The organism is Paenibacillus sp. OAS669 (genome assembly GCF_014873645.1).
Taxonomy (GTDB): Bacteria; Bacillota; Bacilli; order Paenibacillales; family NBRC-103111; genus Paenibacillus_S; species Paenibacillus_S vulneris.
Genome location: NZ_JADBDR010000021.1, coordinates 57,672 through 102,877, shown reverse-complemented (window position 1 = coordinate 102,877; position 45,206 = coordinate 57,672). Strand labels below are relative to the sequence as shown.

Annotated in this window: 39 protein-coding genes, 13 tRNA genes and 1 rRNA gene (1 of these 53 only partly in view); 43 read left to right on the top strand and 10 right to left on the bottom strand. The window is 51.8% G+C overall.

The window, feature by feature from the left end; translation table 11 throughout:
• The 15 genes from rrf to GGC63_RS31395 all read left to right on the top strand — a co-directional run.
• Positions 1–94 (top strand): 5S ribosomal RNA (gene rrf, locus GGC63_RS31465); the annotation flags it as partial.
• A gap of 36 nt (positions 95–130) precedes the next feature.
• Positions 131–207: transfer RNA gene (locus GGC63_RS31460), tRNA-Ile, on the top strand.
• 4 nt (positions 208–211) lie between these two features.
• A tRNA-Asn gene (locus GGC63_RS31455) sits at positions 212–287 on the top strand.
• Between the two features lie 9 nt (positions 288–296).
• Positions 297–368: transfer RNA gene (locus tag GGC63_RS31450), tRNA-Glu, on the top strand.
• Between the two features lie 58 nt (positions 369–426).
• Positions 427–502: transfer RNA gene (locus GGC63_RS31445), tRNA-Val, on the top strand.
• Between the two features lie 86 nt (positions 503–588).
• Positions 589–665 (top strand) — tRNA-Asp (locus tag GGC63_RS31440).
• Positions 666–691: 26 nt separating this feature from the next.
• Positions 692–764, top strand: a tRNA-Phe gene (locus GGC63_RS31435).
• 6 nt (positions 765–770) lie between these two features.
• Positions 771–843 (top strand) — tRNA-Lys (locus GGC63_RS31430).
• 7 nt (positions 844–850) lie between these two features.
• A tRNA-Leu gene (locus GGC63_RS31425) sits at positions 851–935 on the top strand.
• Between the two features lie 7 nt (positions 936–942).
• Positions 943–1,017, top strand: a tRNA-Gly gene (locus GGC63_RS31420).
• Between the two features lie 13 nt (positions 1,018–1,030).
• Positions 1,031–1,104: transfer RNA gene (locus GGC63_RS31415), tRNA-Arg, on the top strand.
• Positions 1,105–1,112: 8 nt separating this feature from the next.
• Positions 1,113–1,195 (top strand) — tRNA-Leu (locus tag GGC63_RS31410).
• Positions 1,196–1,202: 7 nt separating this feature from the next.
• Positions 1,203–1,279, top strand: a tRNA-Pro gene (locus tag GGC63_RS31405).
• A gap of 9 nt (positions 1,280–1,288) precedes the next feature.
• Positions 1,289–1,359: transfer RNA gene (locus GGC63_RS31400), tRNA-Gly, on the top strand.
• A 110-nt stretch (positions 1,360–1,469) separates the two neighbouring features.
• A complete protein-coding gene (locus GGC63_RS31395; protein ID WP_192705653.1) occupies positions 1,470–1,892 on the top strand; it encodes an SRPBCC domain-containing protein in 423 nt (140 codons plus the stop codon).
• 118 nt (positions 1,893–2,010) lie between these two features.
• Here GGC63_RS31395 and GGC63_RS31390 read toward each other — a convergent pair whose 3' ends face one another.
• Positions 2,011–3,369 (bottom strand): MFS transporter, encoded by a 1,359-nt coding sequence (locus tag GGC63_RS31390; protein WP_192705652.1) that lies wholly within the window; start codon positions 3,367–3,369, stop codon positions 2,011–2,013.
• Positions 3,370–3,533: 164 nt separating this feature from the next.
• On the opposite strand from GGC63_RS31390, the gene GGC63_RS31385 reads away from it, so the two are divergent.
• The 5 genes from GGC63_RS31385 to GGC63_RS31365 all read left to right on the top strand — a co-directional run bounded on the left by GGC63_RS31385 (position 3,534) and on the right by GGC63_RS31365 (position 7,445).
• Positions 3,534–4,448: a LysR family transcriptional regulator gene (locus GGC63_RS31385; RefSeq protein WP_192705651.1), complete on the top strand. Its 915-nt coding sequence runs from the start codon at positions 3,534–3,536 to the stop codon at positions 4,446–4,448.
• A 51-nt stretch (positions 4,449–4,499) separates the two neighbouring features.
• Positions 4,500–5,465, top strand: coding sequence for a helix-turn-helix transcriptional regulator (locus tag GGC63_RS31380; protein WP_192705650.1), 966 nt, complete (start codon positions 4,500–4,502; stop codon positions 5,463–5,465).
• Between the two features lie 117 nt (positions 5,466–5,582).
• The gene (locus GGC63_RS31375) at positions 5,583–5,978 is read left to right on the top strand and encodes a VOC family protein (RefSeq protein WP_192705649.1); all 396 of its coding nucleotides are present in this window, start codon (positions 5,583–5,585) and stop codon (positions 5,976–5,978) included.
• Positions 5,979–6,058: 80 nt separating this feature from the next.
• Positions 6,059–6,493 (top strand): DinB family protein, encoded by a 435-nt coding sequence (locus tag GGC63_RS31370; protein WP_225948634.1) that lies wholly within the window; start codon positions 6,059–6,061, stop codon positions 6,491–6,493.
• A gap of 124 nt (positions 6,494–6,617) precedes the next feature.
• Positions 6,618–7,445, top strand: a complete 828-nt coding sequence (locus GGC63_RS31365; protein WP_192705648.1) for an ABC transporter ATP-binding protein — start codon at positions 6,618–6,620, stop codon at positions 7,443–7,445.
• 1 nt (position 7,446) lies between these two features.
• Here the strand turns inward: GGC63_RS31365 and dapA are convergent, their stop codons facing one another.
• Complete coding sequence (gene dapA / locus GGC63_RS31360; protein ID WP_192705662.1) at positions 7,447–8,319, bottom strand: 4-hydroxy-tetrahydrodipicolinate synthase; 873 nt, start codon at positions 8,317–8,319, stop codon at positions 7,447–7,449.
• Between the two features lie 160 nt (positions 8,320–8,479).
• On the opposite strand from dapA, the gene GGC63_RS31355 reads away from it, so the two are divergent.
• Complete coding sequence (locus GGC63_RS31355) at positions 8,480–9,406, top strand: LysR family transcriptional regulator (protein ID WP_192705647.1); 927 nt, start codon at positions 8,480–8,482, stop codon at positions 9,404–9,406.
• A gap of 88 nt (positions 9,407–9,494) precedes the next feature.
• Here GGC63_RS31355 and GGC63_RS31350 read toward each other — a convergent pair whose 3' ends face one another.
• Positions 9,495–9,914 carry a universal stress protein gene (locus GGC63_RS31350; RefSeq protein WP_192705646.1) on the bottom strand — a complete coding sequence of 140 codons (420 nt, stop codon included), beginning with the start codon at positions 9,912–9,914 and terminating at the stop codon, positions 9,495–9,497.
• Positions 9,915–10,216: 302 nt separating this feature from the next.
• Here GGC63_RS31350 and GGC63_RS31345 point away from each other — a divergent pair, with 302 nt between their 5' ends.
• The 5 genes from GGC63_RS31345 to GGC63_RS31325 are packed head-to-tail and all read left to right on the top strand — an operon-like array spanning position 10,217 to position 15,219.
• Positions 10,217–11,815, top strand: coding sequence for an ABC transporter substrate-binding protein (locus GGC63_RS31345; protein ID WP_225948633.1), 1,599 nt, complete (start codon positions 10,217–10,219; stop codon positions 11,813–11,815).
• Positions 11,803–12,828, top strand: a complete 1,026-nt coding sequence (locus tag GGC63_RS31340) for an ABC transporter permease (protein WP_192705644.1) — start codon at positions 11,803–11,805, stop codon at positions 12,826–12,828. Before GGC63_RS31345 ends, GGC63_RS31340 begins: the two co-directional genes overlap by 13 nt.
• Positions 12,825–13,655 (top strand): ABC transporter permease, encoded by an 831-nt coding sequence (locus GGC63_RS31335; RefSeq protein ID WP_412973908.1) that lies wholly within the window; start codon positions 12,825–12,827, stop codon positions 13,653–13,655. Before GGC63_RS31340 ends, GGC63_RS31335 begins: the two co-directional genes overlap by 4 nt.
• A gap of 45 nt (positions 13,656–13,700) precedes the next feature.
• Entirely contained in the window at positions 13,701–14,624 is a 924-nt protein-coding gene (locus GGC63_RS31330) for an ABC transporter ATP-binding protein (protein WP_192705643.1), read from the top strand.
• Positions 14,614–15,219, top strand: coding sequence for an ABC transporter ATP-binding protein (locus GGC63_RS31325; RefSeq protein ID WP_192705642.1), 606 nt, complete (start codon positions 14,614–14,616; stop codon positions 15,217–15,219). The genes GGC63_RS31330 and GGC63_RS31325 overlap by 11 nt, the downstream gene beginning before the upstream one ends.
• Positions 15,220–15,273: 54 nt before the next feature.
• Here the strand turns inward: GGC63_RS31325 and GGC63_RS31320 are convergent, their stop codons facing one another.
• Both GGC63_RS31320 and GGC63_RS31315 read right to left on the bottom strand, forming a co-directional pair.
• A complete protein-coding gene (locus GGC63_RS31320) occupies positions 15,274–15,696 on the bottom strand; it encodes a universal stress protein (protein WP_192705641.1) in 423 nt (140 codons plus the stop codon).
• A gap of 167 nt (positions 15,697–15,863) precedes the next feature.
• Positions 15,864–16,784, bottom strand: coding sequence for an AraC family transcriptional regulator (locus tag GGC63_RS31315; RefSeq protein WP_318781153.1), 921 nt, complete (start codon positions 16,782–16,784; stop codon positions 15,864–15,866).
• Positions 16,785–16,919: 135 nt separating this feature from the next.
• Here GGC63_RS31315 and GGC63_RS31310 point away from each other — a divergent pair, with 135 nt between their 5' ends.
• The 8 genes from GGC63_RS31310 to GGC63_RS31275 all read left to right on the top strand — a co-directional run bounded on the left by GGC63_RS31310 (position 16,920) and on the right by GGC63_RS31275 (position 26,516).
• Complete coding sequence (locus GGC63_RS31310) at positions 16,920–18,878, top strand: glycoside hydrolase family 127 protein (RefSeq protein WP_192705640.1); 1,959 nt, start codon at positions 16,920–16,922, stop codon at positions 18,876–18,878.
• A gap of 179 nt (positions 18,879–19,057) precedes the next feature.
• A complete protein-coding gene (locus GGC63_RS31305; RefSeq protein WP_192705639.1) occupies positions 19,058–21,208 on the top strand; it encodes a stalk domain-containing protein in 2,151 nt (716 codons plus the stop codon).
• A gap of 344 nt (positions 21,209–21,552) precedes the next feature.
• Positions 21,553–22,146: a sigma-70 family RNA polymerase sigma factor gene (locus GGC63_RS31300; RefSeq protein WP_192705638.1), complete on the top strand. Its 594-nt coding sequence runs from the start codon at positions 21,553–21,555 to the stop codon at positions 22,144–22,146.
• A complete protein-coding gene (locus tag GGC63_RS31295) occupies positions 22,125–23,105 on the top strand; it encodes a hypothetical protein (protein WP_192705637.1) in 981 nt (326 codons plus the stop codon). Before GGC63_RS31300 ends, GGC63_RS31295 begins: the two co-directional genes overlap by 22 nt.
• Before the next feature lie 142 nt (positions 23,106–23,247).
• Entirely contained in the window at positions 23,248–23,727 is a 480-nt protein-coding gene (locus GGC63_RS31290; RefSeq protein ID WP_192705636.1) for a YhcH/YjgK/YiaL family protein, read from the top strand.
• A 98-nt stretch (positions 23,728–23,825) separates the two neighbouring features.
• Positions 23,826–24,821, top strand: a complete 996-nt coding sequence (locus GGC63_RS31285; RefSeq protein ID WP_192705659.1) for an acryloyl-CoA reductase — start codon at positions 23,826–23,828, stop codon at positions 24,819–24,821.
• A 203-nt stretch (positions 24,822–25,024) separates the two neighbouring features.
• A complete protein-coding gene (locus tag GGC63_RS31280) occupies positions 25,025–25,513 on the top strand; it encodes a hypothetical protein (RefSeq protein WP_192705635.1) in 489 nt (162 codons plus the stop codon).
• Between the two features lie 118 nt (positions 25,514–25,631).
• A complete protein-coding gene (locus tag GGC63_RS31275) occupies positions 25,632–26,516 on the top strand; it encodes an alpha/beta fold hydrolase (protein WP_192705634.1) in 885 nt (294 codons plus the stop codon).
• Between the two features lie 21 nt (positions 26,517–26,537).
• Here the strand turns inward: GGC63_RS31275 and hprK are convergent, their stop codons facing one another.
• On the bottom strand, positions 26,538–27,449 hold the full coding sequence (hprK, locus tag GGC63_RS31270; RefSeq protein WP_079914616.1) for an HPr(Ser) kinase/phosphatase: 912 nt from the start codon (positions 27,447–27,449) through the stop codon (positions 26,538–26,540).
• Between the two features lie 255 nt (positions 27,450–27,704).
• Here hprK and GGC63_RS31265 point away from each other — a divergent pair, with 255 nt between their 5' ends.
• The 6 genes from GGC63_RS31265 (at position 27,705) to GGC63_RS31240 (ending at position 35,303) form a co-directional block, all read left to right on the top strand.
• A complete protein-coding gene (locus GGC63_RS31265) occupies positions 27,705–28,154 on the top strand; it encodes a GreA/GreB family elongation factor (protein WP_192705633.1) in 450 nt (149 codons plus the stop codon).
• A 313-nt stretch (positions 28,155–28,467) separates the two neighbouring features.
• Positions 28,468–30,252, top strand: a complete 1,785-nt coding sequence (locus tag GGC63_RS31260) for a methyl-accepting chemotaxis protein (protein WP_192705632.1) — start codon at positions 28,468–28,470, stop codon at positions 30,250–30,252.
• 187 nt (positions 30,253–30,439) lie between these two features.
• Entirely contained in the window at positions 30,440–31,930 is a 1,491-nt protein-coding gene (locus tag GGC63_RS31255; RefSeq protein ID WP_225948632.1) for a spore germination protein, read from the top strand.
• Positions 31,931–31,947: 17 nt separating this feature from the next.
• Entirely contained in the window at positions 31,948–33,054 is a 1,107-nt protein-coding gene (locus tag GGC63_RS31250; RefSeq protein ID WP_192705631.1) for a GerAB/ArcD/ProY family transporter, read from the top strand.
• Positions 33,047–34,279: a Ger(x)C family spore germination protein gene (locus GGC63_RS31245; RefSeq protein WP_192705630.1), complete on the top strand. Its 1,233-nt coding sequence runs from the start codon at positions 33,047–33,049 to the stop codon at positions 34,277–34,279. The genes GGC63_RS31250 and GGC63_RS31245 overlap by 8 nt, the downstream gene beginning before the upstream one ends.
• Before the next feature lie 169 nt (positions 34,280–34,448).
• Complete coding sequence (locus tag GGC63_RS31240; RefSeq protein ID WP_225948631.1) at positions 34,449–35,303, top strand: MBL fold metallo-hydrolase; 855 nt, start codon at positions 34,449–34,451, stop codon at positions 35,301–35,303.
• 75 nt (positions 35,304–35,378) lie between these two features.
• Here the strand turns inward: GGC63_RS31240 and GGC63_RS31235 are convergent, their stop codons facing one another.
• The 4 genes from GGC63_RS31235 to GGC63_RS31220 form a co-directional block, all read right to left on the bottom strand.
• Complete coding sequence (locus GGC63_RS31235) at positions 35,379–35,564, bottom strand: hypothetical protein (protein ID WP_079914579.1); 186 nt, start codon at positions 35,562–35,564, stop codon at positions 35,379–35,381.
• Between the two features lie 77 nt (positions 35,565–35,641).
• Complete coding sequence (locus GGC63_RS31230) at positions 35,642–37,015, bottom strand: ABC transporter substrate-binding protein (protein ID WP_192705629.1); 1,374 nt, start codon at positions 37,013–37,015, stop codon at positions 35,642–35,644.
• Positions 37,016–37,201: 186 nt separating this feature from the next.
• Positions 37,202–38,023, bottom strand: coding sequence for a carbohydrate ABC transporter permease (locus GGC63_RS31225; RefSeq protein ID WP_079914577.1), 822 nt, complete (start codon positions 38,021–38,023; stop codon positions 37,202–37,204).
• Complete coding sequence (locus GGC63_RS31220) at positions 38,020–38,982, bottom strand: carbohydrate ABC transporter permease (RefSeq protein ID WP_192705628.1); 963 nt, start codon at positions 38,980–38,982, stop codon at positions 38,020–38,022. Before GGC63_RS31220 ends, GGC63_RS31225 begins: the two co-directional genes overlap by 4 nt.
• 325 nt (positions 38,983–39,307) lie before the next feature.
• Here GGC63_RS31220 and GGC63_RS31215 point away from each other — a divergent pair, with 325 nt between their 5' ends.
• The 3 genes from GGC63_RS31215 to GGC63_RS31205 form a co-directional block, all read left to right on the top strand.
• A complete protein-coding gene (locus GGC63_RS31215) occupies positions 39,308–42,481 on the top strand; it encodes a hypothetical protein (protein WP_192705627.1) in 3,174 nt (1,057 codons plus the stop codon).
• Between the two features lie 96 nt (positions 42,482–42,577).
• Entirely contained in the window at positions 42,578–44,035 is a 1,458-nt protein-coding gene (locus tag GGC63_RS31210; protein WP_192705626.1) for a glycosyltransferase, read from the top strand.
• A protein-coding gene (locus tag GGC63_RS31205; protein WP_192705625.1) for a glycosyltransferase crosses the window boundary here: on the top strand, positions 44,028–45,206 show its 5' portion. It continues 291 nt past the right edge of the window; the window shows 1,179 of its 1,470 coding nt (coding positions 1–1,179); it begins with the start codon at positions 44,028–44,030; its stop codon lies off the right edge, out of view. Before GGC63_RS31210 ends, GGC63_RS31205 begins: the two co-directional genes overlap by 8 nt.

Here is a 45,206-nt window from a genome sequence, read left to right as displayed (position 1 = left end):
ACCACGCGTACCCATACCGAACACGAACGTTAAGCCTTCCAGCGTCGATGGTACTTGGACCGAAGGGTCCTGGGAGAGTAGAACGTCGCCAAGCGAATTCCCACTCATGTGGGTTTTTTCTTCTGGGTAAGGGCCTTTAGCTCAGCTGGTTAGAGCGCACCCCTGATAAGGGTGAGGTCGGTGGTTCGAGTCCACTAAGGCCCACCAGCGTTCCCTGATAGCTCAGTTGGTAGAGCACTCGACTGTTAATCGAGTTGTCACAGGTTCGAGTCCTGTTCGGGGAGCCATTTCTTCAAGGCCCGTTGGTCAAGGGGTTAAGACACCTCCCTTTCACGGAGGTAACAGGGGTTCGAATCCCCTACGGGTCATTATTCTAAGCAAAGTACTTGATTACTTTGTGCAGATCCCATAATGTTCATACATAGCGGAGGCTTAGCTCAGCTGGGAGAGCATCTGCCTTACAAGCAGAGGGTCGGCGGTTCGATCCCGTCAGCCTCCACCATTTATGTTCGTGACATTGTGGGGTGGAAGACCGGGAGGTCGTTCTACTCGTCACTTGCAGGTAGCTGTGTGCTGCAAAATAAGTGTGGAGCCGTGGTGTAGAGGCCTAACATGCCTGCCTGTCACGCAGGAGACCGCGGGTTCGAATCCCGTCGGCTCCGCCATTTTACCCTAACTTCAAACATGTTAAGGCTCGGTAGCTCAGTCGGTAGAGCAGAGGACTGAAAATCCTCGTGTCGGCGGTTCGATTCCGTCCCGAGCCATTGCGTGAGCCATTAGCTCAGTTGGTAGAGCACCTGACTTTTAATCAGGGTGTCGTAGGTTCGAGTCCTACATGGCTCAGATTCATGCGTTCGTGGCGGAATTGGCAGACGCGCACGGTTCAGGTCCGTGTGGGCTAACCCCCCGTGGAGGTTCGAGTCCTCTCGAGCGCATCGTTTTGCGGAAGTGGCTCAGCGGTAGAGCATCGCCTTGCCAAGGCGAGGGTCGCGGGTTCGATTCCCGTCTTCCGCTCCATTAATCAACTTATGTGCCCTTAGCTCAGCTGGATAGAGCGTTTGACTACGAATCAAAAGGTCGGGAGTTCGAATCTCTCAGGGCACGTGTATCAAGCCGGTATGGCGGAATTGGCAGACGCGCGCGACTCAAAATCGTGAGGGAAACCGTGGGGGTTCAAGTCCCTCTACCGGCACCATAATTAACGGGATGTAGCTCAGCTTGGTAGAGCACCTGGTTTGGGACCAGGGGGTCGCATGTTCGAATCGTGTCATCCCGACCATATGTTTTTGCGGGTGTAGTTCAATGGTAGAACTCCAGCCTTCCAAGCTGGTAGCGTGGGTTCGATTCCCATCACCCGCTTAAAGGCACAAACCTTGAGAAATCAAGGTTTTTTTGTTTTTATCGGCAGATTACCTTTTTACTATTTTCGGTTATAATAGGAAGTACATGGATAGCGGGAGGGCTGAACAATGACGAAGCCGGTAGGAGTGACAGCGTCGGCAGGTGTTCAAATTGGCGTCAGAAGAACGTTAAAGATGACCCAGGAGCAAGCCTGGCAGTATTTGCTCTCATCATCCGGGTTGAAGCTTTGGCTGGGTGACTTGGAGAAGCTGAATCTGGAGCCCGGACAACGTTATGCAGCCAACGACGGAACGCTCGGAGAGATGAGAGTCGTCAAGCCTTATGAGCAGCTGCGAATGACCTGGCAGAGGAGAGGCTGGGAGAAGCCGTCTACGCTTCAGATTCGTCTATTGCCTGCAAGCGGCGGAAGGACGACGGTCAGCTTTCACCAGGAGAAATTAGCGGACCTGGCGGTGAGAGAAGAAATGAAGCTGCGGTGGGAGAACGTATTAACCCATTTCGAGGAATATGCCGAGCGGATGAGCGGCTAAATATCGACTGCTTTGAAAAAAGAAAACCGTACTATAGCAAGGAAAAGCGAGACGAAGGTCTTCACTCCATGCTGTAGTACGGTTTTTTGCTATTTCCGCTCAATGCGATTTGTTTCGATTAGCCTTGAATGGCTTGCTTGTCATTTGCGACAGCAGCCGCTTGCTTGGCCGCTTTGCCCGATTTCTTGTATAGTACCAGCATCCCCAGGGATATCAGGAGAATGATAAACAAGATAAAATATAAATGCTGATAAGCTTCAGCGGGAGCGGTATTGTTCTGCCATACGAGAAATATTCCGCAACCGGCAACGGCGAACGACCCGCCCAGGTATTGGGACAGCTGGGTTAGTCCCATCCCCGACCCTATCAGATGCTTCGGCAGGATCCGTGACACTTCATTCGATAGAGCGGAAGTAATGGAGGATAGGGACGGTGAGAAAATAAGATAGGCTGCCAAGGTCACAAACGCAGACGCATGTACCCATAACGAGATCATCATGATGGAAATTCCGAGCAGCACATGCCCTGCCACCATGAACCTATAGTTGCCGTACCGGTCTATCCACCGTCCGACCAGCTTCAATAGGCATGCGGACAGGAAGGCGCCGGGGAAAATCATCAGTCCGATCGATGCCGCCCCCATGCTGAATACCTTGGAATAAATTAGCGGCATCAGAAACAGCATCGACAAGTTCATAACAAAGACGAAGAATGCGATGCATAACAGCTTGCGGTAGGCCGCGTTTTGGAATAAAACCGGCGGAATGAAGGGCTTCTCCGCTCTTCGCAGATGCCAAACCGTTAAGCCTAGGGCAATGATGCTAAGGATAAGGACGATGCCGGACAGCTGAGTGACGGCAATTAAGAAAGCCGACGAAGTAATAACGATCAAGGCCGCCCCGGTGTAATCGAACCGAACCCTTTCCAGCGTTTCTTTGGGGATAAGTCTCCATAAGATAGGGACCAGCAGAATAACCAGGCAGGTGACGGCAAACAGCTCGTGCCAACCGAAATATTGCGTAATAGCACCTCCGATAACCGGCCCCAGACCGAACGCCAGTGCACTTCCCGAAGCGATCATCGAGATGGCCCTTCCCCGACGTTCGTAGGGCACATAGCGGCTGGCAAGCACCATGCCGAGCCCAGGCGTTGCTCCGGCTCCGCTGGCCTGAAACAGCCGGGCAAGCAAGACAAGCCCGAAGCTATCGGCGAACAGGCCGATGACAGAAGCTATGACGAGAAGCGAAATCCCGATCGTCCAAAGCTTACGAATGGGGATGAAATCCGATAACCGGCTGAAAATGATAGTCGACAGGGCAAAGACGATAGAATAGCCCGACACGATCCAGGAGCCCTGCCCCGCCGTAATATGGAGCTGCCCGATAATATCCGGAAGGGATACGTTGAACATTGTCGTGTTCATAACGACGAGAAAGTTGCCGAGCGCCCACACGGGGATTGTAACTTTATGGTTCATACGTTTTATGACCGCCTGACATGATTTTTTTGACACTATGGTTTATACTACTCTTGAATGTTCATATAAAAAAATATTAATTTTCATATTAATTCATAAGTTTGAACTTATTAATAGATTTCGGTCGGTTTATTACTACCTCAGGCGGTAGGAGGAGGGTTAGGATGGAGCTGCTTCAATTGAAATATTTTCAGGCGGTGGCGAAGCATGAGCATATGACCAGGGCAGCCAAAGAGCTTGCCATCGCTCAGCCCGCTTTAAGCCAAACGATCGCCCGTCTGGAAAGCGAGGTAGGGGTTCCGTTGTTCGACCGGCAAGGGCGCCAGATCAGGTTAAATCCATTCGGACGCGTCTTTCTCCGTCATATTGATCAGGCGCTGGCCAATATTCACGATGGACTGCGGGAGGTTAGGGATCTTGGCGGGATGGAGCATGGGTACATTTCCTTAGGGGTCATGTCAACACAAGTATTGGGCGACCTCCTCAAGGCATTCGGTGCCGAGCATCCGCATGTCAAATTCCGCGTTCACCAGCATTCGCTGCAGACCATGATCGAGCAGCTGCACAGCGGGGAGCTTGATCTGTGTATAGCTTCCATGCCTATTGAATATTCGGGCATCGAATGGTTGTCGCTGATGAACGACGAGATCATCCTAATGGTGCCGCATGAGCATCCGCTTGCGGAGAGAGCCTCGGTCAGACTGGACGATCTAGCCGATGAAACGTTCATCAACCTGAAGAGCGGCAACAACCTGCGCGATCTGACCGACGCGTATTTTGAGCAAGCTGGAATCCGTCCGGATATCGCCTACGAAATCGATGAGCCGGCGTCCGTTCGAAGTCTGGTGAAGGCGGGACTAGGCATTTCATTCAGCACTATGCTGAACTTAAGATTCTGGGATCATACCTCTGTAGTACCGCTTAGGATTGAAGAGCCTGACTGCCGCAGGCCGATAGGCTTAGCTTGGAAGAAGGACCGTTATCATTCGATGGCGGCCCGGAGCTTCCGGGAGTTCGTGCAAAGCTTCTTTGCGCGGCTGCAGCAGGAAGAGATTGAATCTGCTTCCAAGTGGAAATAAAATAAAACCAGCACTTATAAGCAATCGCGAGGAAAGGGGCAGTCGCACACGATGTCCAAAGCAGATAATATGCTGGCAATCTTATGGCTCTTGAAGGATCGTAAACGGGTAACGGCCAAGCAGCTGGCAGACGAGCTGGAAATTCATGTCCGCACAGTCTATCGGTATATTGACGCGCTGTGTGCCAGCGGCGTTCCGATTATTGCGGATTCGGGGCATAACGGAGGATACAGCTTGCTGAGCCAGTTTAATGAGGCTCCTCTGTTTTTTGACATGACGGAACAGAAGGCTCTCATTCATGCGGCCGTCTTCGCACAGGAAGCCGGATATCCCTATGGCGAAGCGCTGCAGAGAGCGGTCGGCAAGCTCAAAATGTATACGAATGAAGAGCAGCTAAACGAGATCAACCGGCATTTGGTCGGCTTCGATGTCATCCATGCTCCTGCGGACGATTCCCATGAAGCCTTGCTTCAAGAGCTGGAGGTTTCTGTAGCGCGAGGCTGCACTGTCGAGATGAGCTACTTGAAGGGAACGGCTCAGCTGCCGCTTCAGCGGCGAATCGACCCGTACGGACTTGTTTATTGGAAGGGAAAATGGTATATCGTCGGATTTTGCCATTTGCGCCGGGATGTTCGCAGCTTCCGCGTAGATCGCATCCAGGAGGTATCCCCGACGTCGGACCGTTTCGAGCGGCCTCAAGCATTTTCCGCCAAAGACTTTTTCTTAGGCACGCTTTTGCCTGATAAGGATAACGAGGAAAAGCGGATCTCTATTCGCATTGCGGGCAGAGAATCAGCGATTAACGATTTATGTGCACACTGGTATCTTGGTCATGTGCTGGAGGAGAGGTCGGCGACCGAAGCGCATTTTCGCTTGGAAGAGAGAGCGGTGGCCACCTATTTTCCCCATCTGCTGCTGTCCTATGGCAGGTCGATTCAGGTTAAGGAACCGGCGATTCTCAGGGACAAGCTGGTCGAGCTGGCTTCGCAGCTGGCCGATTATTATCGCTCCATGTAACATCACTGACCATAATTGTCAGTCAACCTCCTATAGAATAGGGTCAGCAAGGTGAATCCAACGTAATAAATGAATGGATATGAACGGGGACTGCTGCCCTAATTAGGAGGAATGGAAATGAAGCTGCTGCAAATCCGTCTGTTGGCGGACGATTTCAAGACTAGCGCCGCATTTTATAGGGATGTGCTTGAACTGCCGGTGGGCTGGTACATGGAGGAGATGGAGTACGCGCTGTTCAACAACGGCGAGACTCGAATTGAGGTTGTTTCCAAAGCTATGATGGCCGAGGTGCTCGGAGGCATGTCAGGGGAATCCCGCGGGGGAGAGGCAGGACCGTCACAATTTCTGCTGCAATTCGAGGTTGACGATGTCGATGCGGCCTCAGATAGGCTGAAGGCCAAGGGGGCCGTCTGTATGACCGAACCGCATGACCGGATGCAGTGGAACTCACGTATTGCCCATTTTCGCGATCCGGACGGAAATCTGATCGAGATATACCGTATGCTTAGCTGATTGTCTATTATCATTTACATCACGATGAAATCTGCCGGGATCTGCGTTAGGACTATCACGTATGGGCAAATGAGAAAATATTGAACCATCTAAAGGAGCTGCCGGAGGAGCTTTATTCTGCCGCAGTGCAAAGTGTTTTTCCTTCTATAGCGGATGCGCTCGCTCATATATACCGTGTAGATACGACGTGGTTTGGCGCCGTGTCCGGCAAAAGCTTCGATGCTATGATGGAAGACATTAAGCAGGCAACCGAGCAGGCAAAGGGAGTCAGCTTGGAAACGATGCAGGAGCTGTACCATCAATTGGCAGAGAAATATCGGGCTTTCCTTGTGGAGCAGGATCTGGACGCAGTGAGGGAGTATCCTCATCCCCAGTACGGCACACTTCGCGCCGGCCATTTGGACATTATTGAACATGTCGTCAACCACGGTACGTATCAACGCGATGCTCCGCCAGCTGGGCCATCCGTGCGTTCCGACGGACTATGTGTTTTATTTGTATGTAGTTCAGAGTAAAAGTAGGGAAGCGTTCTGCCTTTAGGGGTGGGGCGTTTTTGTTTTAAGGCTAGCCGAAAAAGGAGCTTTTATGGTATGCTATTAAACATCAGATGATCGGATATTATGAGGGGAGAGGAACCGAATGGATTATGTCATTGATTTGCAAAACATCACTTACCGCAGAGAAAAAAACGAGCTGCTCACCGATATTAACTGGCAGGTGCGCCCGGGAGAGCATTGGGCTATTCTTGGATTGAACGGTTCGGGCAAGACGACGATGCTTAACATCGTTAACGGTTATATATGGCCAACCTCAGGCAAGGTGTCCGTGCTGGGTCATCCTTACGGTACTGTTGATTTAAGAGAGCTTCGCATGTCTATCGGCTGGGTAAGCTTGTCTTTGCAGGAAAAGCTGTATGCAACCGATAAGGTAGAGCAAATTGTCGTCAGCGGCAAATATGCGACCATCGGCTTGTATGAAAAGCCGGGAGAAGAGGATTGGGAACGAGCGAACGCCTTGATGGAGCAAATGCAGTGTATCCATTTGAAAGGACGCCAGTATCAAACCTGCTCCCAAGGGGAGAAGCAAAAAATATTAATCGCCCGCGCATTGATGAGCTCGCCGAAGCTTTTGATTCTGGATGAGCCGTGCAATGGGCTGGATTTGTTTTCACGGGAGGCGCTTCTTGAGGTGATCGACCAGCTGGCGAAATCGCCTGATGCGCCGACATTATTGTATGTGACTCACCATACGGAGGAGATTTTGCCGATGTTCCGTCATGCTCTGCTGCTGCGCCGGGGCGAGGTCTTCGCCTCCGGACAGGTGAGCGAGGTGCTGACCGAGCAGCATTTGTCGAGCTTCTTCGAGTCGCCCGTGGAGGTGTTGAGACGGGAGGACCGGTACTGGGTCCTCCCGAAGCAGCAGCGCCGCGATCCGGCGGCGCAAGAGGCCCTCATGACGAGGGAGTAAGTCATGAGGAGAGATAAGGCTGAAGCTGCTCCTGCAGCTTCGCGCTGATGGTCGTCAGCGGCAGGCGCAGCGCGCCGCTGGCGATACGGCCCTGCTCCGCGAGAATCCATTTGAGCGGAGCGGGGTTCGGCTCGGCGAACAGCAGCCGGATGAGCGGCAGCAGTTCGTCGAACTCCAGCTTGGCTTCGCTCACGTGGCCGGAGAGAAAGCGGTTATAGATGTGAACGAACCGCTCGGTATGCAGATGTGCGGAAGCCAGCATGCCCCCTTTGGCTCCGCAGCATAAGGAGGCGTAGAAATTAGCGTCCTCTCCGCACAGCACCGGCTTCGATCCATGGCGTGACAGCTCGGAAACGAGACCGATGCCTCCTGAGCTATCCTTCATTCCAATAACGCCGTCTATATCCAGAATGGTACGGACGGTATCTACCTCTAGAGTAATTCCGGTTCGGCTTGGAATCTCATACAAAATCACCGGAACCCCTACCTCGGCTACCCTCCGAAAATGCTCAATAATTCCTTGCTGCGACGGCCTGTTATAATAAGGAACGACGACAAGTGCGGCGTCCGCTCCGAGAAGACCGGCCTGCTCCGTTCTCTGAACGGTGGATGCCGTATCGTTCGTGCCGGTTCCCAGCACTATCGGGATACGCGAGCCGATTGTTTCCTTCGCTATCCGTGTCAGTGCCTCCCATTCGGTTTGCTTCATTGTAGGAGATTCGCCGGTCGTTCCATTCACGACCAGTCCGTGAATGCCATCCCCGACGTAACGGGATACCAGATTGCGGAAGGACTCCTCGTCGACTTCTCCGTTCGGGTGAAAAGGGGTTATGATCGGGAGATAGATCCCTTTGAGCTGCTGTTCGGTTAACATCATGAATTCCTCCTCATGCTTTATAGGAAGTGTCGAACTGTTATCTCGGAAGACTTGCTGTGATTGGATTACAATCACTTTAGCATGGAACTTATTATCAGTGTTAGCTATAATAAATGATAAGGTGCATCAAAATTTTTGATGAAAGGGGCGGCAGCCGATGGATTTGACCTACTTTCGTACGTTTCGCGAGGTGGCTAGAAGAGCGAGCTTTACTCGGGCCGGGGAGGAGCTCGGCTATGCGCAGTCGAGCGTGACCATGCAGATTCAGAAGCTGGAGAGAGAATACGGGGTCTCTTTGTTTGAACGATACGGCAAGCAGCTGCGGCTGACTCCGCCGGGAGAAGCGCTGCTTAAGCTGGCGGTGCAGATGCTGGACCTGTACGATCAATCGAAGGAATCGATTGCGAATCAGGTTAACGCCGCGGTCACAATAGGCACCATCGATTCGTTGGCGGCCTATTATTTGCCGCCGTATTTGCAGCAGCTGAGGCAGCTGCATCCGGGGCTGGGGATTCAACTCCTGCCCGACAGCGAGGCGGAGCTGGTAGCTAAGGTCAAGGAGGGCGAATACGACGTCGCCCTGCTTCTTGACCGTCATCCTGCGGATGCTTCGCTCCGCTGCATTACGGTGCGCGAGGAGCCGCTCGTTCTCATCGCGCCTCCTGGACATGCACTCACAGCAGCGGCTGAAGCAGCCCTCCGTGATCTGGAGGGCTGCGAGCTGATCGTGTCCGAAGGAAGCTGCATCTACCGCAGCACCTTTGAGAAGGTGCTGCGGGATAACGGAGTGGCGTACCGGATCGGATTCGAGCTTGGAAGTCTGGAGGCGATCAAGCATTGCGTCATGAATGGGCTCGGCATCGCCCTGCTGCCCCGGATTGCGGTAGAGGATGAGCTCCAGAGGGGCAAGCTGGCCGTGATTCCGTTCCGTCATCCGGATCTTCGCTTCCAGCTGCAGGTGCTCCTCCATCCGAAGAAATGGATGTCTCAGACGCTCCTGTCATTAATAGGCTTACTGACTGGAGACGAGGCGGCAGCGGAACGTTATCTCACTGCGATAACGTCTGAGCAGCCGAATGATTAATAAAAGTCCTGCAGGGTACCCGATTGAGGATACCCGTTGCAGGACTTTTTGATTGTGAGCCGCTGAGCAGCGTATGGCGGCCAAACCGCTATTTCACAACAAGCACCGGGATACCGGCATGCTGGACGACATTATGGCTCGTGCTTCCGAGGAACAGCTCATCCAGAGCGGATAAGCCTCTGCTGCCGATGACGATCAGATCGTTCCCGTTGTCCCGGGCATGCTCCACGATCGTCCTGGCCGGCTGCCCCTGCTTGATAATGGATTTAGCCGACGGCAGGTCGGAGATCAGACGCTTGATTTCTTCATCTACCGCGAGCTCATGCTCATAGTAGTTTTTTTGCATTTGAGGGGTTGTCAATACGGCCTCTCCGATGATGAGCGCGGGCACATAATAGACGTGCAGTACTTCGATTTCGGCAGCGGCCGCAGCGAGTCGTTTGGCATGCTCCAGCGCTTTTCTGGACAGCTCGGAGCCGTCGTAGGCGACAAGAATTTTGGAGTACATCGTTAGCACCTCGTTTGCTGGGAATTAGGCTGATAGGCAGCGTCCCTGTTTTTCCGTCAAATAGTACCTGTTTTCGGTATAACCTCTCCTTTTTCCAGCAGCTTTATTCCGGGATTGCTTTTTATTACCCAATGAAGGGCGAGAAGCTGCATGCAGCTGGTGAAATCGATGCATATCATTTGTTTTTCGACAAAATTTGGGAGGAAAGGGGTGACGATATCGGTATTGTGTGCTACAATTTGAACAATTCGTGTTACCAAAAATACATATATACCATGGGAGAGAAAGAGGAGAGAGATGTGTTGAAGGGACAAACGATTCGATTAGCTATACTGATTGTACTTCTTCTTTCAGTATTTCTGGCGGGCTGCACTCAGACTCCGAAGGGGAATGCAGGGAAAGCAAAGGATGAATTGGTCGTGGCTATCGGTTCCGAGCCGGAGGCCGGATTTGACCCGACTACCGGTTGGGGACGCTATGGCTCGCCGCTGTTTCAGAGTACTTTATTCAAGTATGATGCCAATATGAGCATCGTAAATGATCTCGCAACGGGCTATGAGCTGAGCGGCGACGGAACGGTATGGACGGTCACCATTCGTAAGGATGCAAAATTTACGGACGGGCAGCCGCTGACCGCTGGAGATATTCAATATACATACGAAACTGCCGCCAAGAGCAGCTCGGCTATCGATTTGAGCAACTTGAAAAGTGTGGAGGCTCCCAACGATTCGACAGTCCAATTCACGTTGAAGGAACCGCAATCGACCTTTATTCAAATGATGCTGGCGACAGGGATCGTTCCGAAGCATGCTCATGGGAAGGACTATTCGCAAAAACCGATAGGCAGCGGCCCGTATAAGTTCATTCAGTGGGACAAAGGCCAGCAGCTGATTGTTGAGGCGAACCCGGATTATTACGGAGCGAAGCCGTATTTTAAAAAGCTGACCTTTCTGTTCTTGAGCGAGGATGCCGCCTTTGCCGCCGCCAAGGCTGGAAAGGTCGATGTGTCCTATATTCCGGCCGCATTCAGCAAGCAGCAGGTTCCCGGGATGCGTCTGGAGACCGTTCATACGGTGGATAACCGGGGGATCGTGTTCCCATACGTAAAAGCCGGCGGGCAAACGAAGGAAGGATATCCGATCGGGAATGACGTAACGGCCGATATCGCGATTCGAAAAGCCATCAATACGGCGATAGACCGTAGGGCCCTCGTCCAAGGAGTGCTGGAGGGACATGGTACCCCTGCCTTTACGGTCAATGACGGCCTGCCTTGGTACAATGCCGACTCCGTCGTGCCTGATGGCGATCTGGAAGCGGCAAAAAAGCTTTTGTCCGATGCAGGATGGAAGGATACGAATGGCGACGGCATCCTGGACAAGGGATCGCTGAAGGCGGAGTTTCCCTTGCTGTATCCGTCCGATGACGTGACTCGCCAATCGTTGGCGATTACGGTTGCGGATAAGATGAAATCCATTGGCATTAACATGAAGGTTGACGGCAAAAGCTGGGACGAAATTAAAAAGCTGATGCACTCCAGCGCACTGCTGCTCGGATGGGGCAGCAACGATCCGATGGAAATGTTCAATGTGTACAGCAGCAAATTCGGCGGTGTGGAATATTACAACCCGGGCTTTTACAGTAACCCGAAGGTGGATGATTATATGAACAAGGCGCTTCGGGCAACGAATACGAAGGATGCTATGGAATTTTGGAAAAAGGCGCAGTGGGACGGAGCTACAGGATTGAGCGCCAAAGGTGATGCTCCTTGGGCCTGGCTCGTCAACATCGACCATTTGTACTTGGTCAAAGAAAACCTAGATATCGGCAAGCAGCGGATTCACCCGCACGGTCACGGCTGGCCGGTTACGGATAATATTGAAGAGTGGAAATGGCTGAACTAAGGGAAGCGGGTGTTGGCAGCATGAGCGGAAGCTTGGTAAGGTTTCTTGGACTGAAGGCACTGAGGCTGTGTCTTCTGTTGATAGCGATCAGTGCCGTATCGTTCCTGCTAATCAGCCAATCGCCGATCGATCCGGTTCAGGCTTATGTCGGCTCGGATATGATGAAGGTCTCGCCGGAGCAGCGTGAACGGATTGCGGCCCACTGGGGGCTCGACCGCCCCCCTATGGAGCGCTATATGAAATGGTCGGCCTCCGTGCTGCAAGGGGATATGGGGACATCCATGATCTTTCGCCGTCCGGTTACCGAGGTCATCGGCGAACGATTCAAGAGCTCCATCGCGCTAATGAGCACGGCATGGCTGCTTTCAGGGGTTATCGGGTTTGCGGCCGGGATTATTGCGGCGATGAACAAGGACCGTTGGATCGATAAGGCGATCAAATGGTACTGCTATACGTTGGCTTCCACGCCAACCTTTTGGATGGGACTGGTGCTTCTGATTGTTTTCGCCGTATGGCTTCGATGGTTTCCTGTCGGGATGGGCGTCCCTGCCGGAGTGCTCTCGCAGGAGGTAACCTGGACCGATCGGCTGGTACATATGATTCTACCGGCTATGACACTGAGCGTTATCGGTATCGCGACGATCGCCCTGCATACCAGAGAGAAGCTGGTCAGCGTACTGTCGAGCGACTATATTTTGTTCGCAAAGGCACGGGGCGAGCGGGGCTTTCGGCTTTTTTGGAGACATGGTTTGCGTAATATTGCGCTTCCTGCGGTAACCTTGCAGTTTGCGTCCTTCAGCGAGCTGTTCGGAGGGGCTGTCCTGGCGGAGCAGGTATTTTCTTATCCGGGTCTCGGTCAGGCTACGGTAGAAGCCGGACTTCGGGGAGATGTGCCGCTGTTGATGGGGCTGGTGCTGTTCAGCGCTGTATTCGTATTCTCCGGCAACCTGTTGGCGGATCTGATCTATCGCCTTGTCGATCCCAGGCTTAGAGAGGGGCGGGCGATAAGATGAGCATAGGAAGAATGAACCGCAGGCAGCGAACGGTTACTATGACGGTGCTGTCTGCTCTATTGCTGGCTTTTGTAGTACTGGAAGGCCTTCTCTTAAGCAGCGACAGGATCCAGACGCATCTGGAAATTCGCAATATGGCGCCCTCCTGGAGCCATCTGTTCGGTACGGATTGGCTGGGAAGGGATATGTTCACCAGAACGATGAAAGGTCTTGTCCTCAGCATTGGAGTCGGTTTAACCGCGGCTGCGGCCAGTGTCATCATTGCTATGGCACTAGGGTTAGCTGCCGCCACCATGGGCAGAACGGCGGATCGTATCATCAGCTGGCTTATAGATTTGTTTCTTAGCGTCCCCCATTTGGTGACGCTCATTCTTCTGGCCTTCGTCACGGGAGGAGGGGCCAAAGGGATCATTATCGGTATTGCCTTTACTCATTGGCCGAGCTTGTCCCGCGTCATACGGGCGGAAGTCATGCAGCTCCGGTCGGCCGAATTCGTGCAAATCTCCGGGCATTTGGGCAAATCACGCTGGTGGATTGCAACAAGACATTTGCTGCCGCATCTGGCTCCTCAATTCGTGGTCGGCGTGGTGCTGCTGTTTCCGCATGCTATTCTGCACGAAGCGGCTATAACCTTTATCGGGATGGGGTTATCCCCTCATCAGCCTGCGATTGGTGTTATTTTGTCCGAATCCATGCGGTATTTATCAACCGGGATGTGGTGGCTGGCTTTTTTCCCGGGCTTATGTCTTCTGCTTATCGTAAGAGCGTTCGATGTGCTTGGGGACAATATGCGCCGGCTCTTCGACCCGCATCAGTCACATGAATAGCTGCTAGCCATGCAGCATTAGAGAGCAAAGGAGCTGACAGGAACCATGGCGATTTTGCAGGTCCAAAACCTTTCCCTATCGTTTACCCAATATACACGCGGCCTTAAGCAGCGTTCGATTCAAGTGATCCATGACCTGCATTTGACGATTCATCCCGGTGAAATTGTAGCGGTTGTCGGCTCCAGCGGATCGGGCAAAAGCTTGCTGGCTCATGCTGTTCTCGGTATTTTGCCGTCGAATGCGAGGATGAGCGGCACTCTTCTATATGAGGGGCTGGAGCTGAATGCCGACCGGGCTGCTTCCTTAAGAGGCAGGGAGATCGCGCTTGTCCCCCAATCGGTTACTTTTCTTGATCCGCTTATGCGGGTAGGTGAACAGGTGAAGGCCTCCGTACGTGAAGGGGATGCCGACGCCCGTATGAAGGAAGTATTCGAGCGATACCGGCTTGCACCCGGTACGGACCGGAAATATCCGTTTCAATTGTCCGGGGGTATGGCCCGGCGAGTACTCGTATCTACCGCGACGATCAGCGGTGCGAAGCTGATTATCGCTGATGAACCGACTCCCGGCCTGGATCCCTCGGCCGTTCAAGAAGCGCTTAGCCGATTCAGGGAGCTTGCGGATAGCGGTGCCGGCGTCATGCTGATTACGCATGATATAGAAGCTGCGTTGACGATTGCCGATCGGGTTGCCGTCTTCTATGCAGGCACTACGGTTGAAGTCGCCCGCAGGGAGGATTTCCATGGAACGGGCGAGGCTCTTCGCCATCCTTATACGAAGGCATTGTGGCGGGCGCTGCCGCAAAATGATTTTGCGCCTATCCCCGGCTTTCAGCCCCATCCGTCTGCGCTGCCGCCGGGCTGCCTCTTTGCGCCGAGGTGTGCAATGGCCACTGCGGAATGCAGCGATGCGCTGCCGGCAGAGAGGGAGCTGCGCGAAGGAAGGGTGAGATGCATTCATGCTTCTTGAGGCACGCAAGATCGGATTTCATTATGATAAAGAGCCATGGTTGTTCCGCGGTGTCGATCTGACTATAAGGTCCGGTGAGGTTGTAGGGCTGGTTGGCCCCAGCGGCTATGGCAAAACCTCCTTTGGCCGCATACTGGCGGGCTTCGAAAAGCCGCGGGAGGGAGCGGTTATGTTAGACGGAGGACCGCTGCCTGCAACAGGCTTTCATCCCGTGCAATTGGTGTTCCAGCATCCGGAGAAAGCGGTGAATCCGCGCTGGTCGATGGGGCGAATGCTGCGGGAAGGGGGAGAGCCAGACCCGGAACTGCTGGCCGCGCTGGGCATTGAAGCGGATTGGCTCGGCCGATGGCCGAATGAGCTGTCGGGCGGCGAGCTGCAGCGCTTCTGTGTTGCGCGTGCGCTTGGAGCGGGAACCCGCTTTCTCATAGCGGATGAAATGACGGCGATGCTCGATGCAATTACCCAAGCGCAAATCTGGCATGCTGTTCTGACCGAGGCCGGCAAGCGGGACATCGGCATTCTGGTTATCAGTCATGAGCGTAAGCTGATTGACCGCATTTGCGATAGAGTGGTAGATACCGCAGCATGGCGGTAAAAAGAGAACAGCACTACACCGGACATGGTGTAGTGCTGTTGCTCGTTTTTCATATTATTTCACTATAAGGACAGGCACTTTGGAGTTCTGTACCACGTTATGGCTGACACTTCCCAAGAAGAACTCGCGAATCGCTCCGAGTCCCCGGCTGCCCATAATGATGAGATCAATTCCGTTATCATGGGCATAATCCAGAATGGAATTGGCGGGAGAGCCGTTCTGGATAATGTAGCTGGCGTCTATCGAAGAAGGGACGAGATCTCTTGCTTCCTGAAGAACCCCTTCGCTGATTTTCGGATCTATGGTAATGGTAGTACCCATAGCATAGGATACGTCCTGCACGCCGTGAATGACGTGGAGCTCCGGCGCTTTAGCGTCCTGTGCGGCTTCCTGCTGCACAATTTCAATCGCTTTGGCGAGCGCTTTCTTGGACAAGTTCGAACCGTCGTATGCTACGAGAATTTTAGTGAATAGCATGATAACCACCTCCGTGATTATTTCGTTTGTTACTACACTTTCATTATACCATGACCGGGGCGGGAATTGTCGAAAAAATCTGACTAATTGTGTCAATTAAAGGAACGGCAAGCAGCGCTTGGGCGGCTTTTTAAGCGCTTCCTTTTTTACAGAAAATCGGGTTAACCCTAAGCTTCCTTGGGCCTCGAGGCCACCGTGTCCGGCAGGGAGGCAGGTTGAAACTGCTTGCGGTACTGCCGGGGAGTCAGCCCAATGCTCTGCGTAAAGCAGTGGGAGAAATAAGCGGGATAATGAAAGCCCACGTTATCGGCAATTTCCGAGACCGGCAGGTCGGTCTTAACCAGAAGCAGCTTCGCCTGCTCCAGACGATATCGCAGCAAATATTCGAGCGGTGTGCATTGATACACTTCCTTCATGCATCGGGTAATATAATTCGGGTGAAAGTGAAGGGCGTCCGCCAGCATCGCATTGGTCACATCGCTCCGGTAATGGCGCTTCAAGAAGGCCTCCGCCTGTTCGGCGACAACCCTGGACGGATGGGTATTGAAGATGTGCTGACCTTCAACGGCCGCGCGCAGAAGCTCCAGAAACAGCTGCTGCTGTTCCCAGAAGCCGCTGGATCGCAGCTCCGCAGACCAGCCTAGCAGCTTGGCGAACAGATCATAGCCCATCTGAGGCACAGGCATAGCCCAATGCTTGGGGATCGCCATGCTATGCTGCTGAACCGGATGAAGCTGCAGATGGCCTGGCGTGTTTTCTTTAGCCGCAGGCTCGGAGAAGGCCGCAGCTGATTCCCTCCATGTTCCCGGTATTTGAAAATGCAGCCAATAAAACGTCGTTTCTTCCTCGCAAGGGGCTGCCGCATAGTGATAACGGTCAGGAAGGAGAATCAGCATTTCTCCTGCGGTCAGGGCCCATTGTTTGTTTTCCTCTCCAATGTAGAGCGTTCCCCGGCTGACGAGCAATAGATCGAATACCCCCAGATTGGCCCGGTTCGGATGCTGCTGTCCTGTCTGATAGACGGTCCTGCCGCATTCCATGAAATAAGGCAGCGGGGCTGCCTGAAAATGCAGGTAGAGAGGCTCCACGCTTCTTCACTCCAAGGTTCAAATAGTATAAATATAGGGTGATTCTATTCGTATTTTTCAATCATTTTATAAGATATGATGGGAAAATGAAAGGTTCAAATTGTATCTATATAACATACTTAAGGATGTGAAGGGATGTCGCTGTTTACAAGCAGACAGGTGCCGCTCAGCAAGGTTCAGATTGAGGATCCGTTCTGGTCTCCTTACACCAGGCTGGTTCGTGAGGTTGTCATTCCGTACCAATGGGAGGCTCTAAATGATCGGATTCCTGGTGCCGAACCGAGTCATGCCATGAACAATCTGCTGATTGCCGCCGGCAAGAAGACAGGGGAGTTCGGAGGGTTCGTATTTCAGGATAGCGATATAGCCAAATGGCTGGAGGCTGTGGCTTACTCTCTGGCAAATCACCCGGATGCGGAGCTGGAAGCAACAGCGGATCAGGTCATAGGTCTGATTGAAGAAGCGCAGCATGAGGACGGCTATTTTAATACCTATTTTACGATAAAAGAACCTGGGAATCGTTGGACGAACTTAACGGATTGTCATGAGCTGTACGTTGCCGGCCATTTGATCGAGGCTGCCGTGGCCTATTACGAAGCGACGGGAAAGCGCCGATTTCTGGAGGCGATGTGCCGCTTTGCCGATTATATCGGTACGGTTTTCGGCAGGGAGCCGGGACAAATTCGCGGCTACGACGGCCATCAGGAAATCGAGCTTGCCCTCGTTAAACTGTATCGGGTGACAGGGGACGAGAGCTATTTGAAGCTCAGCCAATATTTCATTGATGAGCGGGGGCGGGAGCCTCATTTTTTCACGCAGGAGTGGGAAAAGCGAGGAGGGACGACCCATTGGAGACCTGGAAAAGCATCTCCTCCGAATTTAGCTTACCACCAAAGCCATATGCCGGTCAGAGAGCAAAAGGAAGCGGTAGGTCATTCGGTGCGTGCGGTCTATATGTACACGGGAATGGCGGATTTGGCGGGCCATACCGGGGATGCCTCGCTGCTCGAGGCCTGCCGTACGCTTTGGAGCAACATCGTATCCAAGCAAATGTATATTACCGGCGGTATCGGCTCGACGGCGCACGGAGAAGCGTTCACCTTTGACTATGATCTGCCCAATGATACGGTGTATGCGGAAACCTGCGCATCGATCGGATTGATCTTTTTTTCGGAGCGAATGCTCCGGCTGGAAGCCAAAGGGTCCTATGCCGATGTGTTGGAGCGGGCTCTCTATAATAACGTGGCAGGCAGCATGGCACTGGACGGAAAGCATTATTTTTACGTGAATCCATTGGAAGTATGGCCGGAGGCCAGCAAACACAATCCGTCCTGCAAGCATGTTAAGGCGGTCAGACAGCCTTGGTTCGGGTGCTCGTGCTGCCCGCCTAACGTGGCGAGGCTCCTGGCTTCTCTTGGCGGGTATATTTATTCAAGCACAGACGATACCGTTTACACGCACCTGTATATAGGAAGCAAGGCGCAAGTGGAGACGGCGGGCACACGACTGCAGCTAAAGCAGATTTCCCGTTACCCGTGGGAAGGCCGGATACAGCTGGAGATCACTCCGGACGAGGCGGCGCATTTTGCCTTGGCTCTCCGCATCCCCGGATGGTGCCGCGGTGCCCGGCTTCAAGTCAACGGAGAATCTATAGAGGTGGAACCGCTTATCGTTGACGGATATGCCTATATCAAACGGCTGTGGCAGGCGGGAGATGTCGTGGAGCTGGAGCTGCCAATGACAGCGCAGCGGGTCCGTTCGAATCCAAGGCTGCGGGCGAACGCGGGCAAAGCCGCTATTCAACGGGGGCCTCTGGTTTACTGCTTGGAGGAAGAGGATAATGGCAGGCTCTTGACCGCCATTGTACTGGATAGCAAGTCGGAGCTGACAGAGAGGTTCGACGATCATCTATTCGGAGGCATAGTCGTCGTAGAAGCGGCGGCTTCACGCGATGACGAGAGAGAATGGGGCGAGGAGGAATTATATCGTCCTGTGACCCGGCAGGCAGCACCCCACCAATTGCAAGCCATTCCGTACTTCTTATGGGGGAACCGGAAGCAGGGCGAAATGATAGTATGGATTAGGGAGCATTAAACAAGGACAGATAAGCTGACTTCGAGCCTTCATAAGGCGAGGAGTTGGCTTTTTTTTGACGAAATATTGTCGAAAAAAGGAAAATTGCGCTTCCTTGTGGAATAAGTCAAGCGAGCCGCTTCCAATTGAGCAAACATGGGGGACTCCGAAATAACAATGACGAAGGGGAAGTCGCAAATATGAAAAGATGGGCATGGCCGGCACTATTGGCAGGTCTAATGCTTCTCTTGGTAATTCCGCTAAGTGAAGCTCACGCCGAAGGCAAGCTGATCGAAGATCCGGTGCTGGAGCAGGCTATAAAGAAACAATTGAACCTAGATGAGAGCGAAGAGCTGACCGAAGAAGCTCTGCTTGAGCTGACTTCCTTATATCCGCAAGAGGAGGGAAAGGTGCAGAGCTTAAAGGGACTGGAGCACGCCCTAAATCTTAAATCGCTGTATGCGCCTAACCAGGAAATTAAAGATTTGTCTCCGCTTAAGCAATTAACGGAAATTAAGATGCTTGGCCTGGAACATAATCAGATTGAGAATGTTTGTCCGCTGGCCAGCTTGTATCAGCTGCAGCAATTGGTCATATCGGATAATCAAATATCTTCGATTGATTGTCTGGCACAAAATAGTCACCTTACGGACTTATTGATTGGCAATAACCAGATTCAAGATATAACGGCATTAGCCCATTTGCCTTTAAGATGGGTGAATCTAGAGAATAACCGGGTCGTGGATGTTCAACCTTTAGAGGACCATCCCGCCTTGGAAACCGTGTTTCTTAATAACAATCAAGTTCAGGATATTCGTCCGCTGACTTCGATGAATAAGCTTAAAACACTTTATATCGAAAATAATCCGTTGCGGGACGGAGGCAAGCCTATCCTAGATGAACTTAGGGGACGGGACGTTTCTATCAACCAAATGCCGTATGCGAGCTCCGATCCCAACGAAATCATTGTAAAATTGGACGGGAAACAAATCATCTTCAGTGAAGCGCCATTTGTTGAGAACGGCATCACCCTGGTACAGCTTCGTCCATTATTTGAGGCGCTGGGACTTCAGATCGAATGGGACGAGCGCAATCAGAGCGTCTCAGGCAAGAAGCAGGGACTTCAAATCACCCTTAAAGTGAACGACTCGACAGCAACCTTGAACGGCATACAGCAGCAGCTCCCGTCATCTCCTAAAGTAAAGAATGGGAACCTGTTCGTACCTGTTCGTTTTATAAGCGAAGTCATGCATTACGATATGGTGTGGAAAGAGACTGACAAGACGATCAATATCTATAAAGATTTGCGAGAGTTTAAGTCTTTAGATAATAGATGGAGCTTTAGGGCGGGCCATAAGTGGCAACCAGCGGATGCGGCGAATTTAGGAACCGCTGATGATGTAAGTGCCTATTCGTTACAAGGAGAGGGGTTCCTCTTCTGGGAAGATCAATCTGTATCTAAGCCTGTTCCTAGTTTAACGGATTATTTGGCCTCCGAAATATCCAGAACCCATTATGAGCCCGCCTCCAAGCCGGAGCCTCTCTCTGTCAACGGGCTTGATTCGGCCTATGGATCATTTGTTTTTAACAATGGTGCCAATCAATTCAAAGCACGGATGATGGTCATTCAAGGCAAGAATAGCTTATATAAATTTTTGTTGTTTGTTCGTGAAACCGACTTCGACGAGTCCTCTACAGAACTGCTGGACATAGCTCGAACCTTCCAGGAGATTCCTACTCCCGAAGAAAAGATAGCCGAGAAGTACAAGGGAAAGAGCGCAGCGGAAAGAATCCATGAGATTTTTGCTTATTATAAGGAAATGGGCTTCTTCCAGTCGATGGACGTAAACGAGGTTGAGAAGAACTTTATTGACAACTACCCGAACGATTTCGCGGCAGATAAAGATTTTGATCCGTATCAGGACCATACTCTTTACCAGCTGTATGCCGATCACTTTATTTTGCAGCTGGATAAAAGCAGAGTATGGATGAAGGATACCGAAGCCAATGTCGGGAAAGGAAATCAAGTTTATGTCAAAGCGCTGCAGGACTGGGCGCGAATTTCAAGAGGCGCTTTTAACCCAAGCGACATCGTAGAAACATGGAATACCGAAGAAGGCCCTATAAAAGTGCAATTGAACTTGAACGGGGAGAAAGTGACCTTGTACCCTCAGTACATGAATGACTTTATGGATGTAGGGATTTTGAAAAAAATCAATACCAAGATAGTGGGCAGCGGGTACCAGTTCGTCGTTGTTTATGTGGATCAGTCGGCCTTCGTCACCGTATTGAATGAGAAGGAGCTTGCCCAAATCTCCAAGGAACGTTTCTGGCCGATAGAACACTTTTAAAAACAGAAGATTGCACAAGCTAGTAAAAGTCGAGCCGATGAGGGAATTTCCCGATGCCGGTTCGGCTTTTTTTAAAAAAATAGGGGTTCCCGCACAGTACCTCAAATCGGCTTTGAAGCCAAGGCTCCATCTCGGAGGAGTTTACGTTCGCCTTTGAAATCCGTGAAAATACCGCTAAATCTAATCGAATTCACGGGTTTCAACAGCGGCCGGAGGGAATGCCCCATCGGAATATGTGGACAATAGTTCAAGCCTTACAGGTTTTTCAACAGACTCGAAGAATGAACCTTTTTCGGGCACAGGACCAATATAGAGTGAAGTAAAGATTAGGGGGCCGGCCGCCTATGACAGAGCCATTACTGCATGAATCCCTGCGCCAAATGGCAGCGGGAAGCAAGGAAGCCTTTCGAGTCGTGTATGAGCACAGCAAAGAGGAGGTGTACAGAACCGTAAGCCTGCTGGTGAATAACAAGCAGGACGTGAACGACGTCGTGAATGAAGTGTATGCGGAGATGCTCAAATCGCTTTCCAAGTACCAGTTCGACCGGCCGTTCCGTGCATGGTTAACAGGATTAACTATTCGCCAGGTTCATAATTGGAATCGTAAATTGTGGCGCAGGTTTCGAATTCACGAGCGCAATGCCCGTATGGAGGTTCATGTACCGGTTGCGGATACCGAGTCGCTGTATTTGCTTAGCGAGCATCGCGGTGAGCTGATCCGGCTGGTTCAAGGACTGAGCTATAAGCACCTAAGCGTTATTGTATTACGCTATTACCACGAGTACTCGTTCGAGGAAATAGCCGAGCTGCTGAATATTCCGATAGGTACGGTGAAATCACGGCACCATACGGCGCTTAACAGACTGCGTCAATTATCTGCCAATCCCATAACGGATGATGAAGGAGGCTACACCACATGTCCATCCAAAACCAACTGAAAGCTGAGCTCCGGCAATACGCCGGGCAGCTGACGGTCCCTCAAGAGCTGGATGCTCAAGCGGAACGATTGTTTGAAACCTATGCCGCAGGGAAGCGAAGGAGGTCAGGCGGAAGGCTCAGCGGCAAAGCGCGGATCGCTCTCGTGGCGGCGTGCATTTTCCTGTTCTCGGGTGTCGCCTATGCTTCGAATTTGCTCTATACGATGCAAGCGAATAAGGTTCAGCTGGAGGTGTCGAAGAGTTCGGCTGTACAGCTGCCTGATGCTTTAAGCGAACAAATTCGGGGAGCGTACGGTGATGTCAGAAGCCAGCTGGCACCAGGAGAAGCAGCTGTAGTCTATGTGCAGCCCCTGGAGCAGCTCAAGCTGCCGGCTGTGACCCTGCTGATTCATCCTGTCGCCTACACGAGCATGGAGCAGTGGAAGCGGAAGGTAGAGCAAGCAGGCTTACAGGCCAAGGCCCCTGCCGTAGTGCCGGAAGGGTTTTCCTTTGTCAGAGGAGAGCTGCAGCCTCGAATCGGATTGATGGATGCTCAGAGCTATACAGACTATGCGAAGAAATTAAAGCAGCAGGCCAAAGAAGCGAAGCAGTCGATCACGTGGCAAAAAGCGGCTGTTCCTTCGTTCGGAGCCGATGGATTGGTTAGTCCGGGGCTCATTTATGCTAATGCCCATAACGACGAGATCGAAATTCGCTATCAGGTTCTGTCCGCCAGCGATGAGCAGATCGACCTGAAGCTGGTTACCGGAGATCAGACTACGGGAGAGAAGGTTGCAGTAACCGGCCGGGAAGGGTACTATACCATAAATCCCCAGTCTCTGTGGACGGGTAGCGGCGAATCCCGGGAGGTGAGCTGGATGGAACCATCGGAGGGAAGAACGATGCTGTACCACGTTATGACGTCGTCTCCGAACGTGACGAAGGAGGAGCTGCTGGCTCTAGCCAACAGCTTGAGGTAGAGACACGAAAACAGCTGCAAGAAGTTCGTCATCCAGGTTGGATGGCGGGCTTTTTCTTTTTTTTCACGAAGGAGTATACTGGAAAGAAGAGAGTCCATATTTCATCCGTTCATTCTACTTATTTGGAAAGGTTGTGCAGCAGATGATTTTTAGCGATTTGACGAATTGGGAAAAAGAAAAGGCCTTATTCCCCGAAGCGGTGAATAAGGGGATAGAGTATATTCGCAGCACCGATTTCAGTTCTTTGCCAGCGGGCAAATATGAGATTGAAGGCGATCAGATGTTTGCTTTGCTGCAAGAACCTGCCACGAAGGATTGGCAGCAGCAGCGCCCTGAATCCCATCGAACTTATACCGATATACAATTCCTCCTGTCCGGAGAAGAAGTGATTCGCGTCGTTCCGTTATCGGAGGAAGCGGTAATTTCGGAACAGTCCTTCGAGACCAGGGACATTGCATTCTATGAAAAGGTCGGAGAGGAAAGCTCCCTGGTGCTTCGTCCAGGTTCCTTTGCCGTATTTTATCCGGGAGATATTCATCGTCCGTGCTGCAGTGTAACCAAGGATCAGCCTATCCGAAAGGTTGTTATCAAAATACATAAAAGCTTATTGGGGCTGGAATAATCATTCAATATGAGTGTCATGGGCTTGACGGGTTTCCAAAAAGCTAAGAAGCGGAAGCAAGGCAGATTAACGGAAGGAAGGGGCAAGCGAAGATGGCAATGGATACGGAAACGTTTCAGGCTTTGGTCATTGATAAGCAGGGGGAGCGCTTTGAGATCGGTGTGAAGGAGCTGACGGTAGAGGACTTGCCGGAAGGAGAGGTGCTGATTCGCGTAAGCTTTTCGGGTGTCAATTATAAGGATGGGCTAGCCTGCCTTCCTAACAGCAGCATCGTACGCACTTACCCTCATGTTCCGGGCATCGACCTGGCTGGAACGGTGGTTGCTTCCACCGATCCCCGCTTTCAAGCGGGACAAGCCGTGCTGGTTACAGGCTTCGAGCTTGGGGTCTCGCATTTTGGCGGCTTGAGCCAAATGGCGAGAGTCCCCGCCGACTGGGTCGTGCCGCTGCCGCCGGGCCTTGAGCCGCACGATGCCATGGCCATCGGCACGGCCGGCTTGACGGCGGCGATGTCCATCGACCGCCTGGAGCATAACGGCCTGCAGCCGGGGCAGGACCCCGTGCTGGTGACGGGCGCCACGGGCGGCGTCGGCAGCTTTGCCGTGGCGCTGCTCGCCGCCCGCGGCTATCATGTCGCGGCCAGCACCGGCAAAGCCGCGGAGCATGACTACCTGCGCTCGCTCGGAGCGCAGGAGATCATTGACCGCAGCGAGCTGAGCCCGGAGAGCATCAAGCCGCTCGAGAAGCAGCGGTGGGCGGCCGCCGTCGATCCCGTCGGCGGGAAGTCCCTTGCGTATCTGCTCGCTTCCATCCGCTACGGAGGATCGGTAGCGGTAAGCGGACTTACCGGCGGCGGGGCGATTCCGACGACGGTGCATCCATTTATCCTTCGCGGCGTTAACCTGCTCGGCATTGATTCGGTGCAGTACCCGGCGGAGCGGCGTTATGAGCTGTGGAAGCGGACCGCTGAAGATTTGCTGCCGACAGGCCACTTGAGCCGGATTGCACGCCGTATTCGTCTCGATGAAGTACCGCATTATGCGGAGGAAATTTTGCAAGGGCGGATCAAAGGAAGAGTCATTGTAGAATTGTAGCCTGCTTATCGGAAGCAAGGAAAGAGCCGCATAGTTCCCGTCTGACGGGGATGCGGCCTTTTCTAGGTTTTGTAATAAATTCGTTATAAAACCAATAAATCCCTGCGTACGACCAGGACATCAATGCGAAACATTTCTTAATCAGCTTTCGTAATAAGAAGTGAGCCTGGAAAATTTATGGAAGGACAAAGGAGGCCCGAGTCATGAAGGTCTACTTCTCGGATCGATTCTTTTCGACCGGCTATACCGACATCGTTAATGAGAACAATGAAAAAATAGGAGAGCTCGATCTGCAAAGCATGTTCACTTCCGGAATTCATGTTCTGGATGAGCGCGGAGAAATAGCCTATAGCGGGAAATTCCGTTTCTTCTCCAATGCTTGGCTGATTTCCGACCGTTACGGCGAGGAGATCGGCGTTCTGAAGGCCAGGATATCCTTTTTATCTAAAAAGTACTGGTACGAAGGCTCCCGAGGGGAATATGAGATCGAATCTCCTGCCTTTTCCAGAGAGTATACGGTACGTAAGCCGGAAGGCAGGACGGTTGCACAATTTAGAAGAACGGATAGCTTCTTCGGAGCCGGGGCTTTCGAATTATCCAATCATTCGGAGCTGCCGACCGAAGAGCTTATATTGGTCGTGATGGGTGTGCATGCGATCCAAAAAAGACAGAACAGCGCGGCCGCCACCTAGAAAAGCTTCGGGCATAAGGCAAAGTAAGCCGGCATAGACTCATGCAGCCTATGCATGGAATAAGCAATTGCGGAGACACTATCGGATAATCATGGAAAAAACGATAGAGGTGAACATTATGCCGATGGTGGAAGTTAACGGGGTTAAGCTGCATTACGAAAGGATCGGCCAAGGTGTGCCGATCCTGTTTATTCATCCGCCGCTATTGACGGGAGAGGTGTTCTTCTACCAGCAGCAGCTGTCAGACCGCTTTGAGGTCATTACGTTCGACATACGTGGGCACGGCAAAAGCGGCTTCTCGGAAGAGAAGGTTACGTATGAGCTTATAGCGAAAGATATTTGCAAGCTTATGGACGCTTTGAAGCTGCCCCAAGCGGTGCTATGCGGGTACTCGACCGGAGGCTCCGCCGTTTTGGAGGCGATGATTGCTTATCCGCAGCGATTTCTGGGAGGCATTCTGGTCAGCGCCATGTCCGAGGTCAGCGACTGGTTCAACAAAAGCCTGATTTGGACGGCGAGGCAGATCTGCAAGCTGTCCGGCAAAAGGCTGCTGTCCGCTGCGATATCTATCGGCAATGCTGACTTGCCATCGACATTCAAGCAGCTGTACGCCGGGGCGATGCAGGGACAGGTCCGCAACATGCGGCAATATTTTGGCTGCAGCCTCGGCTATAACTGTACGAGCAAGCTGCATCGGATCCACAAACCGCTGCTTCTGATTTATGGGGAGAAGGATAGATCCTTCCACCGGTACGCCCAATTGATTCAACAGCGAGTCGCTCATTGTACGTATTATCTGATTCCGGGGGCCCGGCATCAAATTCCAACCAAAAACTACCGCGAAATGAATGACCTGATCCGCTTATGGATGGATGATCCCGCCCTGACCCCGCAAGCAGAGCCTAAGACAGAGAAGGAGGAGGCGGCCGAAGCAGCCCTTCCTCTTCATTGGCCGCCGGGGGATTTACCCGTGGACAGCGAGATCATCCAGCGTCAGCCCTAACAGGTCAGCAGCGCTATACGGCTAACCTTCCTCCAGCCGTTTCATGAATTCCTCAACGGCGCTGTAGCCCTGCTGGCGCAGGTACCAATTGTTCGCAGCGGCTTCAACCAGGCCCGCCACATCTCTGCCGGGTTGAAGCTGAATTTCGATATGGGGAATCCGGACGTCCATATAGTCGGTGAAGGTCGGCTCCAGCTCCAATTCGTTATTCAAGGCGTTATCCTTCCATTGGGTCAGCTCGATATCCAGCACGATGCGCGTCTCGTCCTGAAACGCTCTTCTTCCATATAGACGCGATACATTAATCAGACCGATGCTGCGCAGAGCGAGGAACTCCTTGCTTTTTCCGTTGTGAGTGCCGATCAGCGTCTCCGGGCTGATTTTTTTGAGCACGACAATATCATCCGCAACTAACCGATGGCCCCGCCGAATGAGCGTATGGGCCGTTTCGCTTTTTCCGACGCCGGATTTGCCGCGCAGCAGGATGCCGATTCCCGATACGTTGACGATGACGCCATGTATCGTAATTTCCGGTGCCAGCGCTTTGGTCAAATAGCCGTCCATAAGCTCCAGAAATTTCGGAGTCGCCTCATGAGTTCTGAGCAGAGGGATGCCTTCTTCCTCGCAATATTTCATTAAATATTTAAGCCCTTCCTGATTGCGCGTCACTACGAAGCAGGGAGGATGGTATTTGACAATGTTGCCGATGCGTTCATTTCGCTCTTCCTCGGTCAGCGTATGCAAATAGGTAATTTCTTTCTTCCCCAGCACCTGCACCCTCGCTTGCTGAAAAAAATCAAAATACCCGACAAACTCCAGTCCGGGACGGTGGGTTTTAGGCTTTACGATCGTTCGATGCAGTTCTTTTTGCCCCGCAAGCACTTCCAAGGAGAAGCGCTTTACCAGGTCCTGTACGGTTACCGATTTCGTCATGTTGTTCTCCTCCTGTTTCATTTCTCTTGCTTGTAACCATTCTACACGCACGGCCTGTTTCCCTTTGCCGATTATGCTTTTCTTGCGAATTCGCCGGTTAAGGTTGGGCATACAAGCATGAATCTGGTAATATATCGCTAAGGACCTCTTGTCGGAGAGGTCTTATTTTTTCAAAGGAGGTCATTCCATAAATGAAAGCGTTATACGGCTATTTTACGGAAGGAGAAATTGTTCGCAGCGGAGGTGATCCTTACTATGAGCCATAGTCCGCTCGATTCCGCAAGAATGCAGCTGATTCATCAGCTCGTTTATTTTGACGAAGAAAGGTTTCACATTTTGGATAACTATTTTGCCAATGAGCGCACCAAGAAAATTGGAGAGCAGTTTGTCGAGGACTACACCCGGACCTTGGAGAGTATTATCGCCAATTTCGAGGAGGAGTCGCTCCATTCCGTCGCGCTTATAGGCAGCCGGGTCCAGACGCTGGACGAAGGCTTCGAGGATTCATACACTATTGTATTCCCGCATCAGGCCGATCCTGACCGCAACCAAATTTCTTTTTTGGCTCCATTCGGATTTCAGCTCCTGCTGGCGTCCCAGGATGAGAGCAGAACCATCGAGACCCCGATAGGCTCGTCAAACGTGCAGGTGCGTCAAGTGAAATACGTCAACATGGGAGAGCCCTACGATAAGCCCAGATTGTAGACTTATAAAAGCAAGAAAGCCCTCAGCTGAACCCTTTTCGGCTGCAGGGCTTTTTTAACGTTGAATGATTCATTTTTCGAGGCTCACGGCAAATCGCAATAAGGATCTTTTTCCTATAAATATGGGGTGAAATACCTATTTTGTTCAAAAAACGGCAACTTTTTTCGCGAAAATGATAAAAATCGACAAAAGTCTCTAAACTATTCTGCCTAAAGTGTCGAAATATACAAAGGGATGAATTGTAAATGAAAGGAAATAGCGCTTTCAAAAAATAGAAGAACCCAACAAAACAGACAGAATCGGAGGAAAAAGAATGAAAGGGAAAGCGAAAGAATGGATACGGGACGTTATCGGAAAGCTGTCACAGCTGTCGCTCCACAAAAAGCTGCTCGTCAGCTTCTTGGTCGTCCTGCTGCTGTTATCTGTTCTAAGTGTAACAGCACTGATTCAAATGAATACGATGGGCCAGAAATCAAAGCAAATGACACAAAAAGGGCTACCCAGTGTGGTTATGCTGGGCAACTTGAACCACGACATTAAGGAATTGGATGACTTGATTCTTCGCATTCAGCTGAATATGCCGGAGAAAAGCTCGGGCGACATGTCCAGCATGGACATAACCGATGAAGTGTTGACCCAGCCGGATAAAGCAAAGGTGCTGTTCTCGGAAATTCAATCCAAGACGAAAACGCTGGAGCAGCTTGCCATTACGGAAAAGGATGTTACGCTGCTGAAGCTGTTCAGCAAGCAATGGGAGTCCTATGAGAATTTGTTCCCGGCGATTTTAAGCGCCGCTCAACAGCACAGTCCTGACGGCATGAGACTGATTCAGCAGGCGGACGAGTTCATAAGCGGATGCAGTATGATAATCGATGTGCTTACCCGCAACATCCAGGCTCATGCCGATGAATGGTCAGGGGAGCTGGAGGACTCCAACCGTACCGGGGTTACCTGGGTTATTGTGCTTAGTGTACTCGCTATCCTTGCGGGACTCGCGATCTCTTTCGTGATGGCCCAGCATGTATCCAAGCCTTTGAAGGAAATGAGCAGAGCGGCCAAGCGGATCTCTGAAGGCGATCTGTCGGAGAAAAGCGCTGCATTGAACCGGAGCGATGAAATCGGAGAGCTCAGCGCCGCTTTCGTACAGATGACGGATAACATGAGAACCATGATTGAAACCATTAATGAGCATGCACAGCTCGTAACCGTGTCTGCAGAGCAGCTGAAATCCAGCTCAGGCGAAATGCAGCACGCATCCGTCGAGATTGCCTCTACCGTCAAGGAAGTGGCAACAGGCGCTGATCAACAGACGCTGACGATGGAAGAAACATCGCGATCCATGGAAGAAGTGGGGCAAGGAATCAGCAGAATGGCCGAAAGCGCGTCCTCGATTGCCGAATCCGTAGAATGGACGAAGCAGCAGGCGGAAAGCGGGGAAGCCTTTGTCCAAAACACCGTAAATCAAATGCAGTCCATCCACTCGTCCGTTCATCATACGGATCAGGTTATTGAAATGCTGGAGGTCAAGTCGCATCAGATCGGCAGCATCTTGCAGGCTATTCAGGAGATTGCCTCGCAAACCAATCTGCTGGCGCTCAATGCCGCAATTGAAGCAGCGCGCGCCGGCGAGCAGGGTCGCGGATTCGCGGTAGTGGCAGCTGAAGTGCGCAAGCTTGCGGAGCAATCCGGCAGCTCTTCCGATGAAATCGCCAAGCTGCTTCACGAAATTCAGTCCAGCATTCAGGAGTCCGGCGAAGCGATGGGGAAAGTGAAGGACGAGGTGCAGATGGGGATTGAGCTCGTTAAGGAAACCGAGCAAAACTTCAATCATATTCTGGTATCGACCTCGCAAATCGCTTCGCAAATTCAGGAAATGGCAGCGACCTCCGAGGAAATATCGGCAGGGGCTCAGCAAATAACGGCTGCCGTTCAGCAAGTGGCTTACATCGCGAAGGAAACAGCTTCCTCAACGCAGAACGTATCCGCCTCTGCTACAGGCCAGCTTCAGACGACGGAGGAGCTGCAAACCTCGGCTCAATCGTTGTCCAATATGGCCGAAGAGCTTCAGCAGCTTTTATCGCAGTTTAAAACCGCATAAGCACCGCTATAAGAACACAGCTCGGCTTGCTGCAGGAATGCAGCAGGGCGGGCTGTTTTTTTTAGCAACAGGTTCCCGGGGTTCCACTGCAGGGTTACCTTGGCCTAATGGCTCGATTTGGATAATCGCGGCTGGTTCAGGTAATAGTAATAACTGGTATCGTAAACCTTTAAGGCGGTGTGCAGACATGATGAACCCGGGGAACCTGCTGTCTGTAGATATTCAGGTCAATTTGGATCATATTGGGCATAAGCTGGGTTTTCCGAGCGACCTTGTGGTGAAGGAATTTAAGCTCGGCAGCATCCATTCATGTGCTATCCTGTGCATTGACGGCCTCGTCAATAGAGATCTTATCAACGGCCAAATTTTGAAAAGCCTGCTGATCAGCCTGGAGGAATCCAATAGAATTGTTCCGGCCGAAGGGGATGCGTTTATCTCTTTTATGCGTCTGGAGCTGCTTCCCTTACATTCCATCATGGAAGTAAGCGGGATGGGCGACGTTCTAAATGCCATTCTTTCCGGAGATACGGCGCTTCTCATCCATGGCAGCAGCAAGGCGCTGGTTATCGGAACGAAGGGCTGGAAAAGCCGTGGAGTGGATGAACCGGAGACGGAAGCACTCATTCGAGGCCCGCGAGAGGGCTTTACGGAGGATATTTGTACGACGACCTCATTGATTCGAAGAAGACTGCCGGATCCCAATCTCCGGTTTGACGCCTATAAAATTGGAAAGCGTATCCCAAAGGAAGTTATCGTTGCTTATATTGAGGATATTGTCAATCCCAAGCTGGTCGATGAGGTTAAACGAAGGCTGGGCACGATCAACCGGGATGATATGGAAGGCTCCGGGTTTATCGAGCAATGGATCATGGATAACGTGATGTCTCCGTTTCCGCAAGTATTAAATACGGAGAGGCCGGACAAAGTAGCTGCAGCATTATTGCAGGGCCGTGTGGCCATCCTGGTGGACGGAACGCCTTTCCAGCTGATTTTGCCGGTTACCCTGGTCACCTCGTTTCACTCGCCTGAGGATATGTACCAGAACTGGATGATATCGAGCGTCATCCGGCTGCTGCGATTGGCAGCGGCATTTATCGCTACTTTTTTGCCGGGGCTCTATATTGCTTTAACGGAATTCCACCATGGCATGCTGCCATCCAAGTTAGCCTTCTCCATCGCCGGAGCCAGGGAAGGGGTTCCTTTCCCGGCCGTCGTCGAAGCCTTCATGATGGAGGGGACGCTCGAGCTGCTGCGGGAAGCAGGTGTACGGCTGCCCAAGCCGATCGGTCAAACGATCGGCATTGTCGGCGGTCTTGTTATAGGGGAAGCAGCTGTAACGGCCGGCATCGTGAGTCCGATTATGGTCATCATTGTGGCTATAACTGCCATTGCCTCTTTTACCCTGCCGGCCTACAGCTTTGCCATTTCGCTAAGAATGCTCAGGTTTGCCATCATGCTTGCGGCCGGATTATTCGGGATATACGGGATTGTGCTGGCTTATATCATGATTAATATCCATCTCGTTAATTTACAAAGCTTCGGGATCCCTTACTCAACTCCTATAGCGCCGATGTTCGTGAAGGATTGGAAGGAGCTGCTGATGCGGGCGCCTGTTGAAGTGCTGAATAGCCGTCCTGAGATGATGAAGCCTCAGGATAAGGAGCGTACAAAAACGTAACGGCAAGGAGGGGCCTCATGGGAATTTTCAAATATGCGGATCAGGAAGTCGGACAAAAGGAAATGATCATGACGGTTGCCTCCATGCTGATAGGGGTCGGAGTCCTCACCTTACCGAGGCTGGTGGCTTCCTCCACGAAATCGTCGGACGGGTGGATGTCCATTCTTTTGGCAGGTGCAATAACCGTAGGGTTAGGTATCGTCGTTTCCAAGCTGGTGAACCGCTATCACCAAAAAACATTTTTCGAATATGCCTGCCTTATTGTAACGAAGCCTGTCGCCTGCGTGCTTATATTTCTGCAGGGCATTTACTTTTTTCTGTTCTGCGCCTATGAGATGCGGGCTATTGCAAGTATTTCCAAACAATATTTATTCGTAAGGACACCTATTGAGTTCGTCGCTATCACATTTCTGCTTGTGGTCATTTATGCGGTTTCAGGCTCCAGGGTAGGCTTAATTCGATTAAATGTGCTGTTCCTGCCACTCGTTCTTTCGATAGCTCTATTGATGATGGCTCTTAGTATCGGAATTTTTGATTTGAACAACCTGAAGCCCTTTTTTATCTCCAGCCCTATAGAAATCTTAAAAGGAGCGGAGCAGGCCATGTATTCGATGCTGGGCTTCGAAATCGTCCTCTTCTATGGAAGCTTAATGAGGCGTCCGAAGGAGACGGCCAAAGCGATGGTCTATGGTATAGCCATTCCGGTCATCTTCTACTTAATTATTTTTATTTTTGGAATCGGCATCTTTTCGCATGCAGGAGCCATGAACATTATGTATCCCGCTATCGAGATTGCTAAGGAAATCAAAATACCAGGCGAGTTTTTTGAAAGGTTCGAATCGTTGTTCTTTGTCATCTGGATGATGACGATCTTCAATACAACCAGCATGGCTATGGACGTATCGCTGATTTGCTACACTTCTCTATTCAAGAAAATGTCCAAGCGTACCTGCATTCTGATCCTGAGTCCCATCGTGTATTTGCTTGGAATGCTGCCGAAGGATCAGGCGGAGTTTGCTATGCTGGGCGACCTGATAAGCTACTTGGGAATCTTGTTTGCAGGCGTCCTGCCTCTCACACTCCTGATCCTGGCCAAGCTTCGAGGGGTGACGGGCCGTGGTTGATAAAGTAGCAGGGATGTTAGCCGCTATCCTTATTTTGCTCATTACCGCCGGCTGCTGGGACCGTATAGAAATCGATGAGCGCGGCTTTGTCATCGGCATTGCCATCGATGTCATGAAGGGTTCAACCGGTAAAGAAGGTGCAGCTAAGGGGAAAAAGGGGGAGTTTATGGTCACCTATCAACTGGTTGTTCCATCAGGTATCAAGCAAAGCGGCAGTTCGGATACGGGGGGCGGAGCAAACCGAGCCTATTTCAACATTACGCTTGATGGCGATACGTTGACCTCGCTTGCGGCCAAGCTGGCCTCCAAAACAAGCCATGCCCCCTTTTTCGAGCATCTTCAGGTCGTGCTTATTTCGGATGAGGTAGCGAGAAAGGAAGGGGCGTTTGCCGATACGATTGATTATTTTCTAAGGGACAGCGAAATGCGGAGATCGCTTAAGATCATGGTCGTCAAGGGAGAAGCCAAGCAAGTGCTGGAGGTAAAGCCTCCTAGTGAGAAATTGCCGGCAAGGTTCATCTCCTCAGCGGCGGAGAACACAAGGAAAAGCTCCCGCATGCTGGCAGAATCCAGGCTAGGCGAGGTTCATGAAAAATTGCTGAAGCGGGAAAGCTTCTTGATTCAGCTGATTTCCGTATCGAAGGACCGAGAAGATATTTCCATCGTAGGCAGCGCCTTATTCGATGGAAGAACCAATAATTTGATTGATTTCATCGGTGGGAGAGACACGGCGGGCATAAACTTGTTAAGAGGTAACGTGAGTGGCGGAGTCATTAATACCGAGATAGAAGGGGGGCTGGTCGGATATGAAATCAATTGGGAGAGACGAAGACTGTGGGTGGAGGTCAGTGACCCGGAGCGCCCGGTTTTCCACATTGATATTCGTACCAAAGGAATTGTCGACCAGAGCTTCAAACAAATGGATATGACAAAGGAAGAAGAGATAATGAAACTGGAGGCCGCCCTATCGCAGAAGATCAAAAGCATTGCAGATAACGCCATGAATAAGCTTCAGAAAAAATATGGCAGAGATGTTGTTGATCTGGAACTCTTCTTGTACAGGGATCACTATGAAATATGGAAGAGCATTCAGAAGGATTGGGAGGAGGGCCGGAAGCTGTTCACTAAAGCTAAAGTGGAAGTGACCGTCGAGTCTGAGGTTCAGAGAAGCGGGAGCATTTTGAAATCGGAAAGGAGAGGTCGATCTGTGGGAGATCTTCATTAAGCGGCTGCCGTCGGGGATGGTGATCGGGTGCACGATATTGACCATAGCTATCCCGCTGGTTTTCTATAAGATTTCGGATATCATTCATAAGCACGGAGACCCCCCCTGGAAAAAATCTTGACTGCATAATACAAGACCTTACACCTTACGGGAAAAGAGGGAACAACCAATGAGCACGGATCAGGAAATGACTTACGGAACGGACTACAAATACATTCCCATGACTTCGATAGGAAGCGGCTCGGACACTGAGGTAGCGCCGGATGTATGGTGTCATACGATCCAGATTGTGAATATCGTTATGATCGGAAGCCCGGAACAGCAGCGCTTCGTGCTGATCGACGCGGGAATGCCCGGCTCGGCTGAGGCCATTATTGCCGCTGTCGAGAACCGCTTCGGTTCGAAGCATCGTCCTGAAGCCATCATTCTTACTCATGGGCACTTTGACCATGTGGGCGCGATTATAGAGCTGGCGGAACATTGGAAAGAAATCCCTATTTATGCGAATGAGCTGGAGCTGCCTTTCTTAACGGGTCAACAGAGCTACCCGGCGCCGGATCCGACGGTGGAAGGCGGGCTTGTGGCGAAGATGTCGTTCCTATTTCCGAATACTCCGATTGACTTAGGAGAGTGTGTAAGGCCGCTGCCGGCTAATGGGGTAGTTCCTCATCTGCCGGAGTTTCGATGGATTCATACGCCCGGGCATGCGCCGGGACATGTTTCCTTCTTTCGAGAGAGCGACCGAACGCTAATTGCGGGGGATGCCTTTGTGACCGTCAGGCAGGACTCTTTGTACAAAGTACTCATGCAGGAGCCGGAGGTTCATGGTCCTCCAAGATACCTGACAACGGATTGGAAGGCAGCCAAGGAATCCGTGCTCGCCTTACAGCATTTGCAGCCGTCTGCCGCCGTGACCGGACATGGGGAACCCATGCGGGGAGAGGCTCTGACGAACGGCTTGAAGGCGTTGGCCGACCATTTCGATCAGTTAGCCGTTCCCGATTACGGCAACTATGTTCAATAAGTGCTCTGATATGATTCAAAAAAGACGACTCTCATTCCGGGATTTACGGAATAGGAGTCGTCTTTTGTTTGATGCTTAAGCTTCCTGATCGGATGGGATTACTTCATCCAGCTCGGTTTCCTGCTGATTCGCTTGCGCCGCTACCGCTTGATCAAGCTCGCTTTCGCCTTGAATTCGGGCTGCGGCCTCGGCTTGGGCGTTCAGCTGCTCCTCCGCCTGTCCGATCCCGGTAGCTCCCTGATGTCCTCTGCTGCTAGGCATTCCGTTATCCCTCCTGCTCCATAGTCCAATACTTCGTTAGTATGATCGGAGCGTTGGGAAAATATGCATTTAGGCTGCTACTTTACCGTTTTGTTATATGCAGCGAGCTTGCCGGTAATTTCCTTGGCTGCGGCGTCCAGAGCTTCCTTCGGCTGCTTCTTGCCGTTCAATGCTTCCTCAATGGCCGTTTCCGTCAGCTGGCGGGCTTCCGGGAATACGCCCATAACAGCGCCTTGGGTCGCCGTATTTGCTTTGGTCGCGTGAAGCTGGTCCACGGCTGTCTTCAACTGCGGATATTTCGTTAAGTTATCTTTAACCGTTTGCTCATCATAAGCTTTCTTCGTGATTGGGAAGTAGCCGGTGTTTACATGCCAGTAAGCTTGCTGCTTCGGCTCGGCCAGGAACTTGATGAACTCCCATGCGCCCTTCTGCTCGGCTTCGCTGCGGTTGTTCAGGATGTACAAGCTTGCTCCTCCAACGATAACTCCTCCGTCCTTAGCATCGGCAGGCTTAGGCAGGAAGGCCGTTCCGACCTCGAATTTGCCTTGGGCTCCGTCTACAATGCCGCGAAGAGAGCCGGTAGAGTCGAGGGTCATGCCGATCTGGCCGGCGAGGAACGCTTTTTTCGTGTCATCGGTTTTGCGTCCGAGATTCAGGGCAACCTTGTCGTCGACCAGCTGCTTCCACCAGGTCAAGGTTTTCACGCCGGCTTCGCCGTTAACCAAAGATTCGGTGGCCACCCCGTTACGTCCGTTGCCGTTGTTCAGCAGATCAGCGCCTTGATTAGCGAAAAATTGCTCCATGAACCAGCCATAAATCGCGAAGGATGCGCCGGTTTTGCCGTCCTTGGTCAATGCTTTAGCTGCTTTGGCAATGTCATCGTAAGTTACAGGCGGCTTCTCCGGGTCAAGACCTGCGGCTTTAAACATATCCTTATTGTAATAAAGGATCGGATTGGACGTGTTGAACGGCATGGAATTCAGCTTGCCGTCGATTTTATAGTAATTCAGAATGTTCTCTTCGAGCTGCGACAGATCATATTTATCCTGATCAATGAACTTTTGCATAGGAGTGATGGCCTTGGAGTCAATCATGAAGCGGCTGCCTACTTCGTATACCTGGATGAGTGCGGGACCGCTCTTTGAGTCCATGGAAGCCTTCATTTTGTTCAAGCTTTCATCATAAGTGCCTTGGAATACGGCTTCTACCACCACGTTTTTCTGGGATGCGTTGAAGTCGGATACGAGCTTGTCTATTGCTTTGCCAAGCTCACCGCTCATGGAATGCCACCAGACGACCTTGACCGGCTCCTGGCTCTTAACAGGTGCAGTTGTAGGCTGGGGATTACTTCCTCCTTCAGCTCCTTGTTGAGTTGCATTGCTGCCGCATGCGGATAAGGCCATAACGGATGCCATGCAAAGCGGTATCAGGCTTTTTTTCATAAACTTCATTACAGTTCTCTCCCTTTTTTTGGATGTATAGAATTCATGCAAAAGCGGAAATACGATCTTTTTCTTTTATGAATGAATAGATGTCCCGAGGATGGATGAGGACAAGCTAGGTTCAGAACAAGGCCGTGTTCCTTGCTGCGAGCCGCATGGCGATACAATTCCTGCAAGTAAGACCGGTGCAAAGGGCTAGCCCTTCAAAGCGCCTGCCGTCAATCCGCCTACCAGCTGCTTGATGCCCAAGACGAGAAGCAGGAGCGACGGGAGCAGTACGATGGTGACGCCGGCAAGCACCAGATTCCACGAGGTCATCTCTTCAAATTGCAGCATGCTGATCCCGATTTGGACGGTGCGCATCTTTTCCCCGTTCGTAATCAAGAGCGGCCACAGGTACATGTTCCAATGCGTCAGGAACGAGTACACCCCGAGTGTTGCCAGCGCAGGCCGGGATAACGGCAGCACTAGCATGAAGAAGCAGCGGAGATGGCCGCAGCCGTCGATACGGGCGGCTTCGAACAGGCCGGCCGGCAGCTGCAGGAAAAACTGGCGAAGCAGGAACGTACCGAACGCAGTGGCGAGGAATGGCACGATCAAGCCTTCATACGTATCCAGCCAGCCCCAGCTTTTGACGGTCAAATAATTCGGAATCATCGTCACTTCCCACGGAATCATCATCGTCGAGAGGAAGAGAGCGAACAGGACGCTTTTACCGGCGAATCTTAAATAGGCGAAGGCGTAGGCGGCCAGGCTCGCCGTAAGAAGCTGACCTATCATGATGGCAGTCGACACGAGCAAGCTGTTAGCAATAAAGGTGAAAATAGGCACGGTCTGAATCACTTTAAGGAAATTATCCCAATACAGCCCGCCAGGAATGAACTTGGGCGGATAGGCCGAGGATTCGGCCGGAGTCATGAAGGCTGCGGATAAGGTGAAGAACACGGGATACAGCACCAGTGCCGCAGCAATACACAGCAGAATATAGAGAATCGTTTGCTGCAGGCGGGATCTCATTGGTAATGCACCTTCTTTTCAAAAAATTTGAACTGAATAAGCGTCAAAATGAGAATGAATGCGAACAGCAGGAGCGCCTGCGCGCTGCCGATCCCGAAGCGGAAGTTGACGAACGCATCCTGGTAGATGTTGTAGACGACGACGTCCGTCGTATTCATTGGGCCACCCTTGGTCAGAATGTGCATCTGCCCGAATGATTGGAATGCCCCGATAACGGACACGATGGCCGTGAAAAAGATCGTCGGAGAAATGAGCGGCAAGGTCAGCTGTACGAAGGTTCGGATCGGCCCGGACCCGTCAATCTTGGCGCTGTCGTAAATTTCTTCCGGAACGCCCTGCAGCCCGCTCAACAGAACAATATAGTTGAAGCCGAGATTCATCCATACCGTCATGACCGATACGGACAGAAGGGCCACCGCAGGGTCGGTCAGCCAGCCTACCGGCTGGGTACCGAAGAGGCTCAGCACATAATTCAAAATCCCGACGCTCGGATGGTACAGCATCATCCAGATGACCGAGCCGGTTCCGACGGAAATGGCAATCGGCAGCGAGAAGACGAATTGGAATACGCGCATTCCCCTCAGCTTGTTATGAGAGAGGGCGGCGAGTAGAAGTGCGGCGACAAGTCCTGTAGGTACGGTAAGCAAGGTGAAGGAGAAAGTCACCTTCAAGCTTTGATAAAATTTCTCGGAAGTCAGCAGCTCCTGGAAGTTTTCCAATCCGGCGAAAGCCGCAATCCGTCCGCGCGGGTCAGTCAGGTGGAGGCTCAAATAAACCGATTTCAGCAAGGGATAAAAAAGGAAGATGCCGAACAGCAGCAGCGACGGAGCCAGAAACAAGTAAGCAAGCAGATGCTCTCTCCAGCGCAGAGGGCTCAGGCTCCGGATACGCGCTCTGCGGACGGGCCTGGTGGAAGCGGCGGAGGAGGGTATCCTGATATCTTTTGGCACAAGACTCATATCTTTCATTTCACCCCTAACCATTATCACAGTGAGTTCATCGTATTTCTGTAATCTCAACTGCCTTGTTCAGTATAAGTCCCTGTTGTAAAGACAACGTTAGAGGGATTTAAAGGTTTTATGGAGAGAAGGGCAGCTCTTCATATATCCTTAATATTTGGCAGGAAAAATAGCCGTTCCCCATCGGGAACGTCAAAGGGCGGAAGAAAGCTGGGGGAATAGAGCATATTCCTTGGGTTCACGCGGCAAAGCTACTGTTTTTTACTAGACCGTATGATAGAATAATAGTTAATTACATTAAATTGGAACTTTGAGGTGGATTTCCATGGTATCCAAAAGCTCGGTTACAAAAGCGGCATCCGCAGCGGCTGTGATGTCCGTTATTGCCGTGCCTTCCGCCGTAATGGCTGCTCCGGCTGTTGTGCTGCATCCAATTCAAGATATGACGATTGCACAAGGAACGGAAACAACGATTTATTTGAACGACTATTTAAGCAATCTCAGCTCATACAAGGTCACTTCACAATCCGTCAGCGGCGTTGTCTATGCCACTTATTCCTATTCGGCCCCAAATCCGTTGAGTCTGCGGGGAGACCAGGTAGGCTCCTCTATGGTGACGATATCCGACGACTCCGGCAAGCTGGAGGAATTCAAGGTTCATGTATTGGACGCGGGGGCGGATAAGCGGATCGATATCGGAGATGTTACGAAATATATTGCGGCGCATACTTCCGAAGTGACGCAGGCTGCCGATGTCAGAACGCTGTTGAACGGGATTGAGCCTCTATACAAAACCGGTTCTACGGTAAAGCCGACGCCGGGCGTGAATGGCAAGCCGAACGCCGTTGTTCTGATAGCGGGGCAGGTGCAGTCACAGACGCTGCCTGTGGCTTCCTATTTTACGAAGACGGCAGAGGAGAGCTTGAGCTTCACAGCCAAGAGCTTATATAGCTATATTGAGGCAGCCATCGATCCGGCCGGCGTTTTGACGCTTACGGGGACTAGTGCACTGGGCCAATATGCAGGGACTACGGCAGAGATTCAGGTGACGGCGACCAACCAGCACGGAAACAGCGCGACATTGAACGTGCCCGTGATGATTCAGTCCGTTGAAACGACGTATATTGTCAATGTTCCCGATAATATCACCATGCCGTTTACCGTGCAGCTGTCTCCCATGTTTGCGGACATTGCGGCAAATCATTTTGAGATCACGCAAGCACCCGGCAACGGTCTTATAGCGACGATAGCTGATAATGAAAGTACGAATGCCACTATCGTATTCAGCGGTAAGGCCGCCGATACCGTGCTCAAGCTGAAGGGGACCAACATGGCTACGGGAGCTTCCAAGGAAGTAACCGTTCAAGTTCAAGTTCATGCTAACCCTAACCCGGTGCCAGTCATTGTCGGTATGCCGGACCCTATCCAATGGAAGATAGGATGGTCGGAACCCCAATCCGTGTCCATGGCTGCCTACTTCGCAACGGAGCCGGACTCGCCATTAAAATATACATTAAACAAACCGGCATACATGGATGCAGCCATTGATGAAAATGACGGCACATTAATGATTTATAACGTGAATCCATCATCGTTCCTGCCTAACCCGCCAATTCTCCAGATAACGGCGACGAATACGTATAAAAACAGCGCAACGATTAACCTCCCGGTTGTGATAGAGTACCCGGCTCCGAAGGTTATGGGCAGCCCGGACCCTGTACAGTGGCTTAGGGGTGTAACTGAATTTAAAACAATGAATGTATCTGAGTATTTCTGGGATACAACGGGAGAGGTTCCAAGCTTAACCTACAGCATTGAAAGCATGTCGCCCTCTGTCACGGCCTCCATCAACAAGGACTCTGGCAAGCTGGTGATTCAAGGAATACAGGCAGTGACGGATGGCTCCGAAATGATTCAGGTGAAGGCCACGAACAAATTTGGTAAAAGTGCGTTGTTAGATATCAAGGTGAACGTACTGTCCTCCTATACAATTCATTGGACAAAGGATGACCCGCAAAATTATCCGAATCCTTATGCCGTGAAGCTATCGTCGATCTTTGACGGTACAGGAGCAACGGATTTCGAGTTGACTTCACTGCCGGAGGGCAGCCATATGGCGGTCGCCATTGAAGGGAACCATACGGATCAAGCGCAGCTCGTCTTTGGCGAGACGATAGGGGATGCGCAGTTTACGGTCATTGGCAGAAACCCGGCCAACGGCACGTCCAAGGAAATTAACATTCGTTTCATTACGGATTATGCTGCGCCGACGGTCAAGAGCTATGACGGCGACAAAATAAGCGTTACCAACGGCATGATGGAAGGAGAAGGGCAACGGGTTTATTTATATAAGTACTTTAGTGACGACAGCGGTTTGCTAAGCTATACGGTAGAGGAGGACGCCAGTACTGCGGGTGAAGTCTATACATGGATATATGGCGGGGAAGGCCCGTCCATAGAGTTTTATGGAGCGAATTATCCTGAGAATGTGACCACTTCTGCTGTTGTCAAAATAAAAGGAACGAACCGTTACGGGAAAAGCGCCGTTCTTGAAGTGCCTGTGACGATAGAGGCAGCACCGGCACCGGCGGTGACCGAGGTGCCAGGGCCGAACTCCTATACGGATGGGCTTTTGAGTAAGCGGTTTGAGTTCCTGCGCTTGGGTTCCTACTTTAGCGGCAGCAGGTTAGAACTACAGCTTGAGAATAAAGATGAGCTGTATACGAACTATCATGCTTCCGCTTCAATGGACGGACAGGACCTTTTTGTGGACATTTCAGCCCCATTAGGCAACACGGAAACCGTTACCTTCTTCGTAAAGGTAAGAGCTACGGACAGCTTCAACCGGTCGGTGGTTATGGAAATTCCGATCACCGTGCTACCGAATGCGGCTCCGATAGTGGATCCCAATGGAATCGATACGATTTATCTCGATGATCAAGGCGGGCAGACGAACCTCATCGATTTGGATCTGCTGAGTCTTTTCTATGATGCCGATGTGAAGACGGATTCCACCAAAGGAGACAGTGACAAGTTAAGCTATACCTCCGTAGAAGCGGCGGGATCTCTGAGCGCCAGCATTACATCCGACCATTACTTGGCTCTAAGCGGCTCCAGCATCGATACGGGTTCAAATGTGAAGGTTTCGGCCCAGGACAGGGCAGGGCATGTCATCAGCAAAATGCTATCTGTTAAGCCGTCACCGTTAGGCGACTACAATGTCCATCACGTAAATTATAACCAAGTGATGACAGTATTGTACCCGGATTCGATACTTCCGCCTGTGACAGACGATAAGGCAAAATCCATTTATTTGGTAGATTTGAACAACCCGAATCCGAATATTATCTATAATGCCTTCTACAATTCTAATTACAATTATGTAAACATCATGAACGGCAGCTCATTAAACTATCCGGCGACTATCAACCTGCATTATGTGAACAAGGTGGATCATACACTCACCTTGGACGTCTTTCCTATCATTCCAACCGTATAGTATAGTCACCGCGGGATAGATGAGGTCAACTTAAGGTTGGCCTTTTTCTATTCAGCTCGTTAAGGAAGCTTTGTGTAAAAGGAGGTCCGAGCCGGCATGGAGGAGAACCGGAATAGCCATCAAGCGATCAAGGAAGCGCTGCAGCAGCAAGATTATCGGCTGGCTGAGCGATTAGCCAAGGCTCAGCTGGAAGAAGACCCGTGGGATGCGCAGGTTTGGGCATCCTTGGGCGAGGCGTTACTGCATCGCGGGTATGGCGAGGCAGCCCGTAAGGTCTTCAACCGCGCATGGCTGCTAGACCCGGAGGCCGGATGGATGCAGAGCGTTCAGTCTGAGCTCGGCAAGCGGGAGACAGGAGCGGAGCGCTATGACATTGAGCTGCTGCTGCTAACGAAGCCGGTAAGGCTTAGCGCTGCGGTTATTGCTCGCAATGAGGAAGAGACCATAGAGAAATGTATCCGAAGCGTATCGAATGTCGTGGACGAAATCATTGTGATCGATTACGGCTCAACGGACCGGACTTTGGATATCGTAAGGAAGCTTCCTCGGGTGAAGCTCGTGCAGGCGGAATGGCATGGGAGTTACGCGCGGGTTCGCAACGAAGTGCATGCTCATGCAACAGGGGATTGGATAGTGTGGCTGGAAGCGAACGAGATGCTGCATCCGGACGATGCCCGGCCTATTCGAGAGGCGGCGTGCTTGTTCCAGCGGTTCAACATGCCCGTGGCTCTCGATTTGGTCCTGCTTCAGAGAAAAAACGGAGCCTTGCTTCAGTCCTTTGCCAGATCGCGGATGTACCCCTTAGGGAGGGGGCTTTTCTACGAAGGTAAGGTCTACGAGCATTTAAAGCATAGGGCAGCGAGTGGCACTCAGCTCCCCCTAATAAGACGAAAGATTAGAGTCAGATTACAATCCATATCGAGTCTCATGCATGAGGGAGAGAAGGCGGGAATCCGCCTGGAGCTTTTGCAGGGGATGCTGCAGGAGCAGCCGGACCATCCTATGTGGCTATTTCGCTGCGGTCAGGAGCTTGCGGTGCAGGGTCGTTGGGAAGAAGCTCTGAACTATGCAAGGGAAGCAGACAGAATAGGCAAGACCTTGAATGAGTTCCCGAAGCGGCTTGAGCTGGCTATCCTCGAGCTGCGCCTTCTGGTGGAATTGCAGCGCTGGGAGGAAGCGGAACGGGCCGCTATGATTGCTCTGGTTTCATTTCCGGACTACCCCGACTTCTCCTATTACCTCAGCCAAATTCATATGCGAATGGCGGAAGAACGATATCGGGAAGCCGAGCGGAGCTTGAATCTTGCGATGCAGGGCTTCGCTACCTATCGGGGGCCGGATCCGGCCGATCACGATATTGCGGACTGGCGGCGGCGTTATATGATGGCCGAGCTCGCGCTGGATGGAGGGGAGCTGGCGGCTGCGGATGATGAATACCGGAAGCTGCTGAAGGTATTTCCTGAATGGGAGGAGCTTAAGCGAAGGCGCGAAGCGATACAGCTGGAAAAGGACGCGCTGGAGAACATGGAGCCAAGGGGGACTAGGAATGGATGAAGCTGTTCATTGGGCTGAACAGATCGTACAAAGCATGAACAACCGGGACCTCGATAGGGCTGAACGTCTGTCGGTCCTTTATGTCCAAGCATGTCCCGAAGCGGCGCAAGGCTGGGCCCTCCTCGGCCAAACCTTGCTGGAGCGGCAGCAGGGGGCTATGGCACAGATGGCTTTTCAGCGAGCGTGGCTTCTCGATCCGGAGGCGAATTGGGTTCAAGCGGCGTATGCCGCTCTAGGGCGGTCCCAACCTGGCCCGGTAAGACAAGATATGCTCGAGCTGTTGAAGGTCAAGCGGGTGACGGTAACGGCGGCCATTATGGTCCGAAATGAAGAACGATGCATAGAGAGGTGCCTCCACAGCCTGATTGGAGCCGTGGATGAGATTGTGGTGATGGACACCGGATCAACGGATCGTACCTTAGACATCGTAAGAAAGTTTCCTGAGGTGAAGCTGTATGAGACGGAGTGGAGGGACAGCTTCTCGCAGGTGCGCAACGAGATGCTTTCACTGCTGACCAGCGATTGGGTGCTCTGGGTGGACGCGGATGAAGTCCTGCATCGGGACGATGCGCGGCATGTGCGTGAAATCGCCGGCCTATTCGACGACTCCGAGCTCCCGGTCATCCTCCAGGTATGGATGGTGAATCAATATGGAGCCCATTATCAGCAGGATTTTTCGCAATCGCGGATGTTTTCCCTTCGCCACGGCCTTCGGTATTCCGGCCGAATTCATGAGCAGCTTGCGCCGCAAGGCGGGCTGGAGGAGCGGGTGAATACGATCAGCCGCAAAGCAAGAATCCGCTTGATTCACGACGGCTATGATCCGGTTATTTGGCAAGGCCGGCTCAAAAGCGAGCGTTCCATGAAGCTCCTGCAGCTCATGGTAGAGGAGGAGCCCTTGAATCCGTCGGGCTGGTTCTTCTATGGTAGGGAATGCTTCAACAACGGGGATTACGACCGTGCTATGGACTGCTTGCAGGAGGCGGAACGGCTGGCGCCGGCGGCCCCCGGCTTCACTGCCATAGGGATGGTGCAGCTGTATAGGGCCAAAATCCATTTATTGCGTCAGGAATGGGGGGAGGCTTCGAGGCTATGCAAAGAGCTGTTGCGGCAAGCCCCGGACTATCCCGACGCGCATTATTATTTAGCACAGGCGCAGGCAGGCCAGGCG

Bases quoted from the DNA above. Each gene is read 5' to 3' on its own strand.
- GGC63_RS31325 (WP_192705642.1), top strand. From the start codon at position 14,614: ATGCTTCTTGAGGCACGCAAGATCGGATTTCATTATGATAAAGAGCCA.
- GGC63_RS31280 (WP_192705635.1), top strand. From the start codon at position 25,025: ATGAAGGTCTACTTCTCGGATCGATTCTTTTCGACCGGCTATACCGAC.
- GGC63_RS31255 (WP_225948632.1), top strand. From the start codon at position 30,440: ATGATGAACCCGGGGAACCTGCTGTCTGTAGATATTCAGGTCAATTTG.
- hprK (WP_079914616.1), bottom strand. From the start codon at position 27,449: ATGACGAAATCGGTAACCGTACAGGACCTGGTAAAGCGCTTCTCCTTG.
- GGC63_RS31260 (WP_192705632.1), top strand. From the start codon at position 28,468: ATGAAAGGGAAAGCGAAAGAATGGATACGGGACGTTATCGGAAAGCTG.
- GGC63_RS31215 (WP_192705627.1), top strand. From the start codon at position 39,308: ATGGTATCCAAAAGCTCGGTTACAAAAGCGGCATCCGCAGCGGCTGTG.
- GGC63_RS31355 (WP_192705647.1), top strand. From the start codon at position 8,480: ATGGATTTGACCTACTTTCGTACGTTTCGCGAGGTGGCTAGAAGAGCG.
- GGC63_RS31395 (WP_192705653.1), top strand. From the start codon at position 1,470: ATGACGAAGCCGGTAGGAGTGACAGCGTCGGCAGGTGTTCAAATTGGC.
- GGC63_RS31365 (WP_192705648.1), top strand. From the start codon at position 6,618: ATGGATTATGTCATTGATTTGCAAAACATCACTTACCGCAGAGAAAAA.
- GGC63_RS31375 (WP_192705649.1), top strand. From the start codon at position 5,583: ATGAAGCTGCTGCAAATCCGTCTGTTGGCGGACGATTTCAAGACTAGC.
- GGC63_RS31225 (WP_079914577.1), bottom strand. From the start codon at position 38,023: ATGAGATCCCGCCTGCAGCAAACGATTCTCTATATTCTGCTGTGTATT.
- GGC63_RS31350 (WP_192705646.1), bottom strand. From the start codon at position 9,914: ATGTACTCCAAAATTCTTGTCGCCTACGACGGCTCCGAGCTGTCCAGA.
- GGC63_RS31285 (WP_192705659.1), top strand. From the start codon at position 23,826: ATGGATACGGAAACGTTTCAGGCTTTGGTCATTGATAAGCAGGGGGAG.
- GGC63_RS31210 (WP_192705626.1), top strand. From the start codon at position 42,578: ATGGAGGAGAACCGGAATAGCCATCAAGCGATCAAGGAAGCGCTGCAG.
- GGC63_RS31240 (WP_225948631.1), top strand. From the start codon at position 34,449: ATGAGCACGGATCAGGAAATGACTTACGGAACGGACTACAAATACATT.
- GGC63_RS31320 (WP_192705641.1), bottom strand. From the start codon at position 15,696: ATGCTATTCACTAAAATTCTCGTAGCATACGACGGTTCGAACTTGTCC.
- dapA (WP_192705662.1), bottom strand. From the start codon at position 8,319: ATGTTAACCGAACAGCAGCTCAAAGGGATCTATCTCCCGATCATAACC.
- GGC63_RS31295 (WP_192705637.1), top strand. From the start codon at position 22,125: ATGTCCATCCAAAACCAACTGAAAGCTGAGCTCCGGCAATACGCCGGG.
- GGC63_RS31275 (WP_192705634.1), top strand. From the start codon at position 25,632: ATGCCGATGGTGGAAGTTAACGGGGTTAAGCTGCATTACGAAAGGATC.
- GGC63_RS31330 (WP_192705643.1), top strand. From the start codon at position 13,701: ATGGCGATTTTGCAGGTCCAAAACCTTTCCCTATCGTTTACCCAATAT.
- GGC63_RS31220 (WP_192705628.1), bottom strand. From the start codon at position 38,982: ATGAGTCTTGTGCCAAAAGATATCAGGATACCCTCCTCCGCCGCTTCC.
- GGC63_RS31300 (WP_192705638.1), top strand. From the start codon at position 21,553: ATGACAGAGCCATTACTGCATGAATCCCTGCGCCAAATGGCAGCGGGA.
- GGC63_RS31250 (WP_192705631.1), top strand. From the start codon at position 31,948: ATGGGAATTTTCAAATATGCGGATCAGGAAGTCGGACAAAAGGAAATG.
- GGC63_RS31305 (WP_192705639.1), top strand. From the start codon at position 19,058: ATGAAAAGATGGGCATGGCCGGCACTATTGGCAGGTCTAATGCTTCTC.
- GGC63_RS31380 (WP_192705650.1), top strand. From the start codon at position 4,500: ATGTCCAAAGCAGATAATATGCTGGCAATCTTATGGCTCTTGAAGGAT.
- GGC63_RS31310 (WP_192705640.1), top strand. From the start codon at position 16,920: ATGTCGCTGTTTACAAGCAGACAGGTGCCGCTCAGCAAGGTTCAGATT.
- GGC63_RS31340 (WP_192705644.1), top strand. From the start codon at position 11,803: ATGGCTGAACTAAGGGAAGCGGGTGTTGGCAGCATGAGCGGAAGCTTG.
- GGC63_RS31385 (WP_192705651.1), top strand. From the start codon at position 3,534: ATGGAGCTGCTTCAATTGAAATATTTTCAGGCGGTGGCGAAGCATGAG.
- GGC63_RS31265 (WP_192705633.1), top strand. From the start codon at position 27,705: ATGAGCCATAGTCCGCTCGATTCCGCAAGAATGCAGCTGATTCATCAG.
- GGC63_RS31235 (WP_079914579.1), bottom strand. From the start codon at position 35,564: ATGCCTAGCAGCAGAGGACATCAGGGAGCTACCGGGATCGGACAGGCG.
- GGC63_RS31335 (WP_412973908.1), top strand. From the start codon at position 12,825: ATGAGCATAGGAAGAATGAACCGCAGGCAGCGAACGGTTACTATGACG.
- GGC63_RS31230 (WP_192705629.1), bottom strand. From the start codon at position 37,015: ATGAAGTTTATGAAAAAAAGCCTGATACCGCTTTGCATGGCATCCGTT.
- GGC63_RS31390 (WP_192705652.1), bottom strand. From the start codon at position 3,369: ATGAACCATAAAGTTACAATCCCCGTGTGGGCGCTCGGCAACTTTCTC.
- GGC63_RS31290 (WP_192705636.1), top strand. From the start codon at position 23,248: ATGATTTTTAGCGATTTGACGAATTGGGAAAAAGAAAAGGCCTTATTC.